At 70.3% G+C, this 57,671-nt stretch carries 47 protein-coding genes and 1 pseudogene (1 of these 48 running past the window's edge); 27 read left to right on the top strand and 21 right to left on the bottom strand.

Annotated elements, in window-relative coordinates; all coding sequences use genetic code 11:
- Positions 1-1,493, bottom strand: the 5' portion of a protein-coding gene (locus ACWDAG_RS38795; RefSeq protein ID WP_450700253.1) for a peptide MFS transporter. Its footprint begins 7 nt before the window's first position; 1,493 of the gene's 1,500 nt are visible here — the first part of the coding sequence; its start codon is at positions 1,491-1,493; its stop codon lies off the left edge, out of view.
- Between the two features lie 301 nt (positions 1,494-1,794).
- Here ACWDAG_RS38795 and ACWDAG_RS38790 point away from each other — a divergent pair, with 301 nt between their 5' ends.
- Both ACWDAG_RS38790 and ACWDAG_RS38785 read left to right on the top strand, forming a co-directional pair.
- Positions 1,795-2,472: a response regulator transcription factor gene (locus ACWDAG_RS38790; protein ID WP_030941720.1), complete on the top strand. Its 678-nt coding sequence runs from the start codon at positions 1,795-1,797 to the stop codon at positions 2,470-2,472.
- 187 nt (positions 2,473-2,659) lie between these two features.
- Positions 2,660-3,934 (top strand): ATP-binding protein, encoded by a 1,275-nt coding sequence (locus ACWDAG_RS38785; RefSeq protein ID WP_450700252.1) that lies wholly within the window; start codon positions 2,660-2,662, stop codon positions 3,932-3,934.
- Positions 3,935-4,052: 118 nt separating this feature from the next.
- On the opposite strand, the gene ACWDAG_RS38780 is transcribed toward ACWDAG_RS38785, so the two are convergent.
- On the bottom strand, positions 4,053-4,568 hold the full coding sequence (locus ACWDAG_RS38780; protein WP_450700251.1) for a GtrA family protein: 516 nt from the start codon (positions 4,566-4,568) through the stop codon (positions 4,053-4,055).
- Positions 4,569-4,764: 196 nt separating this feature from the next.
- On the opposite strand from ACWDAG_RS38780, the gene ACWDAG_RS38775 reads away from it, so the two are divergent.
- The 4 genes from ACWDAG_RS38775 (at position 4,765) to ACWDAG_RS38760 (ending at position 8,894) form a co-directional block, all read left to right on the top strand.
- Positions 4,765-5,904 carry a 5-(carboxyamino)imidazole ribonucleotide synthase gene (locus tag ACWDAG_RS38775; RefSeq protein WP_450700250.1) on the top strand — a complete coding sequence of 380 codons (1,140 nt, stop codon included), beginning with the start codon at positions 4,765-4,767 and terminating at the stop codon, positions 5,902-5,904.
- Positions 5,905-5,936: 32 nt separating this feature from the next.
- The gene (gene purE / locus ACWDAG_RS38770; RefSeq protein ID WP_450700290.1) at positions 5,937-6,434 is read left to right on the top strand and encodes a 5-(carboxyamino)imidazole ribonucleotide mutase; all 498 of its coding nucleotides are present in this window, start codon (positions 5,937-5,939) and stop codon (positions 6,432-6,434) included.
- The gene (locus tag ACWDAG_RS38765) at positions 6,431-7,618 is read left to right on the top strand and encodes a dipeptidase (protein ID WP_450700249.1); all 1,188 of its coding nucleotides are present in this window, start codon (positions 6,431-6,433) and stop codon (positions 7,616-7,618) included. The genes purE and ACWDAG_RS38765 overlap by 4 nt, the downstream gene beginning before the upstream one ends.
- A gap of 145 nt (positions 7,619-7,763) precedes the next feature.
- Entirely contained in the window at positions 7,764-8,894 is a 1,131-nt protein-coding gene (locus tag ACWDAG_RS38760; RefSeq protein ID WP_450700248.1) for a dipeptidase, read from the top strand.
- Here the strand turns inward: ACWDAG_RS38760 and ACWDAG_RS38755 are convergent.
- A complete protein-coding gene (locus ACWDAG_RS38755; RefSeq protein ID WP_365837069.1) occupies positions 8,881-9,270 on the bottom strand; it encodes a VOC family protein in 390 nt (129 codons plus the stop codon). The genes ACWDAG_RS38760 and ACWDAG_RS38755 overlap by 14 nt on opposite strands.
- A gap of 14 nt (positions 9,271-9,284) precedes the next feature.
- The gene (locus ACWDAG_RS38750; RefSeq protein WP_099929308.1) at positions 9,285-9,644 is read right to left on the bottom strand and encodes a VOC family protein; all 360 of its coding nucleotides are present in this window, start codon (positions 9,642-9,644) and stop codon (positions 9,285-9,287) included.
- Between the two features lie 82 nt (positions 9,645-9,726).
- On the opposite strand from ACWDAG_RS38750, the gene ACWDAG_RS38745 reads away from it, so the two are divergent.
- On the top strand, positions 9,727-10,227 hold the full coding sequence (locus tag ACWDAG_RS38745; protein WP_450700247.1) for a CGNR zinc finger domain-containing protein: 501 nt from the start codon (positions 9,727-9,729) through the stop codon (positions 10,225-10,227).
- A gap of 112 nt (positions 10,228-10,339) precedes the next feature.
- Here the strand turns inward: ACWDAG_RS38745 and ACWDAG_RS38740 are convergent, their stop codons facing one another.
- The gene (locus tag ACWDAG_RS38740; protein ID WP_450700246.1) at positions 10,340-11,683 is read right to left on the bottom strand and encodes a UDP-glucose dehydrogenase family protein; all 1,344 of its coding nucleotides are present in this window, start codon (positions 11,681-11,683) and stop codon (positions 10,340-10,342) included.
- A gap of 189 nt (positions 11,684-11,872) precedes the next feature.
- Between ACWDAG_RS38740 and ACWDAG_RS38735 the strand changes: the two genes are divergently transcribed.
- Positions 11,873-13,030, top strand: coding sequence for an acyl-CoA dehydrogenase (locus ACWDAG_RS38735; RefSeq protein ID WP_099929305.1), 1,158 nt, complete (start codon positions 11,873-11,875; stop codon positions 13,028-13,030).
- Between the two features lie 45 nt (positions 13,031-13,075).
- Here the strand turns inward: ACWDAG_RS38735 and ACWDAG_RS38730 are convergent, their stop codons facing one another.
- Positions 13,076-13,669 carry an acyl-CoA thioesterase gene (locus ACWDAG_RS38730; RefSeq protein ID WP_450700245.1) on the bottom strand — a complete coding sequence of 198 codons (594 nt, stop codon included), beginning with the start codon at positions 13,667-13,669 and terminating at the stop codon, positions 13,076-13,078.
- A gap of 92 nt (positions 13,670-13,761) precedes the next feature.
- Here ACWDAG_RS38730 and ACWDAG_RS38725 point away from each other — a divergent pair, with 92 nt between their 5' ends.
- Both ACWDAG_RS38725 and ACWDAG_RS38720 read left to right on the top strand, forming a co-directional pair.
- Positions 13,762-15,060: an LCP family protein gene (locus ACWDAG_RS38725; protein WP_450700244.1), complete on the top strand. Its 1,299-nt coding sequence runs from the start codon at positions 13,762-13,764 to the stop codon at positions 15,058-15,060.
- Entirely contained in the window at positions 15,053-15,679 is a 627-nt protein-coding gene (locus ACWDAG_RS38720; protein ID WP_450700243.1) for an HAD family hydrolase, read from the top strand. The genes ACWDAG_RS38725 and ACWDAG_RS38720 overlap by 8 nt, the downstream gene beginning before the upstream one ends.
- Before the next feature lie 219 nt (positions 15,680-15,898).
- On the opposite strand, the gene ACWDAG_RS38715 is transcribed toward ACWDAG_RS38720, so the two are convergent.
- Entirely contained in the window at positions 15,899-16,261 is a 363-nt protein-coding gene (locus ACWDAG_RS38715) for a four-helix bundle copper-binding protein (RefSeq protein ID WP_450700242.1), read from the bottom strand.
- Between the two features lie 181 nt (positions 16,262-16,442).
- Positions 16,443-17,924, bottom strand: coding sequence for an LCP family protein (locus tag ACWDAG_RS38710; protein WP_450700241.1), 1,482 nt, complete (start codon positions 17,922-17,924; stop codon positions 16,443-16,445).
- A gap of 127 nt (positions 17,925-18,051) precedes the next feature.
- Here ACWDAG_RS38710 and ACWDAG_RS38705 point away from each other — a divergent pair, with 127 nt between their 5' ends.
- Positions 18,052-19,095 carry a glycosyltransferase family 2 protein gene (locus tag ACWDAG_RS38705; RefSeq protein ID WP_450700240.1) on the top strand — a complete coding sequence of 348 codons (1,044 nt, stop codon included), beginning with the start codon at positions 18,052-18,054 and terminating at the stop codon, positions 19,093-19,095.
- Positions 19,096-19,145: 50 nt separating this feature from the next.
- On the opposite strand, the gene ACWDAG_RS38700 is transcribed toward ACWDAG_RS38705, so the two are convergent.
- From ACWDAG_RS38700 to ACWDAG_RS38680, 5 genes are all read right to left on the bottom strand, one after another.
- On the bottom strand, positions 19,146-20,729 hold the full coding sequence (locus ACWDAG_RS38700) for an LCP family protein (RefSeq protein ID WP_450700239.1): 1,584 nt from the start codon (positions 20,727-20,729) through the stop codon (positions 19,146-19,148).
- A gap of 210 nt (positions 20,730-20,939) precedes the next feature.
- On the bottom strand, positions 20,940-22,580 hold the full coding sequence (locus ACWDAG_RS38695) for an LCP family protein (protein WP_450700238.1): 1,641 nt from the start codon (positions 22,578-22,580) through the stop codon (positions 20,940-20,942).
- Positions 22,581-22,660: 80 nt separating this feature from the next.
- Entirely contained in the window at positions 22,661-24,385 is a 1,725-nt protein-coding gene (locus ACWDAG_RS38690) for an LCP family glycopolymer transferase (RefSeq protein WP_450700237.1), read from the bottom strand.
- 241 nt (positions 24,386-24,626) lie between these two features.
- Entirely contained in the window at positions 24,627-25,865 is a 1,239-nt protein-coding gene (locus ACWDAG_RS38685; RefSeq protein ID WP_450700236.1) for an LCP family protein, read from the bottom strand.
- Positions 25,866-26,079: 214 nt separating this feature from the next.
- Positions 26,080-26,835 (bottom strand): TIGR03089 family protein, encoded by a 756-nt coding sequence (locus ACWDAG_RS38680; RefSeq protein WP_450700235.1) that lies wholly within the window; start codon positions 26,833-26,835, stop codon positions 26,080-26,082.
- Between the two features lie 129 nt (positions 26,836-26,964).
- On the opposite strand from ACWDAG_RS38680, the gene ACWDAG_RS38675 reads away from it, so the two are divergent.
- Positions 26,965-28,437 (top strand): N-acetylmuramoyl-L-alanine amidase, encoded by a 1,473-nt coding sequence (locus ACWDAG_RS38675; protein ID WP_450700234.1) that lies wholly within the window; start codon positions 26,965-26,967, stop codon positions 28,435-28,437.
- Between the two features lie 174 nt (positions 28,438-28,611).
- Positions 28,612-29,694 (top strand): sugar phosphate nucleotidyltransferase, encoded by a 1,083-nt coding sequence (locus ACWDAG_RS38670; RefSeq protein ID WP_450700233.1) that lies wholly within the window; start codon positions 28,612-28,614, stop codon positions 29,692-29,694.
- 29 nt (positions 29,695-29,723) lie between these two features.
- Here ACWDAG_RS38670 and ACWDAG_RS38665 read toward each other — a convergent pair whose 3' ends face one another.
- Positions 29,724-30,641, bottom strand: a complete 918-nt coding sequence (locus tag ACWDAG_RS38665; RefSeq protein ID WP_450700232.1) for an SMP-30/gluconolactonase/LRE family protein — start codon at positions 30,639-30,641, stop codon at positions 29,724-29,726.
- A gap of 85 nt (positions 30,642-30,726) precedes the next feature.
- Here ACWDAG_RS38665 and ACWDAG_RS38660 point away from each other — a divergent pair, with 85 nt between their 5' ends.
- Positions 30,727-31,164 carry an Lrp/AsnC family transcriptional regulator gene (locus ACWDAG_RS38660; RefSeq protein WP_450700289.1) on the top strand — a complete coding sequence of 146 codons (438 nt, stop codon included), beginning with the start codon at positions 30,727-30,729 and terminating at the stop codon, positions 31,162-31,164.
- Between the two features lie 13 nt (positions 31,165-31,177).
- Here ACWDAG_RS38660 and ACWDAG_RS38655 read toward each other — a convergent pair whose 3' ends face one another.
- From ACWDAG_RS38655 to ACWDAG_RS38640, 4 genes are all read right to left on the bottom strand, one after another.
- Positions 31,178-32,188 carry a DNA-3-methyladenine glycosylase family protein gene (locus ACWDAG_RS38655; protein ID WP_450700231.1) on the bottom strand — a complete coding sequence of 337 codons (1,011 nt, stop codon included), beginning with the start codon at positions 32,186-32,188 and terminating at the stop codon, positions 31,178-31,180.
- Positions 32,189-32,368: 180 nt separating this feature from the next.
- A complete protein-coding gene (locus tag ACWDAG_RS38650; protein WP_450700230.1) occupies positions 32,369-33,667 on the bottom strand; it encodes a coenzyme F420-0:L-glutamate ligase in 1,299 nt (432 codons plus the stop codon).
- On the bottom strand, positions 33,664-34,623 hold the full coding sequence (gene cofD / locus ACWDAG_RS38645) for a 2-phospho-L-lactate transferase (RefSeq protein WP_450700229.1): 960 nt from the start codon (positions 34,621-34,623) through the stop codon (positions 33,664-33,666). The genes ACWDAG_RS38650 and cofD overlap by 4 nt, the downstream gene beginning before the upstream one ends.
- A gap of 33 nt (positions 34,624-34,656) precedes the next feature.
- Positions 34,657-35,169 (bottom strand): cysteine dioxygenase, encoded by a 513-nt coding sequence (locus ACWDAG_RS38640; protein ID WP_450700228.1) that lies wholly within the window; start codon positions 35,167-35,169, stop codon positions 34,657-34,659.
- A gap of 640 nt (positions 35,170-35,809) precedes the next feature.
- On the opposite strand from ACWDAG_RS38640, the gene ACWDAG_RS38635 reads away from it, so the two are divergent.
- The 3 genes from ACWDAG_RS38635 to ACWDAG_RS38625 all read left to right on the top strand — a co-directional run bounded on the left by ACWDAG_RS38635 (position 35,810) and on the right by ACWDAG_RS38625 (position 41,456).
- Positions 35,810-36,073, top strand: a complete 264-nt coding sequence (locus tag ACWDAG_RS38635; protein WP_010986447.1) for a WhiB family transcriptional regulator — start codon at positions 35,810-35,812, stop codon at positions 36,071-36,073.
- A 185-nt stretch (positions 36,074-36,258) separates the two neighbouring features.
- Positions 36,259-39,915: a glycosyltransferase gene (locus ACWDAG_RS38630; protein WP_450700227.1), complete on the top strand. Its 3,657-nt coding sequence runs from the start codon at positions 36,259-36,261 to the stop codon at positions 39,913-39,915.
- Positions 39,912-41,456: a DUF5719 family protein gene (locus ACWDAG_RS38625; RefSeq protein ID WP_450700226.1), complete on the top strand. Its 1,545-nt coding sequence runs from the start codon at positions 39,912-39,914 to the stop codon at positions 41,454-41,456. The genes ACWDAG_RS38630 and ACWDAG_RS38625 overlap by 4 nt, the downstream gene beginning before the upstream one ends.
- A gap of 142 nt (positions 41,457-41,598) precedes the next feature.
- Here the strand turns inward: ACWDAG_RS38625 and ACWDAG_RS38620 are convergent, their stop codons facing one another.
- Positions 41,599-42,048, bottom strand: coding sequence for a metallopeptidase family protein (locus ACWDAG_RS38620; protein WP_450700225.1), 450 nt, complete (start codon positions 42,046-42,048; stop codon positions 41,599-41,601).
- A gap of 343 nt (positions 42,049-42,391) precedes the next feature.
- On the opposite strand from ACWDAG_RS38620, the gene ACWDAG_RS38615 reads away from it, so the two are divergent.
- The 7 genes and pseudogenes from ACWDAG_RS38615 to ACWDAG_RS38585 all read left to right on the top strand — a co-directional run bounded on the left by ACWDAG_RS38615 (position 42,392) and on the right by ACWDAG_RS38585 (position 49,984).
- Positions 42,392-42,769, top strand: coding sequence for a DUF3499 domain-containing protein (locus tag ACWDAG_RS38615; protein WP_030941657.1), 378 nt, complete (start codon positions 42,392-42,394; stop codon positions 42,767-42,769).
- A 148-nt stretch (positions 42,770-42,917) separates the two neighbouring features.
- Positions 42,918-44,221: pseudogene (locus tag ACWDAG_RS38610) on the top strand (L-lactate permease); the annotation flags it as partial.
- A gap of 145 nt (positions 44,222-44,366) precedes the next feature.
- Positions 44,367-45,731, top strand: coding sequence for a phosphomannomutase/phosphoglucomutase (locus ACWDAG_RS38605; protein WP_450700224.1), 1,365 nt, complete (start codon positions 44,367-44,369; stop codon positions 45,729-45,731).
- A gap of 387 nt (positions 45,732-46,118) precedes the next feature.
- Positions 46,119-46,319, top strand: a complete 201-nt coding sequence (locus ACWDAG_RS38600; RefSeq protein ID WP_450700223.1) for a Trm112 family protein — start codon at positions 46,119-46,121, stop codon at positions 46,317-46,319.
- A 166-nt stretch (positions 46,320-46,485) separates the two neighbouring features.
- Positions 46,486-47,616 carry an SIS domain-containing protein gene (locus ACWDAG_RS38595; protein WP_450700222.1) on the top strand — a complete coding sequence of 377 codons (1,131 nt, stop codon included), beginning with the start codon at positions 46,486-46,488 and terminating at the stop codon, positions 47,614-47,616.
- A 75-nt stretch (positions 47,617-47,691) separates the two neighbouring features.
- On the top strand, positions 47,692-48,843 hold the full coding sequence (manA, locus tag ACWDAG_RS38590) for a mannose-6-phosphate isomerase, class I (RefSeq protein ID WP_450700221.1): 1,152 nt from the start codon (positions 47,692-47,694) through the stop codon (positions 48,841-48,843).
- 160 nt (positions 48,844-49,003) lie between these two features.
- Entirely contained in the window at positions 49,004-49,984 is a 981-nt protein-coding gene (locus ACWDAG_RS38585; RefSeq protein WP_450700220.1) for a cation diffusion facilitator family transporter, read from the top strand.
- A 273-nt stretch (positions 49,985-50,257) separates the two neighbouring features.
- Here ACWDAG_RS38585 and ACWDAG_RS38580 read toward each other — a convergent pair whose 3' ends face one another.
- Positions 50,258-52,375, bottom strand: a complete 2,118-nt coding sequence (locus ACWDAG_RS38580) for a fructose-specific PTS transporter subunit EIIC (protein WP_450700219.1) — start codon at positions 52,373-52,375, stop codon at positions 50,258-50,260.
- Positions 52,376-52,844: 469 nt separating this feature from the next.
- Here ACWDAG_RS38580 and ahcY point away from each other — a divergent pair, with 469 nt between their 5' ends.
- Together ahcY and ACWDAG_RS38570 are read left to right on the top strand one after the other, a co-directional pair.
- Positions 52,845-54,302: an adenosylhomocysteinase gene (gene ahcY, locus ACWDAG_RS38575; RefSeq protein WP_450700218.1), complete on the top strand. Its 1,458-nt coding sequence runs from the start codon at positions 52,845-52,847 to the stop codon at positions 54,300-54,302.
- Between the two features lie 156 nt (positions 54,303-54,458).
- A complete protein-coding gene (locus tag ACWDAG_RS38570; RefSeq protein ID WP_450700217.1) occupies positions 54,459-55,073 on the top strand; it encodes a hypothetical protein in 615 nt (204 codons plus the stop codon).
- 86 nt (positions 55,074-55,159) lie between these two features.
- On the opposite strand, the gene ACWDAG_RS38565 is transcribed toward ACWDAG_RS38570, so the two are convergent.
- Positions 55,160-56,215 (bottom strand): RDD family protein, encoded by a 1,056-nt coding sequence (locus ACWDAG_RS38565; protein ID WP_450700216.1) that lies wholly within the window; start codon positions 56,213-56,215, stop codon positions 55,160-55,162.
- 129 nt (positions 56,216-56,344) lie between these two features.
- On the opposite strand from ACWDAG_RS38565, the gene ACWDAG_RS38560 reads away from it, so the two are divergent.
- Positions 56,345-57,352, top strand: coding sequence for a stage II sporulation protein M (locus tag ACWDAG_RS38560; RefSeq protein ID WP_450700215.1), 1,008 nt, complete (start codon positions 56,345-56,347; stop codon positions 57,350-57,352).
- Positions 57,353-57,671 lie beyond the last annotated feature (319 nt).

Genomic DNA, 57,671 nt, shown 5'->3' with positions numbered 1-57,671 from the left:
ACGTCGCCCATGAGCTTGATGACCTTCTTGCGGTAGGCGACGAAGCCCAGGCCGCCGAGGACGGCGATCACGCCCTGGACCTCGAAGGACGTCGTCGACAAGAACGCGTCCCCGACGACGAGCTGGGTCAGCGCGGCCAGGCAGTCGCCGGCGGTGACCGCGAGGAAGAACAGACCCATCATCTGGCTCGCGTACTTCTGAGGCGCCAGCTTGGTGGTGACCGACAGGCCGACCGGGGACAGGCACAGCTCGGCCACCGTCTGGATCAGGTACACGGAGCACAGCCACAGCGGGGTGACCTTGGCGTCGCCGGCAGCCCCCATGGCCAGCATCATCACGCCGAAGGAGACACCGATGCCAATGAGACCGAGGGCGAACTTCACCGTGGTGCTCGGGTTGCGCCGGCCCAGCTTGATCCACAGGGCCGCGATCACCGGCGCGAGCGCCATGACGAAGAGCGGGTTCAGTGCCTGGAACCAGCTGCCCGGGAAGTGGAAGCCCCACATCTTGTTCGAGGTGTGGTCGGTGGCGAACAGGTTCAGGGTCGAGCCCGACTGGTCGTAGATCATCCAGAAGACCGCGGCGACGACGAAGAACCACACGAAACCAGAGATCTTGGACTTCTCGTCCGCCGTCAGTTCCTTGTCCCGGCGCATGCGGGTGAAGAAGAAAGCGGGCAGCGCCAGACCCAGAAGGGACAGCGGCCACAGGACCCAGTCGATCGTGAACGAGCCGGTGGCGGCCACGATGCCGTAGAAGACCGCGGCGGCCGCGGCCCACAAGCCCGCCTTCTTCAGCAGGGCGGCCTTCTCGGCGGCGTCCACCGGCCGCGGCACCTGATTGCTGATCGGGCTCAGGTGGCGCGTGCCGAGCAGGTACTGGGTCAGGCCCAGCGCCATGCCCACACCCGCGAGCGCGAAGCCGAAGTGCCAGTTGGTGACGTCGGCGACCCAGCCGATGAGCAGCGGGGCGACGAAGGCGCCCAGGTTGATGCCCATGTAGAAGACGGTGAAGGCGCCGTCGCGGCGGGCGTCGTTGCGGTTCGGGTAGAGGTGGCCGACCATCGTGGAGATGTTGGCCTTCAACAGACCCGAGCCGACGGCGATGAAGACGAGGCCGACGAAGAAGGACGCCTTGACCGGCACTGCGAGCAGGAAGTGGCCGATCATGATGATCGTGCCTGCGATCGCCACGGTCTTGCGTGGACCCCACAGGCGGTCACCGATCCAGCCGCCGGGCATGGCCAGCAGATAGACGGTGGCGTTGTACACCGAGTAGATCGCCGCGCCGGTGGCGGCTGCGAATGCGAGCCCGCCCTTGGACGCCGGAGCGACCAGGTACAGGACGAGCAGAGCCCTCATGCCGTAGAAGCTGAACCGCTCCCACATCTCGGTCATGAAGAGAGTGGCCAGTCCGCGGGGGTGGCCGAAGAAGGTCTTCTCGGAGCCGGGGGTGTCCGGGCGGACCGAGTCCTTCGTCAGGCTGGACGCCATGGTCGTTCCTTGCTGTGCTGGTGGGGGTTTACCGCACACAAAAGAGACCTTCGGCGTCAAATAGTTGCCAAAGGTCCCCGCAGTGCTACAGGCGTTGTTTCACCATACGGCAGGACACTGCCGGATATGGAAGGACTTGAGACAGGGATCACAGGTGGAGGTGGAACCATACACACCTTTTCCAAGGTCTCTTCGGTGATCACACCGCACAGACACAGGTTCGCTCCGCGGCGCCCAAAGGTAAGAATCACGCGTGCCGATCACACCACAGCACCTGTCAAGAGCGGACTACCATCACCTCATGACCCGTGTACTGCTCGCCGAGGACGACGCGTCCATCTCGGAGCCGCTGGCCCGTGCCCTGCGCCGGGAAGGTTACGAGGTCGAGGTGCGCGAGGACGGACCCACCGCGCTCGACGCCGGAAACGCCGGCGGCATCGACCTGGTCGTGCTGGACCTCGGTCTGCCCGGCATGGACGGCCTCGAGGTCGCCCGCCGGCTGCGCGCCGAAGGCCACACCGTGCCGATCCTCATCCTGACCGCGCGTGCCGACGAGGTGGACACCGTCGTCGGTCTCGACGCCGGTGCCGACGACTACGTCACCAAGCCCTTCCGGCTCGCCGAACTGCTCGCCCGTGTCCGGGCCCTGCTGCGGCGCGGTGCGGCCGAGCCGGCGCAACCGCCCGCCACGCACGGCGTGCGGATCGACGTCGAATCGCACCGGGCGTGGATGGGGGACGAGGAACTCCAGCTCACCGCCAAGGAGTTCGACCTGCTGCGGGTGCTGGTGCGGGACGCGGGGCGGGTTGTCACCCGGGACCAGTTGATGCGCGAGGTATGGGACACCACCTGGTGGTCCTCGACCAAGACCCTCGACATGCACATCTCGTGGCTGCGTAAGAAGTTGGGCGACGATGCGGCAAACCCGCGGTACATCGCCACCGTGCGGGGTGTGGGTTTCCGGTTCGAGAAGAGTTAGTCGGCTACGCGCGTTGCGCCGTGGGGTTGAGGGTTCGCGGCTGCCGACCGTATGTGGCTGGTCGCGCCCACGCGGCGGAGCCGCAAGTCGACACAGCCCCGCGCCCCTTCAGGGCGCTGTCCGTACCCGGCGTTCCGAGGCGCCCTTGGCACACTGGTCGTCGTAGAACCGCTGCCCGGAGGGCCCCGTGCGTCGTCGTCTTATTCAGTCCACTCTTGCCGTCGTGCTCGTGGTCATCGCCGTCTTCGGTGTGTCTCTTGTCATCGTCGAGACGCGGACCATCAGCAACAGCGCCCAGGAACGGGTGAGCTCCGAGGCGCAGCGGCTGGCCAGCATTGTGGACAGCCGACTCATCGGGGCGGGAACCGTCAGCGCGGAGGTGCTGAAGGGGCAGGTCACGGGGGAGCGGTACGCCGTGATCCAGATCCCTGGGCAGTCCGCCATCGAGGTCGGGAGCAAGCCCGAGGGTGAGGTCATCCGCGGGCGGGCCACGGGCGAGGAGGGCGAGCGGGTCGTCGTCGAGGAGCCGCGTTCGACCGTGAGCCGGGAGGTCGGCCGCACGCTGCTGATCATCGGGCTGGTCGCGCTGCTCGCCGTGGTGGCCGCCGTACTGTTGGCGATCCGGCAAGCCAACCGGCTCGCATCCCCGCTCACCGACCTCGCGGAGACCGCCGAGCGGCTGGGTTCCGGCGACCCGCGGCCCCGCCACAAGCGCTACGGCGTTCCCGAGCTGGACCGGGTGGCGGACGTCCTCGACTCCTCCGCCGAGCGCATCGGCCGCATGCTCACCGCCGAGCGGCGCCTGGCGGCCGACGCCTCCCATCAGCTGCGTACGCCGCTGACCGCGCTGTCGATGCGGCTCGAGGAGATCACTCTCACCGACGACCCGGACACGGTGAAGGAGGAGGCCAACGTCGCCCTCACCCAGGTCGAGCGGCTCACGGACGTCGTGGAGCGGCTGCTGACCAACGCCCGTGACCCCCGCACCGGCAGTGCCGTCCCCTTCGACCTCGACGAGGTCATCCAGCAGCAGCTCGCCGAGTGGCGGCCCGCCTACCGCCAGGCCGGGCGGGCGATCGTGAGCTCCGGCAAGCGGCATCTGCAGGCGGTCGGCACACCGGGCGCGGTCGCGCAGGTGCTGGCGGCGCTGATCGAGAACTCGCTGATGCACGGCGGGGGCACGGTGGCGCTGCGGACCCGGGTGACCGGCAACCAGGCGGTCGTGGAGGTCACCGACGAGGGTCCGGGCGTACCCGCGGACCTCGGTGCGCGGATCTTCGAACGCACGATCAGCGGACGGAACTCCACGGGCATCGGGCTGGCGGTGGCGCGGGACCTGGCGGAGGCGGACGGCGGGCGTCTGGAGATGCTGCAGACCCAGCCGCCGGTGTTCGGCCTGTTCCTGTCGCGTACGCCGCTGAAGCGGCCGCCGGCGGAGGACGAGGAGCCGATGGTCCGCTAGGCGCTCCGCCAGGGAGTGCCGCGATGGGGCGTCGGTTGTCTGCGGCTCCACCGTGGCTGGTCGCGCCCGCGCGGCGGAGCCGCAGATCCGATACAGCCCAGCGCCCCTCTGGGGTGCTTCAGCTCACGTGGGCCTTGCGCTTCGGGCGTTCCGCCTCGGCCGCCTCGGCCTCTTCCAGGATCGATTCTGCGCTTGCCACGGCCTCGTGGGCGGGCAGGGCCTTGAACACCCAGGTGCGGTACGACCAGAACCGGAACAGTGTGCCGATGCCGATGCCGACGACCTTGAAGATGTTGCGCTCCAGCGAGCTCTCCCAGCCGAAGCCGTAGATGGCCGCGTACAGGATGCCGTTCTCGATCACCAGGCCGACCGCGCTGAAGGCCAGGAAGAGCGAGAGCTCCTTGGTCCGGGCGCTCTTGTCGCGGTCACGGTAGGTGAAGTAGCGGAACCCCAGGTAGTTGACGCCGATCGCGACGACGGTCGCGATCACGTTGGCGCGTACGGCCTGCAGGCTCGTGAGGTGCCAGAGCAGATTGGAGACTCCGAAGTTCACGACGGTGCCCAGGGCACCCACCGCACCGAACTTGGCAACCTCGTGTGCGAGCCTTCGCAGCCCGGCGGAACCATGTCCCATGGCCGTGCAGGCCCCCATTCGGTCGGTTTCGTCAACTCAGCCATGCTAACCACCCCCCTTCTCAAACGCCTGTGGTTGTGTTCACAGGTGGGACAGAGGTCGGGAAGAGGACCGGAAAAGTCCGGAAAGGCAGAGGTAAGAGGCCCCGGAAACGGCCGGAAACCGGTGGGCGTGGCGCGGCCGATACCCTAGGGGCGTGACGTTCCCGGTAGTCGGCATGGTCGGCGGGGGCCAGCTCGCTCGTATGACACACGAGGCAGGCATCCCGCTGGGCATCAGGTTCAAGCTCCTCAGTGACACCCCTCAGGATTCCGCGGCGCAGGTCGTCAGCGATGTCGTCATCGGCGACTATCGCGACCTCGACACGCTGCGTGAGTTCGCGAGGGGCTGCGATGTGATCACTTTCGATCACGAACACGTACCCACCGAGCACCTCAGGGCGCTGGAGGCGGACGGCATCCCCGTGCGCCCGGGCCCCGACGCGCTCGTGCACGCCCAGGACAAGGGCGTGATGCGCGCGCGGCTTGATGCGATCGGTGTGCCGTGCCCGCGGCACCGGATCGTGACCGATCCGGCGGACGTGGCCGCCTTCGCGGCGGAAGGGGACGGCTTCCCGGTCGTCCTCAAGACGGTCCGCGGCGGTTACGACGGCAAGGGTGTGTGGGTCGTCGACGACGTGACGGAGGCGGAGGACCCGTTCCGCGCGGGCGTCCCGGTCCTCGCCGAGGAGAAGGTCGACTACGTACGGGAGCTGGCGGCGAACGTCGTGCGCTCCCCGCACGGCCAGGCGGTCGCGTACCCGGTCGTCGAGTCCCAGCAGGTGAACGGCGTCTGCGACACCGTGATCGCGCCCGCCCCCGACCTGGACGAGAGCCTCGCCCTGCAGGCGGAGGAGATGGCGCTGCGCATCGCCAAGGAACTGGACGTCGTCGGCCACCTCGCCGTCGAGCTGTTCCAGACCCGCGACGGCCGCATCCTCGTCAACGAGCTCGCGATGCGCCCGCACAACTCCGGCCACTGGACCCAGGACGGCGCGATCACCTCGCAATTCGCCAACCACGTCCGCGCGGTCCTGGACCTCCCGCTCGGCGACCCGCGCCCGCGCGCCAAGTGGACCGTCATGGTCAACGTGCTCGGCGGCGACTACCCGGACATGTACTCCGCGTATCTGCACTGCATGGCCCGCGACCCCAAGCTGAAGATCCACATGTACGGCAAGGACGTGAAGCCCGGCCGAAAGGTGGGCCACGTCAACACCTACGGCGACGACCTGGACGACGTCATCGAGCGCGCACGTCACGCAGCCGGTTACCTGAGAGGCACGATCACGGAATGAGTACTGCTGCCGGCCCGGTCGTGGGCATCGTCATGGGCTCCGACTCCGACTGGCCCGTCATGGAGGCCGCCGCCCAGGCTCTCGACGAGTTCGAGATCGACTACGAGGTCGACGTCGTCTCCGCGCACCGCATGCCGCGCGAGATGATCGCGTACGGCGAGCAGGTCGCCGAGCGGGGACTCAAGGTGATCATCGCGGGCGCCGGGGGCGCCGCCCACCTCCCCGGGATGCTCGCCTCCGTCACCCCGCTGCCGGTCATCGGCGTCCCGGTGCCGCTGAAGTACCTCGACGGCATGGACTCCCTGCTGTCGATCGTGCAGATGCCGGCCGGCGTGCCCGTCGCGACCGTGTCCGTGGCCGGTGCCCGCAACGCGGGTCTGCTCGCGGCCCGCATCCTGGCCACGCAGGACGACGAACTCCTCGGCCGCATGCGGGAGTTCCAGCAGGAGCTGAACGACCAGGCCACCGAGAAGGGCAAGCGCCTCAGGTCCAAGGTCGAGGGCTCCAACGGCTTCGGCTTCGGCAAGTGACGGCCGTGGGACCGCTGGAGGCGGCCCGCGAACTCCTGCGCGAGTTCCCGGTCGTCGACGGCCACAACGACCTGCCCTGGGCGCTGCGCAAGCAGGTCCGCTACGACCTCGACGCCCGCGACATCGCCGTACACCAGAACGCCCTTCTGCACACCGACCTCCCGCGCCTGCGCGAGGGCGGCGTCGGTGCGCAGTACTGGTCGGTGTACGTCCCCTCCGATCTGCCGGACGCGGTGCCCGCGACGCTCGAACAGATCGACTGCGTACGGCAGTTGCTGGCGCGCTACCCGGCGGATCTGGCGCCCGCGCTGACGGCCGCGGACATGGAGTCGGCGCGCGGTGAGGGCCGTATCGCCTCCCTCATGGGTGCGGAGGGCGGGCACTCCATCGCCTGTTCGCTCGGCACGCTGCGCGGTCTGTACGGGCTGGGCGTCCGCTACATGACGCTCACCCACAACGACAACATTCCGTGGGCGGACTCGGCGACCGACGAGCCGAACGTCGGCGGCCTGTCGGCCTTCGGCCGCGAGGTGGTGCGGGAGATGAACCGCCTCGGCATGCTGGTCGACCTCTCGCACGTGGCGGCGACGACCATGCGCGACGCGCTGGACGCCACCTCCGCGCCGGTGATCTTCTCCCACTCCTCCTCCCGGGCCGTCTGCGACCACCCCCGCAACATCCCGGACGACGTGCTGGAGCGCCTGCCCGGGAACGGCGGTGTGGCGATGGTGACGTTCGTGCCCAAGTTCGTGCTCCAGGCGGCCGTGGACTGGACGGCCGCGGCGGACGAGAACCTGCGTTCGCACGGCTTCCATCATCTCGACACGACCCCCGAGGCGATGAAGCTCCACCGCGCCTTCGAGGAGCGCAACCCGCGCCCGGTCGCCACGGTCTCGACGGTCGCCGACCACCTGGACCACATGCGTGAGGTCGCCGGCATCGACCACCTCGGCATCGGCGGCGACTACGACGGCACCGCCTTCACCCCGGACGGCCTCGGCGACGTCTCGGGCTACCCGAACCTGATCGCCGAACTCCTGGACCGAGGCTGGTCGAAGCCCGACCTGGCCAAGCTGACCTGGCAGAACTCGGTACGGGTACTGGGCGCGGCGGAGGACGTGGCCCGCGAGCTACAGGCGACCCGCCCGGCGTCCAACGCGACGATCGAGTCCCTGGACGGCTGACCGCCCACGGCGGGGCGTTTCGGGATCCGGCACCGCTGCTCGGCTCCGGTACCCCCGAACGCCCCGTTCACCAGGAAGCGCCCCGCGCCCCCGTGCGACGGTGACCGTACCCCTTGGGGACGATTCACGACGTACGGAGCCCGCCATGGCAGACCTCCAGGACGACGACCTGCACACCATCGGGGAGCTTGACGGCATCGGCCTGCCCGACCCCTTGCCGGCCGGGCCGTACCAGCCCGTCTCCGATCCGGGCGCCGCCCCCGTGGAGCGCGCCCACGCCATCCTGGCCGTCCATCCCGTCGCCGACGGCTACAACGGGCTCCCCTGGGCCCTCAGACATCTGTCCTGGTACGACCTGGAGCTCGGCGAGAGCGACGTCGACACCGACGTGCCGCGGCTGCAGGAGGGGCACGTCGGCATGCTGTTCGGGTCGCTGCACCTCCCCGAGGGCGTCGACGAGGACCGGATCGTCGCGGAGACCCTGGAGCAGCTGGACCTCGTGAACACCGTGGCGCGGGCCCATCCCGGGGGGCTGCGCCTCGTCTGCACCGCCGGGCAGGCCACCGACGCCCATCACTGCGGCCGTATCGCCGTGCTGCTCGGCCCCGCCGAGGCCGCCGCGCTCGGCGACTCCCTCGGCATCCTGCGCGCCCTGTACACCCTCGGCCTGCGCGTCCTCACCCTGTCCGGGGTGTCCTGGGCGAGCGAGGCCGGGCTCACCCGGTTCGGTGAGGAGGTCCTGCGGGAGATGAACCGGCTCGGTGTGCTCGCCGACCTCTCCGGTGCCTCCGACGACACCGTCCGCCGCACCCTGGCGATCTCCAGGGCGCCGGTCCTGTTCACCCGCTCCGCCGCCGCCACCCTGCGCCCCCACCCGGCCAACCTCTCCGACGACCTGCTCACCCGGCTCGGTGCCGCCAAGGGGCTGTGCATGGTGCCGCTGACGCCGGAACAGACGGGCTCGTCCGTCCAGGACGTCGCCGACCACCTCGACCATGTGCGTGAGGTGGCGGGCCCGGACTGCGTCGGCCTGTCCGGGACCTACGACGCCGGCACCGCCCACCCCCAGGACCTGGACGACGCCTCCTGCTACCCGCACCTCATCGCCGAACTCCTGAACCGCGGCTGGCCCGAGCCCGATATCGCGCTGCTGACCTGGGGAAACGTCCAGCGCGTCCTGCGTACCGCCGACTTCACGGCCCGCGCGCTCCAGGAGCGCCGGGAGCCCTCGACGGCGACCATCGCGGAACTCGACGGGCGGTCTACGGCTCGCTGATCCGGCACAGGCAGAACGGGTGCCCGGCGGGGTCGGCGTACACCTGGAAGTCCTTCTTCTCGCGGTCCTCCAGGTCCAGCGGCCGCGCCCCGAGCGCCAGCACCTTCTCGTGCGCCGCGTCGATCTCCTCCCAGGTCGACCCCGCGTCGAAGTCGAGGTGGAACTGCTGGGAGTTGCGGTCCGCGCGCGGCCACTCGGGCGGGGTGAGGCCCTGAGCCCGCTGGAAGGCGAGCCGGGGCCCGCCCGGGATGTGCAGGACGACCCAGTCGGGGTCCTCCTCCTCGGGGGTACCGCCCGCGACGCCCGCGTAGAAGCGGGCGAGGGCGCGCGGGTCGGGGCAGTCGAGGACGACGGAGCGGAAGCGGGCCACTGGCATGGTGTCCTCCCGGTTCAGCAGGCGCAGAGACAGAACGGGTGCCCGGCCGGGTCGGCGTAAACCCGCCAGGTGCGCGAGCGGTCGTCGGCGTCCAGCGGCTTGGCACCGAGCGCCAGCACACCCGCCTCGGCCGCGTCCAGGTCGTCGACGGTCAGGTCCAGGTGGAACTGCTGGGAGTGGTCGGGCGCCGGCCACTCGGGGGCGACGAAGCCGGGGGAGGCCTGGAAGGCCAGCGCCCGGCCGTCGGGGGTGGTGAGGTCCGCCCAGCCGTCCTGCGCCTCGACGGTGCCGCCCAGCACCTCGGCGTAGAACCCGGCCAGCGCGCTCGGGTCGGGACAGTCCAGGACGACGGCGCCCAGTTCGGCGAGAGCCATGACTTCCTCCTGCGTTACCTGTAGATGCGGTCATGCAGTAACGGTTACTGCATGCTGCCTCATTGGAGGTAACGTCGCAAGCATGAGTGAGAGATCGGCCGCGCCGGGCAGCCTGGTTCTCGTCGAGTCCCTGGTGAACACGCTGGACATCGAGTCCGGCGCCGACGCGCTGGACACGGCGGACGGCCGGGCGCGGTTCGGGCTCTCGGAGGGCGAGGTGGCGGACGCGCGTGAGCTGCGCGAGTCACTGCGCGCGGTGCTGCTCGCCCACGCCGGACATCCGCCGCACCGCACGGTGACACCCCTGAGCGAGCTGCTGGCCTCCGCGCCCCTGCGCCTGACCGTCGATGCCGCGGACGGCTCGGCGGCCCTCGCGTCCGCCGACGCGGAGTCCCTGCTCTCCCGTGTCGCCGTCGCCGTCGCCGAATCGCTCGTGGCCGGCACCTGGCTGCGTCTGAAGGCCTGCGAGTCGGTCACCTGCCACTGGGCGTACTACGACCGCAGTCCGGCCGGCCGCGGCCGCTGGTGTTCCATGCAGGTGTGCGGGGCGCGCGCGAAAATGCGCCGGTACCGGGCGAAGTAGTTCCCCGGCAGCGCCGTGGGCCGGTGGTGCAGAATGCAACAAGACGCCGGTTCGGCCGACTGAGCCTCGGCCGAACCGGCGTCGTTCACGTCTGTGAGCCGGAGTCCGGTGGCTACGCGGTGGGGCGTCCCATGGCCCGGTACGTCCAGCCCGCCTTGCGCCACAGCTCCGGGTCGAGGGCGTTGCGCCCGTCCAGGATCACCCGGTCCGCCGCGACCTCGCCCAACGCCGCCGGGTCCAGCTCGCGGAACTCCCGCCACTCGGTCAGGTGCAGGACGACGTGGGCGCCCCGTACGGCCTCGATCGCCGTGTCGGCGTAGCCGAGCGTCGGGAAGACCTTGCGGGCGTTGTCCATGCCCTTCGGGTCGTACACGGTGACCTGGCCGCCCTGGAGGTGGATCTGGCCCGCGACATTCAGGGCGGGGGAGTCGCGTACGTCGTCCGAGTCCGGCTTGAACGTGGCGCCGAGCACCGCGACCCGCTTGCCCAGGAAGGGCCCGCCCCCGAGCACCTGCCGCGCCAGCTCCACCATCTGCCCGCGCTGCCGCATGTTGATCGAGTCGATCTCGCGCAGGAAGGTCAGCGCCTGGTCGGCGCCGAGCTCACCGGCGCGCGCCATGAACGCCCGGATGTCCTTGGGCAGACAGCCGCCGCCGAACCCGATCCCCGCCCGCAGGAACTTCTTGCCGATCCGGTCGTCGTACCCGATGGCCTCGGCCAGCTTCGTGACATCGCCGCCGGAGGCCTCGCACATCTCGGCCATCGCGTTGATGAAGGAGATCTTGGTCGCGAGGAAGGAGTTGGCGGACGTCTTCACCAGCTCGGCGGTCGGGAAGTCGGTGACGACGAACGGCGTCCCCTCGGACAGCGGCGTCGCGTACACCTCCCGCAGCAGCTTCTCCGCCCGCTCGCTGCGCACGCCGACCACGATCCGGTCGGGGTGCAGGGTGTCGTCGACGGCGAACCCCTCGCGCAGGAACTCGGGGTTCCAGGCCAGCTCGGCGTCCTCGCCGGCCGGGGAGTTCTCGACGAGGAAGCGGGCCAGCCGGTCGGCGGACCCGACCGGCACCGTCGACTTGCCGACGACCAGTGCGGGCCCGGTCAGATGCGGGGCGAGCGAGGCGAAGGCGGAGTCGACGTACGACATGTCGCAGGCGTACTCGCCGTGCTTCTGCGGGGTGTTGATGCACAGGAAGTGGACGTCGCCGAAGGCCCCCACCTCGGCCCAGTCCATCGTGACGCGGAGCCGCCCGGTGGATCCCTCGATCCCGGCGACGTGCTTGCGGAGCAGCTCGTCGAGGCCGGGCTCGAACATCGGGGCCTCGCCCCGCGCCAGCTTCTCGATCTTCTCCGGTACGACGTCCAGGGCGAGCACCTCGAAGCCCAGCTCGGCCATCGCGGCGGCGTGTGTCGCGCCGAGATAGCCGGTGCCGATCACGGTGATCCTGAGGGCCATGGGTGCTCCAGAAGAGGGACGTGGTTGGTGCCGAGCCGAGCATAGTCGGGCTGTTCCCCGGGCACTTTTCCCGCTGTCGCCAAGCTCACGTATCACTCCCGTGGGCCGCCCCCTAAAATTTGAGTTACTTAACGGTAATTAGCGCCATCGCCACAGTGCGTCAGAAGCGTCCTTGGAGCGTGAGAAACCTTGGCCGGATCGGCTGACTTCGACCTGTACCGCCCGTCCGAGGAGCACGACATGCTCCGTGACGCGATCCGTTCACTGGCCGAGGCGAAGATCGCGCCGTACGCCGCCGTCGTGGACGAGGAGGCCCGCTTCCCGCAGGAGGCCCTGGAGGCCCTGGTCGCGAACGACCTGCACGCGGTGCACGTCCCCGAGGAGTACGGCGGCGCGGGCGCCGACGCGCTGGCGACGGTCATCGTGATCGAGGAGGTGGCGCGCGTCTGCGTCTCCTCCTCCCTGATCCCCGCCGTGAACAAACTGGGCTCCCTGCCGGTGATCCTCTCCGGCTCCGAGGAGCTGAAGAAGAAGTACATGGGCCCGCTCGCCAAGGGCGACGCGATGTTCTCGTACTGCCTCTCCGAGCCGGACGCGGGCTCCGACGCGGCCGGCATGAAGACCAAGGCGGTCCGCGACGGCGACCACTACGTGCTCAACGGCGTGAAGCGCTGGATCACCAACGCCGGCGTCTCCGAGTACTACACGGTGATGGCGGTGACGGACCCCTCGAAGCGCTCGAAGGGCATATCGGCCTTCGTCGTCGAGAAGTCGGACGAGGGCGTCTCCTTCGGCGCCCCGGAGAAGAAGCTCGGCATCAAGGGCTCCCCGACCCGCGAGGTCTACCTCGACAACGTCCGCATCCCCGCCGACCGCATGATCGGCGAGGAGGGCACCGGCTTCGCCACGGCGATGAAGACGCTCGACCACACCCGCATCACGATCGCCGCGCAGGCGCTGGGTGTCGCCCAGGGCGCCCTCGACTACGCCAAGGGCTACGTCCAGGAGCGCAAGCAGTTCGGCAAGCCGATCGCCGACTTCCAGGGCATCCAGTTCATGCTGGCCGACATGGCCATGAAGGTCTCCGCCGCCCGCGCCCTCACGTACCAGGCCGCGGCGGCCTCGGAGCGCGGCGACAAGGACCTGACCTTCCAGGGTGCCGCCGCCAAGTGCTTCGCGTCGGACGTCGCCATGGAGGTCACCACGGACGCGGTGCAGCTGCTCGGTGGTTACGGCTACACCCGTGACTACCCGGTGGAGCGCATGATGCGCGACGCGAAGATCACCCAGATCTACGAGGGCACCAACCAGGTCCAGCGCATCGTGATGGCGCGGAACCTGCCGTAACGGCCGGTCTGCTGTGCGGTGAAGGGCGTCCCCGGTGGGCGCCCTTCAGTCGTCCAGCCCCTCCGCCGCCCGCTTCTCCCGCAGCTCCACGATCGCCCGCCGCCGCGCCAGCCGATGGGTGCGGCGGATCTGGGCCTCCTGGTAGCGGCGCCGGTCCTTCTCCGTCTCCGGCAGCACCGGCGGCACCCGGCGGGGTTTGCCGTCGGCGTCCACCGCGGCGAAGACCAGATAGGCGGAGCCGACCTGGGTGGGCGGGGTCGACTCGTTCCAGCGCTCGGCCAGGACGCGGACCCCGACCTCCATCGACGTCCGGCCGGTCCAGTTGACCTGTGCCTTGACATGGACGAGGTCACCCACGCGGACCGGCTCCAGGAACGCCATCTCGTCCATCGACGCCGTGACCGCGGGGCCGCCGCTGTGCCGGCCGGCCACCGCGCCCGCCGCGTCGTCCACCAGCTTCATGATCACGCCGCCGTGCACCGTGCCCAGAAGATTCGTGTCGTTGTGGGTCATGATGTGGCTGAGCGTCGTCCGGGACGCCGAGGTGGGCTTGCCAGGGACCTCCGGTATATCCGGAGTGTCTGATTCCGCGGCGGGGGCCTGATCTGTCATGGCGTCCACCTTATGCCGAGGCGACATCTGCGGACTTTGTGTTGGCTTCGCAACAGCAGTGCCCTGATTTTCCTACGACCCTTGTGAAGGGCATGGCTGCTCCCTGCACACTGGGCCCCATGAACGATTGGCCCGAGGCATGGTCCGACGACAACCGCAACCGGTACGGACGCGGCAGCGCGAGCGCACACCCTGAGGGTGCCCGCGCGATGCGGCAGGTCCGCCGGCCTGCCTCGGGCGCGTACGGGGGCTCCGGCCCGTCCGCCCCGCCGTACGGCGGCGGGGTGCCCCAGCAGCCCTCGTACGTCAACGGCCAGGGGTACGGCGGCGCCGACGCCGGCGACGGCTACGACAGCGGCTACAACACCGGCCAGGTCTACGGCTCGCCCGGCGGCGGAGGGCCGGGCGGTCCCGGTGACGCGGGTGAGTACCGGCCGCGGCCGAACTGGCGGCGCCGTATCAAGTGGACCGCGATCACCCTGGTCACGGCGCTGGCCGTGACGTCGGTCGCCACGTACTTCTGGGCCGACGGCAAGCTGCACCGGGACGTCGACCTGTCCACGGTCATCGACCGGCCGGCCTCGGGCGACGGCACCAACTACCTGATCGTCGGCTCCGACAGCCGGGCCGGGCTCTCCTCCGACCAGAAGAAGAAGCTGCACACCGGTTCCGCGGAGGGCAAGCGGACCGACTCGATGATGATCCTGCACGTCGGCGACAGCGGCGACACGCTCATATCGCTGCCCCGCGACTCGAACGTCACGATCCCCTCCTACAAGGGGTCGACCTCCGGCAAGACCTACCCGGCCACGGGCCGGCAGACCAAGCTGAACGCCGCCTACGCGGAGGACGGGCCGACGCTGCTCGTCCGCACGGTCGAGGCCAACATGGGCCTGCACATCGACCACTACGTGGAGATCGGCTTCGCCGGCTTCGCGAACATCGTGGACGCGGTCGGCGGTGTCACGATCAACATCGACAAGGGCTTCAAGGACAAGTACTCGGGCGCCGACTTCAAGTCGGGCGAGCAGACGCTGAACGGCGAGCAGGCCCTGGCCTTCGTCCGTACCCGGCACGCGTTCGCCACCTCCGACCTGCAGCGCACCAAGAACCAGCAGAAGTTCCTCTCCGCGCTGGCGCACCAGGTGGCGACTCCGTCCACCGTCCTCAACCCCTTCAAGCTGTACCCGACGATGGGCGCGGGCCTGGACTCGCTCACCGTCGACAAGGACATGAGCCTGTGGGACCTGGCGTCCATGTTCTGGGCGATGAAGGGCGTCAGCGGCGGTGACGGCACCTCGATGAACATGCCGATCTCCGGCTCCGTCGGCGGCAACCTCGTCTGGGACAAGGCGAAGGTCAAGACGCTGGTGGACGAGCTGAACAACGACCAGAAGGTCACGGTCTCGGGTGACTGAGCGGGCCGGCAGAGCACCGTTCGACGCGGTGCTCTGCGATGTGGACAACGTGATCCGGTTCTACGACCCCTCCGGGCTGCACGCCCTGGAGCGGGCTGCCGGTCTCGCCGAGGGCACCACCGCGAAGGTCGCCTTCGCGCCCGGGGTGGATCTGCCGGTGCTGCTGGGCCGGGTCGACCTGCAGGAGTGGGTGCAGGCGATCGCCGAGAGCCTGTCCGGGCTGGTCCCGGAAGCCACGGCCTGGGACCTGGGCACGGCCCTGCTGGAGTCCCCCTTCTCGGCCGACGAGACGGTGGTCGCGCTGCTGCGCCGCGCCCGCACCCGGGTGCCGCTCGTCCTGGTCAGCAATGCCACCGTCCGCCTGGAGGACGACCTCACCGCGCTCGGCCTCGCCGACCTCGCGGACGAGGTCGTCAACAGCGCCCGCGTCGGCCTCACCAAGCCGGACCCCCGCATCTACCGCCTGGCGGCCGACCTGGCCGGCACCCGCCCCGGACGCTGCCTCTTCATCGACGACACCGAGGAGAACGCCGAGGCGGCGGCCGCCCTGGGCATGCAGCCGGTGCACTTCCGCACAGCAGCAGACCTGGAACGGGCGTTGCAGCCGCTGTTCACGTAACGCGGCCCCTGCAGCCTGCGGCCGCCCCCCTCCCGCGCAGCCTGCGGGCATGCGTGCCGCCTGGGGCGGCACGGGTGGGCGCAGGCGGCACCCCGTCAGCGCCGGGCTGCGTACCCACCCCCTGGCCCGCACCAACGCCGGGCACCGCGCAACATCCGGCTCGCACATGATCAAGGGCACCCACGCCGCGGGTGCCCTTGATACTCGCTCAGACGCTCGTCACATCGCGACGCCCGACATCGCACGACACATCTCGGCACACCGCCGACACGCCTCCGCGCACCGCATCATCTGCTTGTCGTCCGGCATGGACATACACGCCTCGGCGCACATGTCGCACGCCTTGGCACACAGCGCGCTCATCTCGGCCGCCATGGGCGAGCGCCGCATCATCATGTCCGCGCACATGCGGGTCATCTCGGAGCAGTCCATGAGCGCACGCATGATCTGCATCTGGGCCTGGCCGCCCATCTGCATGCAGGAGCTCATGGTCTCCTCGCAGACGGTGTGGCAGGACATGCACGCCTGGACGCAGTCCTGCATCTCCTTGCTCATGGCGGTCATGGTTCCGGGCTGGGTCATGGCTCCTCCTGAGAGGCAGAGGGGCCCGGGGGTGGGCCCCGTGCCCTTCTGTTCCTACGCCTGCCGGGAGCCGCGCGCCATCGGGCGGACTGCAACAATCCGCCCCTTGTGCCGCACAGTGCACGAACCCCGACATTCCGTCACGGGTCGTGGCGCAGGGCCGTTCGGGTTACGAGTCGGGTCACGAGCACATCTCCTGGCCCCCCGTCATCACCCCGGGCTCCCCCTGGTCCGCGGCCTCCGCCCGCACCCTCCGCACCTGCTTGAAGTCCGCCCCCGCGATCACCTTCAACGTCGGCCCGAGCCCCTGCACCTCCCGTAGTTCGCTGCCGGGCAGCGCGGTGGCCAGCGCCTTCGCGGAGCGGTCCCACCCCGGGTCGTAGACGATGACCGTCCGCTTCTGGGTGTGGTCCGCCGCGTCCGCCGGCATCCGGGTCGTGTGGAAGCCCGTGGCCGCCAGGGCGGCGTCCACGCGCTTGCCGAGTCCCTCCGTGGCCGTGCCGTTCTCGACCTGGACGTGGATCTGCTGCGGGTCCACCTCGACCGGCACCGGCTGGGCGCGGGAGGGGCGCGCGGCCAGCGGCTTGTCGTCGCGCAGCGACTGGAAGAGGCGGTCGGCCTTGGCCGTGTCCCATTTCAGGGTCTCGCCGATGCCCGGCACGACGTACCCCATCTGCCCGATGGGCACGGTCGTGAACTCGGAGGACGTGGGGGAGAAGTTGCGCATCGCCCGCCCGAGGTCGAGCAGCTCGTCGGTGCCGAACCCCTTGTCCGCCCGCACCGACCCCAGCACGGCCCGCGTCACGTCCCGGAACTTCATCGGGTTCAGCAGGATCCCGGAGGACGTGGCCTGCTCGATGAGTGCTGCCAGGAACCGCTGCTGGCGCTTCATCCGGCCGAGGTCGGAGTCCGCGTCGAGATGCCTGGCGCGCACGAACTGCAGGGCCTGTCCGCCGTTGAGGACGTGCGTTCCGGCGGGGAGGTCGAGTCCGGTGTAGGTGTCCTTCAGAGGGAAGGCGGTGCAGACGGAGACTCCGCCGAGCACGTCCACCGTCTTCATGAAGCTGGTGAAGTCGACCTCCAGATAGTGGTCGATCTTCACATGGGTCATGTCCTCGACGGTCCGGACGGTGAGGTTCGGGCCGCCCTCCGCGTACGCCGCGTTGATCTTGATGGGGTGGCCGGGGGTCCGTTTCCCGGTCTTGTCGTCGGTGCGCGCGGGCGTCATGGCGTACGAGTCGCGCGGCAGGCTCACCACGGTCGCCCGCTCCCGGTCCGCCGAGATGTGCACGATCATCATCGTGTCGGTGCAGTGGCAGGGCTCGCCGCCCAGGTGGTAGCGGTGCCGCTCCGCCTCGCTGATCCGGTCGCGGCCGTCGGTGCCGACCAGCAGGACGTTCATGCCGTGACCGGCCTTGGGGCGGTTCTTCATGTCCTTGAACGGGTCGACGCGGGCGATGCCCGCATCCAGGCTGGTGACCACGGCATGCCCGATCCCGGCGGAGGCGAGGACGACCACGGACAGGGTCGTCGCCGCCCGCATCACCCAACGCGGCTTCCTCCGTGGCACGGGCGGCCGCGGCCCGCGCGGCGGTGGGGTGCGCGCGGGCTGGGGGCGGCGCTGTGGAGGGGCGGGCGCGGCGGACCGAGGCTGCGTGGGCAAGGCGGACACCTCCGGGCGACGGCCGTACGTGGGACCGTGAGCACCGTAGGCCGATACGATCTGTGGCCCGGTTCACCGCCCCGGCGGGGCGCAAAGGTGTCCCCCGTTCGCGGTAACGTTGCGGGCGATGAACGCCAACCCCGACGCGCCGCTCCCCGCCGTTTCCGTGATCATGCCCGTCCTCGACGAGGAGCGGCATCTGCGCGGAGCAGTCCAAGCGATCCTCGCGCAGGAGTACGCCGGCGAGATGGAGGTCGTCCTCGCCCTCGGTCCGTCCAAGGACCGTACGGACGAGATCGCCGCCGAGCTCGTGGCCGCAACTGCGTCCAATGAAAACAAGCGCGTGTACACCGTCCCCAACCCGGCGGGGCGTACGCCCGCCGCCCTCAACGCCGCGATCAAGGCCTCCCGGCACCCGATCGTCGTCCGCGTCGACGGGCACGGCATGCTCTCGCCGAACTACATCGCCACGGCCGTACGGCTCCTGGAGGAGACCGGCGCGCAGAACGTCGGCGGCATCATGCACGCCGAGGGCGAGAACGACTGGGAGCACGCGGTCGCCGCCGCCATGACCTCGAAGATCGGCGTCGGCAACGCCGCCTTCCACACCGGTGGCGAGGCCCAGGCGGCCGAGACCGTCTACCTCGGGGTGTTCCGGCGCGAGGCGCTGGAGCAGCAGGGCGGGTACAACGAGGAGTTCATCCGCGCCCAGGACTGGGAGCTGAACTTCCGGATCCGCGAGGCCGGCGGGCTGATCTGGTTCTCGCCGGAGTTGAAGGTGTCGTACCGGCCGCGGCCGTCGGTCAAGGCGCTGGCCAAGCAGTACAAGGACTACGGCCGCTGGCGGCACGTCGTCGCCCGCTACCACGAGGGCTCCATCAACCTGCGCTATCTCGCGCCGCCGACGGCGGTCGTGGCGATCGCGGCGGGCCTCGTGGTCGGCGCGGTGCTGACGCCCTGGGGCTTCGTGATCCCCGGCGGCTACCTCGCGGCGATAACCCTGGGATCCGTCCCGGCGGGCAAGGGGCTGCCGCTGAAGGCGCGGCTGCAGATCCCGGTGGCTCTCGCCACCATGCACATGTCGTGGGGCTGGGGCTTCCTGACCAGCCCCAAGGCGCTGGCGAAGAAGGTCATCGCCTCCCGGCGCCCCGCGGTGCTCGCCTCCAACTGAGAGCCTGTGTCACAGGCTCTGAGCACCGGGGGCCGCCTGTCGATCCCGGACTACCAGGTGTAGTCCGGGTTCACGTGCATGCACTGCTTCTTGTCCGAGCCGTTGATGACCTGCGCGGACGACGGCGTGCTGTCGTCGTCCTGCGGGGCCGTGTACGTCGTGCCGGAGCGCCAGTCGGCCCCGACGACCAGCGTCACCCCGGAGACGTCGGTCGACTTCTTCACCGAACTCAGCGGAACTCCAAGCGACTTGGCGACCCGCTGGGCGTCGCCCTCCAGGTCCGCGCTCGGGTAGCGGATCACCGTCTTCTCCTCGCTGAGGGCCGTCGTGGCGTCCGCCACCGCCTCGGTGAACCCCTTGCCGACGAGCAGCTGGGCGATCGTACGGGCCCGTCCGCCGACCGCGGGCTGCGTCCCGGTCCTGGTGCCGTTCTGCACCCGTACGGCGATCCGGTCGTCCGCCGCGGCCGGGTCCGAGGACGTGGCCGGCTTGCCGGCCTTCTTCTTGTCCTTGCCGTCCAGCGCGATGTCCTCACGGACGAGCCGGAACAGCTTCTCGGCGTCACCCGGCTTCGGCACGACCCGGCCCTTGTTCGTCGTCGAGTACTGCCAGGGCATCGTCGTCATGGTGATGCGCTTGGTGGGGACCTTCCTGAGCTCCTTGCTCAGGTCGTACAGCTTCGCCACGGTGCCGAGGCCGTCGTCGACGGTCAGCGCCTTGGTGGCCGTCTCGGCGAGCTTGCGGAGCTCGTTCGGGTTGCCGAGCGTGGCGTTCTCGCGCAGCTGGCGGACCATGGCGTTCATGTACTGGTGCTGGGCCTTGGCCCGCGCGATGTCCGTGTTGTCCTCGAAGCCGTACCGCGTGCGCAGCCACTGCAGGGCCTGGATGCCCTTGACGTACGTGGTGCCCTCCGTCAGCTTCAGGCCCGAGCCGTGGCCGTCGGAGGACTTGGAGTAGACGTTGGCGTCCACACAGACCGGTACGCCGCCGATGGCGTCCGCCATGGACACCACACCCGCGAAGTCGATCATCATGAAGTGGTCGATGTGGATGTCGGTCAGCTTCTCCCAGGTCGCCACCGTGCAGCCGGGGCCGCCGCGGCCCAAGGAGTCGTTGGTGATCGTAGAGGTGAGCGCCCCGTAGACCTTGCCGTTGTCGGGGTCCGTGCACTTGGGGATGTCGACAAGAGTGTCGCGCGGCATGCTGACGACCGACATGTTGGTGCGGTCCGCCGAGACGTGCAGCAGCATCTGGACGTCGGCGCGCGGCGCGGTGTTGTACGTCTCCTTGGCACCGCCGAGCTTCTGGTTCTCCTTGGAGTTCCGGGCGTCGGAGCCGATCAGCAGGATGTTCAGCGGCGTCTGCCCGGCCGCGTTGGCCTTGGACCTGGCTGCGCGGTCCTTCGCGTCGCCGATGTTGAGGTCGTCCTTCTTGATGTTGGCGTTGAGGTGCTGGTAGTAGAGATAGCCGGCTCCCGCCGTGCCGAGTATCACCACCGTCAGGACCATCGCCGCCCAGCGCAGCACGCGCCGTCTGCGGCGCTTCCCCTCGCCGCCCGGGCCCTTCCTGCGTCTGCCTCCGCCGTGCCGGCCGTGCTCGGTCGTCGCGTCCCGGTCCCGCGGTGTCAGGGACATCGTGTCCTCGACCGCGGGAACCTCTCCGCGCACACTGCTCCGCGCCAACTCCCTGCCCTCCCACCCCTGGACATGCCGAACCTCTCCGCTGCCCGGTCCCCCCGGATCAGGCGAATGAGAGGGCGCGCCGCCCCTCTGAAGCCCCTCGGACGTGAGCGCGCCTCATCATTGTGCAGTCAGTAGGGAGTTCGCTGTGGGAATCGGTGAAGATCAGGTCCAGCGATACGGTCCGTACACGTCCATGCACTGGCTCTTGTCCGAGCCGTTGATGGCGTCGGAGTTGCCGGGCAGGTCGCCGGCCTTGGGCTTCGACTGCTTCGGATACGCCGTGCCGGTGCGCCAGTCGGCGCCGACGACGACGGTGACCCCGGAGACGTCCGTCGACCTCTGCACCGAACTCAGCGGAATCCCCAGCGACTTGGCGATGCGCTGGGCATCGCCCTCCAGTTCCGCGCTCGGGTAGCGCACGACGGTCCGGTCCGCGGAGAGCCCCGCCGTGGCGTCCTTGGACGCCTTGGTGAACCCCTGCTGCACGAGTGCCTGAGCGACCGAGCCCGCGCGTCCGACGACCGGGCCGAGGGTGGAGGTCCCGGTGGCGTTCTGCACCACGACACCGATCTCGCCGTCCGGCGCCGAAGGGGCCTTCGTGGCCTGTTCCTTGGCGGCCGTCTGCTTGGCGTCCGAGGCCTTGCCCTTGTTGTCGAGGGGGATGTCGTCGCGGAGCATCTCCCAGAGCTTCGCGGCGCCTGCGCTGTCCGGTACGACGTGCTCGTCGTTCTGCGGGTCCGGCACGTTCGGCATCGTCACCGAGGTGATGCGGTCCGTCGGCACCGACTTGAGCTGCATGCCCAGGTCGTACAGCTTCTTGACCGTGCCGATCTCCTCGGAGACCTTCAGGGACTTCGTCGCCGCCTCGGCCAGGTCGGTCAGCCGCCCGGTGTCGGTGAAGACGTTCTGGCTCTTCAGCGTGCGGATCATCGAGTTCAGGTACATGTGCTGAGCCCGGGCCCGCATCAGGTCACTGCCCCAGGCGTGCCGGGTGCGCAGCCACTGCAGGGCCTGCTTGCCCTCGACCTTGTGGGTGCCGGCCGTCATCTTCAGGCCGGAGCCGCCGTGTACGGCGGCCGTCGAGCGGTCCCACACGTTCTGCTTCACACAGACGTCGACGCCGCCGATGGCGTCGGCCATCCGCACGACACCCGAGAAGTCGATCGTCATCCAGTGGTCGATGTAGACCCCGGTGAGCTTCTCCCAGGTGGCCAGCGTGCAGCCGGCACCGCCCCGCGCCAGTGACTCGTTGATGATCTTGTTCGTCTCGGGGTATGTCTTGCCGGTCTTCGGGTCCCTGCACTGGGGGATCTCGACCCGGGTGTCACGCGGAATGCTCACCATGGCGGCGCTCTTGCGGTCCGCGGAGAGGTGGATCAGCATCTGCACATCGCCCAGCGGCGGGCTGCCGCGGTCGTACTTGGCGCCGCCGAGCCTCACGTTCTCGTCGGAGTTACGGCTGTCCGAGCCGATCAGCAGGATGTTCAGCGGCGTCTGCCCCGCCGCGTTCGGGGCGGTCTTCTGCGCCTTGGCGTCGCCGCTGCTGCGCTCGCCCTTCTGGATGTTGCCGTTGAGGTGCTGGTAGTACAGGTATCCGGCGCCGGCCGTCCCGAGTATCAGCACCGAGAGCGTCGTCGCGGACCATCTGAGCACCCGGCGCCCCCGCCGCGGCCCGCGACTGCCCGTCCTGCCGCGCCGCCTGCCACCCGGCCCGCCACCGTCGCGCGGGCCGCCCCGCTCGGGTTCACGAGTGTGCGGAACGCCCCGGAACGTCCCTTCCCCCTGCACGCTGCTCTGCGCCATTTCCCCGTCCTCCCCACCCTGCGCCCATGCATCAGGCCTGTCGTACGTCCTGTTAGACGTACGACAGGCCTGTCAGGTCACTACTTGGCGCACTCAACCTTGTCGGCCGTGGTCTTGTCCACGTCAGGCGCCTTGCTCGCCGCGGTGAACGAGTCCCCCGCGCCCGGGAAGTCCTTGCCGAGGGTCAGCGTGATGGCGGGCAGGCCCTGGGAGTTGGTCACGCTCTTGCCGGGCTTCATCGCCGAGCCGGACAGGCCCAGGATGGCGGCCAGCCGGCGCGCCTGGTCGGCCTGGTCCGGGGCGTACTCCAGCGTCGTCCTGCTGAGCTGTGCGTCCGCGTTGCCGGCGTTCTCGGACTTCAGCACGCCCGCCTCGTTCTGCAGGTACTCGAGCTCCGCCTGCGCACTGCCCGGTTCGGCGCCACCGTTCAGGACCCGCACCCGCACCGCGGACGCGGCCGACTTGGTGCCCTTGAGACGGGCGGCCACCGCGGCCGCCTCCTTCTTCTTCTGCTCCTTCACCGCGGTGAAGGAGACGTCGTTCTTGATCGCGTCGAAGACGGGCTGGGTCGCGCCCGGCTTGAGGACGACGGTCGCGTGCACCTTCTCGGCCGGGTTGTCGATCACCGGCACCGTGGTGAACGTCAGGTTCTTCGGGTTGAGCTTGCCCAGCTCCAGACCCAGGTCCTTCAGCTTGCCGATGCTGTCGAGGTTGGAGTCGACGGTCAGCGCCTTGGTGCCCGCCTCGGCGACCTTGATCATCTTCGTCGGGTCGGTGAGCGTGTCGTTCGACTTCAGCTTCCGCATCAGCGCGCTGAGGAACTGCTGCTGCAGCGTGATCCGGCTCAGGTCACCGCCGAAGCCCACCGCGTGCCGGGTGCGCACGAAGGCGAGCGCGGTCTCGCCCGCGATGTGCCGCATGCCCTTCTTCAGGTTCAGATGCGAGTCCGGGTCGTTGATGTCCTTGCCGAGGCAGACGTCGACGCCGCCCACCGCGCTGGTCAGCGTCTTGACCGCGTTGAAGTCGGCCACCATGAAGTTGTCCGGCTTGATGCCGGTCAGCTCCGTGACGGTGCGCGCGACACAGCTGGGCGTACGGTCGTACTGGCCGAGGCTGGTGTTGAAGCGGACGTGGCTGGTGCCCGCGATGACCTTCTGGGAGCCGTCCGGCTGCGTGGTCGGGCAGTCCGGGATGTCGGTGATCAGGTCGCGCGGGATGCTCAGCGCCGTCGCGTTCGAGCGGTCCTTGGAGAGGTGCAGCAGGATCGTGGTGTCCGCGTGACCGACGCTGTTCTTGTCGCCGTACTTGTCGTTGCCCTTGCCGGTGCGCTTGTCGGTGCCGATCAGCAGGATGTTGATCGCCTTGCCCTTGCTGAACCCGCCGGTGCTCGCGCCGTCGTCGGAGACGGACGTGATGTTGTCGTTGAGGTGCTTGATGTAGAGGTACCCGGCGCCGGCCGCGGCGACCAGCACGAACGCCATGGTGCCGCCGGTCCACAGCAGGACCTTCTTCGCCTTCGACTTCTTCTGCACCGGACGACGCCCGCGCCGGCCCGGCAGCGGCTCCTCGGGCGCACCGCGGCGCCGCCTCTGCGGTGGCACCCCGCGGCCCGGGGCCTTCGGGGTCGCCGTACGGCCGCCCGCCGCGCCGTTCGCGCCACGGGGGGCGGATCTGCGCGGCCGGGGCACCGCCGATTGCGGTGTGGAAGGAGTCAGTCGCAGTTCGTATTCGCCGGTGTTCGGATTGAGCACCCACTGGTCTGCGGGGTCGATGTTCTCCGCCCGCCCACGGCTTTGCGCGTCCACGGTTTCCGAATCCTCCGTTTGGGCCACGCGGCGCCTTCCCCCTCAAAGACGCTCGGGTCTCGGTCACACAGTGCGCGACCCCAGGAAGGACCTGGCGGACCGGTGCACCGGATCGCTCACACTATCCGCCCAGTTCAGTGCGGAGCGACGTCGGTGACAAATTCCACGTCCCTACAACTGGGCAATCCGCCCATTTCCTTGGGTTTTCTTGCGACGGTTGTTCGTCGCGTTGATGCTCGCCCTACCCGCAGCCGTCCTCGTCGGCGGTGTTCCCGCGGAACGTCGGTGCGGGCGAACTGGACGCCGAGGCCCCGCCGTACCGCTTTCCGCCCGACTTCCCGTCGCCGTGTCCGTACGCGCCGTAGTCGTGCGACTGCTCATACGAATCCCCGCCCGAATATCCGTACGAGTTCCTCTCGCCACCCGTGGCCGAATTGCCGCTCTTTGGGCCGGAATCCCGTGGAACTTCCGCCGCGACCGCCAACGGCGCATCCCTGCGCAGCCGTTCGAACAACTTCTCCGCGTCCGGCTCCACGAGCTGGTCGCGATTGGCGTCGTAGACGTACGACTCCCGCGGAACCGTGAGGAATTGCACCGCTTTCGTGGGGATGTCGCGCAGCCCGCGTACGAGTTGATACAGCCCGCGCAGGCTCGCCAGTCCGGGATCGGTGGTGAGGGACGAGGTGGCGGCGTCCAGCACGGGATAGAGCTTCACCGGATTCAGCAGTACGTCGTTGCTCTGCACCTTGTTGACGAGCGCTCCGAGGAACTGCTGCTGACGGTCCATCCGGTCGGTGTCGCTGCCGTCGCCGAGCGTCTTGCGGGCGCGTACGTAGCCGAGAGCCTGCTCGCCGTCGAGCGTGACCCGTCCGGCGGGCAGCTTCAGCTTGGCGGCCTTGTCGTCGATCGGCTCCTTCAGGCACACCTGGACACCGTCGACCGCGTCGACCATCTCCTTGAAGCCGTGGAAGTCGACGACGATGTGATGGTCGACACGGATGTTCGTCAGCTTCTCCACGGTCCGGATGGTGCAGGCCGAACCACCCGTCTCGAAGGCGGAGTTGAACATCGCGAACATCGGCTCGGAGCGGTTCCCGTCGGGCTGCAGACAGGCGGGGACGTCCACCATCAGGTCACGGGGGAGCGAGATCGCGGTGGCGGTGTGCCGTCCCGAGGAGAGATGCAGCAGGATCGTCGTGTCGGACCGCTCGGTCCCCGTGTCCCGCCCGTACCGGGCGTTCCCGTTCCCGGACCGGGTGTCCGACCCGATCAGCAGGATGTTCTGCGCGCCCTTGACGAGCGAGGTGGGCCGCTCCTTCTCGTACCGGGCGAGCTCCCGGGCGGCCGCATCGTCGGCCCTGATGTTCCCGTCGAGCTTCGCGTACACCACCAGCCCGCCCGCGACGGCCCCCACCACCACGGCGGCAACCGCAAGCCCCCCGAACCGCACCCACCGCCGCCGACGACCTCCCAGGGCCATGCTCCACCCCCTCACGGCGCACGAACGTGCAGTGCCGACCTGCAGTTCTTACGACCATGGCCCGACGGGGGCGGCGGGGTCGTGCGGTGCTGACCCGATTGGGTGACAGCAGCGGCTTCCAAGGGGCGCGGGGCTGTGTCGATTTGCGGCTCCGCCGCGTGGGCGCGATCAACCCCCACTGACCCGCACACGCCAAACAACCGCCACCACCCCCTCAGCGGCGCACAACACTCACCCGCTCGCTCGCGATCCGCGAGGCGAGCGCCTCGTCCCCCAACTGCTCCAGATGCCGGCACAACACCACAGACCCCCCGCCGGCAAGCGGCCCGTACAACCCGGCATTCAGCCCCTCCCAGGTGTCGTACGGCAGCCCGGACAGAATCCGCGACCCCGGCCCGGTGAGACCCAGCCCCGCCGCCTCCGCCCGAGCCCGCTCGACAACCTCCGCCCCACTGAACTCCCGCCCGGCCACGATCAACCCGGCCTCCTCGGGATCCACCGCCGCGAACGGCACGAACCGATCCCCCTGGCCGGGCACCTCCACGGCGTAATCGACGAAGCCGTCCGGCGGCTGCGGGAAGCGGCCGCCCAGCGGCCGCAGGGCGAGGGCGACCCGCTCCCCCCGGCAGGCCCTCGCGGCGGACAGCGTGTCCGGCCCGCTCACCACCACATCGGCCGCCGCCGGATTCCCGCCGACATCGGCGACCGCCCCCACCGACGCACACGCCAGCAGCCACACCGCGGTCTGCCAGTGCGCGGGCAGCAGCAGCGCGACCCGGTCGCCCGGTGCCGCGGACAGGTCGCCCTGGAGGAGATTCGCGGTCTTGGCCACCCAATTGGCGAAGGTGGCCACAGACAGTTCGACACGCTCGCCCGTGGCGTCGTCGTAGAAGGTCACCAGGGGGCGTCCGGGGTCCGCGGCGAGCGCGGAACGCAGCAGGTCGGCAGGGGTGCGGTCGGTGGCGTTCACCCGCGCAAGGGTACGCGGGCGACCGCTCGCGCACCCCTTGGTGGGGCCACCGGTTCGGAGGAACGAAAACCGACGGTCCGTCAATTCCGGGATGGACATATATGTATGACTATGTCCAATATCAGGAGCATGCGTGGATTCCTTGCCTCCTCGATCGCCTCCTCGATCGGCGTCGCCTGCGCGGCCGCCCTCGCCCTTCCGCTGACCCTGCCCGTCCCCGTGGCGACGGCGAGGGCCGCGCTCGGCGGCGCACGATCCGCGCCGGGGCCCGCCCGGCCCGACGCCCGAGGCAGCACCCAGTCGCTGCCCCTCGCCCCGCTGACCCCCCTCACCCGCGCCTTCGGCTCCACGGCCTCCGCGGCCCTCATGGAGCAGGGCCTGCCCCGCCGTGACGTACGGCCCTTCTCGATGGTCGGCGTCATCTGGGACAACCCGAACACCGAACTGCACGGCCATGTCCAGGTCCGCACCCGCGCGACCGGCAACGGCGTCTGGTCCGGCTGGCGCAGCCTGGAGACGCACAACGACGACGCGCCGGACCCCGGCACCGCCGAGCGCACCTCGGGCCACGTCCGCGGCTCCACCGCACCGCTGTGGGTGGGCGACTCGGACGCGGTGGAGGTCCGGGTCCGGGCCGAGGGCACAGGCCGTACCGAGGACCACTCCCCGAGCACCCGCGCCGTCCCGGCCGCAGCCGCCCTCCCCTCGGGCCTGCGTCTGGAACTCGTGGACCCCGGCGACCCGGACGACGGGGGCGACGAGGTCCCGATGCGTGGTACGGCGCCGCTCGTGCCGCACGGCAGCCAGGCCGGGCCTCCCGGTGCCGGGACCGGCAACTCGGAGTCGGCCGAGGCCCTGGCCTCGTCCACCGCCAACGCCGATCTCGTCCCGCTCGGCGCCACCGTGATCCCTGCACTGAGCAAGTCCGCGACCGAGCGGGAGATGCGGACACTGCGCGGAGACGAGTTGACGGCGAGTCAGCGCAAGAAGCCGCACATCGGCCCCCGCCCCCGCATCGTCACCCGCAGGGGCTGGGGTGCGGACGAGGATCTGCGCGAGAGGGGGTTCGCCTACACGAAGAAGGTCAAGGCGGCGTTCGTGCACCACACGTCGTCCGGCAACACCTACCGCTGTTCGCAGGCCGCCTCCGTCATCCGTGCCATCTACCGCTACCACGTTGTGAGCATGGGCTGGCGCGACATCGGCTACAACTTCCTCGTCGACAAGTGCGGAACCATCTACGAGGGCCGCGCCGGGGGAGTGGCGAAGGCGGTCAGGGGCGCTCACACTCTCGGTTTCAACAACAACAGCATGGGCATCGCCGTCATCGGCAACCTCAGCAAGAGCAAGCCGCCCGCGGCCGTCCTGAAGGCCATCGCCCGGCTCACGGCCTGGAAGCTGGGCCTCTTCGGTGCCAATCCGCGCGGAAAGACATATCTGAAGTCGAGCGGTGGCAATCTCTACCGAAAGGGTAAGAACGTCCGAATGAATGTGATCTCCGGCCACCGTGACGGCTACCCCACGGCCTGCCCGGGCTGGCAGCTCTACCGAAAGCTCGGCACGATCCGCTCCGCCGCGGCGCACTACCAGGGTCGCCGTTGAGCGACCGCCGGACTCCGCAAGGGAGTTGGGCACGGAGGAACACTTCATGCCACGGGGGCACCGGATGGAACCGCGGAACGCCGCACGGCCGTCGAAATCGCCACACGACGGTCTGCATAAACTGGCCGGCCGAAAGACAGTTCGGCCGGTCCCGGCAGGAAGCAGAGACGACAGGTGACAGAAGCGATCCTCCTGGTCGGCGGCAAGGGCACGCGGTTGCGCCCGCTCACGGTCCACACCCCGAAGCCCATGGTCCGCGCGGCCGGCGTCCCGTTCCTCACCCACCAGCTGGCGAGAGCGAGAGCCGCGGGGGTGGACCACATCGTCCTGGCCACCTCCTATCTGGCCGAGGTCTTCGAGCCGTACTTCGGCGACGGCTCGTCCCTGGGCCTGCGCATCGAGTACGTGACGGAGGAGGAGCCCCTCGGCACGGGCGGCGCCATCCGCAACGTCGCGTCGCGTCTGCACTCGGGCCCCGACGACCCGGTCCTCGTCTTCAACGGCGACATCCTCACCGGCCTGAACATCCGCGCCCTGGTCGACACTCACGAGAAGACGGGCGCCGACGTCTCCCTCCACCTGACCAAGGTCACGGACCCCCGCGCCTACGGCCTGGTTCCCACGGACGAGACCGGCCGTGTCCTCGCCTTCCTGGAGAAGCCGCAGACCCCCGAGGAGATCGTCACCGACCAGATCAACGCGGGGGCGTACGTCTTCCGCCGCTCGGTCATCGACACGATCCCCGCGGGCCGCCCGGTCTCGGTCGAACGCGAGACCTTCCCCGACCTCCTCGCGGCCGGGGCCCATCTGCAGGGCATGGTCGACTCGACGTACTGGCTGGACCTGGGCACCCCGGCGGCCTTCGTCCGCGGCTCCGCCGACCTCGTCCTGGGCCGCGCCCCGTCCCCCGCGGTCCCCGGCCGATGCGGCGACCGCCTGATCCTGCCGACGGCCAGGGTCGCCCCCGACGCCAAGCTGACGGGCGGCACGGTGGTGGGCGAGGGCGCGTTCGTGGCGGAGGGCGCGCGGGTCTTCGGCTCGACCATCCTGCCGGGCGCCGTCATCGAACCCGGCGCCGTCATCACCGACTCCCTCATCGGCACCCGAGCCCGCGTGGGCGAACGCTCGGTCCTGACCGGCACGGTCATCGGCGACGGCGCCGTCATCGGCGCCGACAACGAACTGCGGGACGGCGTACGGGTGTGGTGCGACGCACAGATCCCCGCGGGATCGGTGCGGTTCTCCTCGGACCAGTAGTGCCGCCCCGGGAGCGCCCCGCCCGGCTCTCACACGCGCGGCGCCCCCGTCACCGACATCACCAGTGAGTACAGCGAGGTGGTGGCCGTGATGAACAGCCGGTTGTTCTTCGGGCCGCCGAAGGCGATGTTGGAGACCGGCTCGGGCACGCGGAGCCGGCCGACGAGGGTGCCGTCGGGGTCGTAGCAGTGCACCCCGTCGGAGAGCGCGGCGGCCCACAGCCGGCCCTCGTCGTCGAAGCGGATGTTGTCGAAGTGGACGCCGTCGGCCGCCGTGGCGAAGACCTTTCCGCCGGACAGCGTGCCGTCCTCGCCGACGTCGAAGACGCGGATACGGGCGGCCCGGGTGTCGGAAACGTACAGCCGCCGCTCGTCCGGGGAGAGGATGACGCCGTTGGGTCCCTCGAACCCGTCGGCGGCGAGCTGTACCCGCCCGCTCACCGGGTCGATCCGGTACACGTTGCACGCGCCGATCTCCGACTCGGCGCGATGGCCCTCGTAGTCGCTGGTGATGCCGAAGTCCGGGTCGGAGAACCAGATCGTGCCGTCGGAGCGGACGACGGAGTCGTTCGGGCTGTTGAGGCGCTTGCCGTCGTAGCGGTCGGCGAGGACGGTGACCGAACCGTCGGGCTCGGTGCGGGTGACGCGGCGGTTGCCCTGCTCGCAGCTCACCAGCCGGCCCTGCCGGTCGAGCGTGTTGCCGTTGACGTGACCGGCCGGGGCGCGGAAGACGGTGACGGCGCCGGTGGCCTCGTCCCAGCGCAGCATGCGGTCGTTCGGGATGTCGCTCCAGATCAGCTGGCGCCAGGCGGGCAGATACAGCGGGCCCTCGGCCCAGCGGCAGCCGTCGTACAGCACCTCCAGCCGGCTGTCGCCGTTCGTACACCGTCCGGTCCGGAAGCGGTCGTCCAGGATCTCGTACAGGTCCTTGACGATGATGCCTGACATGGTTCCCCCAGAGGGATATCGATCAGAATGAAATTCAACGTAACATGCACTCTGCTGAATCAGATATGGTTTCCATATGAAGCGAGTGGATGACATCGACCGACGGCTGATCGCGCTGCTCCAGCGGGACGCCGCGCAGTCCTACGCTGCGCTGGGCAAGGAGGTCGGCCTGTCGGCGGGCGCCGCCCACGAGCGGGTGCGCAAGCTGCGTGAGCAGGGGGTCATCCGGACCACGACGGTCGACGTCGACCCCGGTGCGCTCGACCGCGGAGTGCTCGCCTTCGTCCATGTCGACGCCGGCGCGTGGATGGGGGAGCGGGGCGATGCCTTCGCCGCCGTACCGGAGATCCAGGAGGCACACGTCATCGCGGGCAGCGCGGCCGTACTGGTGAAGGTGCGGACCGCCACCACCGAACAGCTCCAGGACGTGCTGCGACGCCTGTACGCGATCGAGGGGGTCAGCGGGACGCACGCGACGGTGGTCCTGGAGACGTTCTTCGAGCGGCCGGTGAACGCGGGCTGATCCGTTCGCGGCGTCAGAGCCGACCGATGTCGGTCTTCGGCATCTTCGGCATCCGCCGCGCCGGCGTACGCCCACTCAGCAGAATGAGCCGCGCGGCCCGATGCCGCTGCCCCGCATACGGCTCCAACAACTCCAGCATCGCCGCATCATCCGCATCCCGATCTCCCGCCAGCGCCCACCCCACGATGCCCGGCAGATGCAGGTCCCCGACGGTCACGGCGTCCGGCGCCCCATGACTGCGCTGCACGGTCTCCGCCGACGTCCACGGGCCGATCCCCGACACGAGCTCCAACCGCGCCTGCGCGGCCGCCGGTTCCATCCCGACCGCCTCCTCCAGACGTGCGGCGACCCGCACGGCACGCAGGATGGTCGAGGCCCGCTTGTTGTCGACCCCGGCCCGGTGCCACTCCCACGACGGGATCAGGGCCCACGTCCGCGGGGCCGGCATCACCCACAGCCGCCCGCCGGCCGCGGGCCCCGGCGCCGGCTCCCCGTACTTGCGCACCAGCAGCCGCCACGCCCGGTACGCCTCCCCGGTCGTGACCTTCTGCTCCAGAATCGACGGGATCAGCGACTCCATCACCAGCCCGGTCCGCGTCAGCCGCAGCCCCGGCCGCCGATGCGCCGTGTGCGCCACCAGCCGGTGCCGCGGCACGAACGCATCCGGCTCGTCCGCGCCCCCCAGCAGCTCCGGCAACTGCTCCAGCAGCCACTCGGCCCCGGGCCCCCAGGCCTCCCCACGGACCTCACCTCCACAGACGGAGACCCGCAGAGTCCCGGGCCCGCCGGGAGTCAGACTGGCCCGCCAGACGGACCCGTCGGGCATGGCACCGAACGTCGGATCCCCGCCACCACGCCGAAGCGGCCCCAGCACGAGCCCGAGATCCAACGGCCCGTCCGGTACGACGGTCCGCACCCGTCCGGGCGCCACGGCCTGCCGAGGCACCCCACCCCGCGCGGGCACGGCAACATGCCCACCGCGCACGGTCGTACGGGTGGGCCGGGGAGAGAACCGTCCTGCCACAGCTGAGTTCCTGGAGTATCGGGGGGATGCCCTACGAGACTAGGCGGTACATGCGACCACGAGTGTCAATAACGCTCCCAAGGGGCGCGGGGAACTGCGCGACCAGCCCCCACTCACCCGTAGCCGCGCACGAACCCAGAATCCCCCAAGCCGTAGGCACCCGGCGCACCCGGCGGAGCGTCACCGCACCTCGACAAAAGCGTCAGCGTCCCGCTCCGGCCGAGGCCGAGGCTCCTCCGCCGGATGCCCGACCGCCACGGCCCCCATCGGATCCCAGTTCTCGGGCAACCCGAGAACCCCCCGCACGACATCCCGGCAGAACATCGTCGAAGAAACCCATGCGGACCCCAACCGCTCCCCGGCCAGCGCAACCAGGAAGTTCTGCACCCCCGCTCCCGCGGCGACCACGAACATCTCCCGCTCCGCCCCGTCCCGCCGCGCGTCCCCGTACGCGTGCGACCCGTCCATCACCAGACACGGCACCACCAGATACGGCGCTTTCCGCAGCACATCCCCGCGCCGCACCCGCTTGGCGATGGACTCCTCGCTCTTGCCGTCCCGCCGCAGATCGGCGATCCAGGCCTCGCGCATGGCGTCCAGCAGCCCGGTCCGCGCGTCCTGCGACTCCAGCAGCACGAAACGCCAAGGCGTCGTGTGATGCGGCGCCGGCGCGGTCACGGCCGCGGCGACCGCCCGCCGTACGGCACCGGGGTCGACAGGCTCGTCGGTGAAGGCCCGCACGGTACGCCGCTGGGTCACCGCCGTCCGTATCGCCTCGGACGTCCCCAGCCGGAACATGTCGTCGCGCCCGCCGCGCACCATGGCCCGCGCCCCCTCTCCGTCGTCCGGGGCCACCACGTGCGGCAGTCCGCGCACGACGGCGACGGGCAGCCCGGCGGCCTTGCCCTTGACCAGATCACCGGCGGCGGCCAGCTCGTCGGCCGTCGCCACCACCGTCGCGCTGAGCGGATTGCCGTACGCGTCCGTGCCCCCGCGCAGATCGTCGAGCACGTGCACCCCGGCGGCGCCGATGGCGACATCCGTGAGCCCCGAGCGCCAGGGCCGCCCGAAGGTGTCGGTGACGACGACCCCGACGTTGACGCCGAGGGCGTCCCGCAGCCCCTCCCGGATCGCCCGGGCGGACGCGTCAGGATCCTCGGGCAGCAGCAGCACCGTGCCGGAAGGGGTGTTGGAGGCATCAACACCTGCCGCGGCCATCACCAGCCCCTGCCGGTTCTCGACGATCCGCAGGGCCCCGCGCCGCGCAACCACTCGCACGGTCTCGGCATCGATCGCGGCCTCCCGGTCGGTCGCCTCGACGACCCGCCCCTCCGCCTTGGACACGATCTTCGAGGTGACGAGCAGCACGTCCCCGTCGACCAGCCCGGGCTCGGCGGCAGCGATCAACTTGGCGACGTCGTCCCCCGGCACGACCTCAGGAAGCCCGCCCACGGCCCAGACCCGATACCCGGCGCTCACGGCACCCGCACCTCCTCCGCCAGTGCCAGTGCCTCGCGTGCCATCCGGGCGGTCGCCTCGATGTCGGTCATCATCAGCGGTACGGCCCGGCACCGGATCCCGGCGGCCTCGACCCGGTCCACGACGCCCGCGTCCACGGTGTCGACGAGCCAGCCGTCGAGCAGACCCGAGCCGTAGTGCTCGGCCACCGCCGCGGCCGTCGACTCCACGCCGACCGCCGCGAGCACCTTGTCGGCCATGCCCCGCACGGGTGCGTCCCCGACGATGGGGGAGAGGCCGACGACGGGCACCCCGGCCTCGGCGATCGCCTCACGGATGCCGGGCACGGCGAGGATAGTGCCGACGGAGACCACCGGGTTCGAGGGCGGGAACAGCACCACGTCCGCCTCCGCGATCGCCTCCAGCACACCCGGCGCCGGCTTCGCCTGTTCCGCCCCGACGGGCACGACCGCCTCGGCCGGCACCGAGGCCCGCAGCCGCACCCAGTACTCCTGGAAGTGCACCGCCCTGCGCTCACCGTCGACCTCGACGGCCACATGCGTCTCGACCCGGTCGTCCGTCATGGGAATCAGCCGCACGCCCGGCTTCCACCGGTCGCACAACGCCTCCGTCACCGCGCTCAGCGGATACCCGGCGCCGATCATCTGCGTCCGCACGATGTGCGTGGCGAAGTCCCGGTCGCCGAGCCCGAACCACTCCGGCCCCACGCCGTACGCCGCGAGCTCCTCCTTGAGGTGGAAGGTCTCGTCGGCCCGCCCCCAGCCCTGCTCCTCGTTGATACCGCCGCCGAGCGTGTACATCACCGTGTCGAGGTCCGGGCAGACCTTCAGTCCGAAGAGGTGGATGTCGTCCCCGGTGTTGCCGATGACGGTGATGTCCGCGTCCGGCACGGCCTTCTTCAGACCACGCAGGAACCGGGCACCGCCGATGCCGCCTGCCAGAACCACAATGCGCATGGGCCAAGTCTTACAGGCGGGTACGACAACGCGTCAGGCGGTTACGGCGTCCACCCCGTCGTACGCCACGGGCGCCGCCGTGCAGGCCGTGTGCATCGGCATCTCCGTCAGGCCCGGGTAGTAGACGTGCAGGCTGACCGCCGGCTCCAGCGCGTCGTTGACCACCTCGTGCACATAGCCCGGAGCGAACACCCGCTGTGCGCCCGCGCCCAACGCGCGCGTGCCCCGCTCGGTGCGCTCGGTCAGCGTGCCCTCCAGGACGGTCAGCACACCGGAGGAGCGGCCGTGGTCGTGCAGCCCGCTGCCCTGGCCGGGCACCCAGGACAGCAGCCACACCTCGTAGCCCGGCCCGGTGCGCAGCCGGTGGTACCAGCGTGTCGTCGCGTCGTACTCGACGAGGTGCTCCCACTGGGAGCGGTCGGCGGCGATGGACCTGGCCAGGCCCACGAACTCGGCAACGGTGGCCGGGTGCTCGCGAGGCGGCTGCAGCAGGTGCTGGACTTCGAGGATGTCGCCGGCGATCTGGAGGTCGTTGTCGCTGTTCATAAGGGGTGTGCGGTTCCTCAGTGAAAGAAGGTCAGAGGGAACGGGAGCCCCGTCACGGACGACAGGGCCACAGCCGGAGCAGGTATGGCTCAACAGCTGGAACAGCAACAACAGCTACAGCGAGCGCGGGCAGCACCGTGGGACCCGGCGGTGCGGGTCGAGGTGAGCGCCAAGTTCGCGAGCATGCCCACAAGGACAGCGGTTCACTCCTTCACTGTCAACTCGACGCCCGGTATGTGGGACATGGTTCACCTCATCCGGTTCATGTCGGAGGTGAAAGGTTTGTGCATGCGCCGCCCGGGACACATGGCGCTCAAACCCTCGTTGCGGTCCTGTGATCCGACTGTGATCCGGTTTGCTTCGAGGTGCGCGTGGAACGAGATCGGATCTGCGGGCGTCCTTCCCCGTACAGGCTCTGCGCGGGGGCGAAGGCCCTTCCGGGCCTCGTCTGCATGTCAAGGTTTATGCCGATTTGAACACTTTCCGCATGGCCTTGGTTCCGCAGAGTGAATAAGGGGCTCAATAGCAGATCTCGGCTTGACTCGCCCGGAGCAGCACACTTGTAATTTCACTCGTGTCGTTCAGCCGGAATCGGTAACGGCTACATCACGGGGACGCGAAAGACAGACGAGGGGCGCACATGACCGAGCTGGTGCAGCAACTGCTGGTCGACGACGCGGACGAGGAACTCGGCTGGCAGGAGCGCGCGCTGTGCGCCCAGACCGACCCCGAGTCCTTCTTCCCCGAGAAGGGCGGCTCCACCCGTGAGGCCAAGAAGGTCTGCCTGGCCTGTGAAGTCCGCTCCGAGTGCCTCGAATACGCCCTTGCCAACGACGAGCGCTTCGGGATCTGGGGCGGACTGTCCGAGCGTGAACGGCGCCGCCTGAAGAAGGCCGCAATCTGACTGGGCGGCCGACACCCTCACACAACCGAAACACAATCGAACGGCCCGTCGCAGGTGGGGTTATCCACAGGCGGCGGGCCGCCGTGATGTCCAGCCGATAGTGTGGTCGCTCGTCCGAGACGCCTCGCTGCCCCCACGGGGCACAGACGTCCACCGCAGTCCATCGAACCGGGGCCCGTACCTCGATGTCCGTGCACAGCCACACGGCAGCCCACCAAGACCTCGCTGCCACACCAGAGTTTCCGCGTCACGTGGTGACGGCGGTCGTCGTCTCCCACGACGGCGCCCGCTGGCTGCCCGACGCGCTCGCCGGGCTGCTCGGCCAGGAGCGCCCCGTTCAGTACGCCGTGGCCGCCGACACCGGCAGTGCGGACGACTCCGCCCAGCTGGTCACCGAGGCACTCGGCGCCGACCGCGTCCTGCACCTCGCCCGGCGCACCGGCTTCGGCCAGGCCGTCGAGGAGGCGGAACGCAGCGCGCCCGTCCTGACCCCGGACGAGCTGCCCTATCTGAAGCGGCCCAGCGGCTGGGACCCGGTCACCCGCTCCTGGCGCGACGACGCGTACGACATGCCGGAACTCCCGCACGGCGAGCCGGTCCAGTGGCTGTGGCTGCTGCACGACGACTGCGCCCCCGAACCAGATGCCCTGGCCCAGCTGCTGCGCGTCGTGGAGAACGAACTCGAGCTCGGCCGAGACGACGTGGCCGTCGTGGGCCCCAAGCTCCGCGGCTGGTACGACCGCCGCCAGCTCCTGGAGGTCGGCGTCACCATCGCCAACTCCGGCCGCCGCTGGACCGGCCTGGACCGCCGCGAGCAGGACCAGGGACAGCACGACCACGTCCGGACGGTGCTGTCCGTCTCCTCCGCCGGCATGCTGATCCGACGCGACGTCTTCGAACAGCTCGGCGGCTTCGACAACCGACTGCCGCTGATGCGTGACGACGTCGACCTGTGCTGGCGGGCCACCGCCGCCGGCCACCGTGTCCTCGTCGCCCCCGAGGCGGTCGTACGACACGCCGAGGCCGCCTCCCGCGAGCGCCGCACCGTCGACTGCTCGGGCCGCACCGTCGCCTCCCCGCACAAGGTCGACAAGGCCGGCGCCGTCTACACCCTCCTGGTGAACACGCGTACGGCCGCGCTGCCCTGGGTGCTGGTGCGCCTCGTGCTCGGCACGCTGCTGCGGACCGTCGCCTACCTCGTCGGCAAGGTCCCGGGGCAGGCGGTCGACGAGATCCGCGGTCTGCTGGGCACGCTGCTGCGCCCCGAGCGGATCATCGCCGGACGACGCAGGCGCGGCGCGCCGCAGATCGACAAGGGCGAGCTGCGCGCCCTGTTCCCGCCGCCCGGCGCGACCATACGGGCCACCGTCGAGCAGGCCGCGGGCGACCTCGTCGGCCGCTCCGACCCCGAGGTGACCTCCGGCGCCGGACGGCACGGCGGCGCGGTCGAGTCCGGGCCCGGCGGCGACGATGCCGACTTCCTGGAGATCGAGCAGTTCGCCCGCCTCAAGCGCATCGGCCGCAAGCCCGGCCCGATGCTCTTCCTGGTGCTGCTGTTCGTCTCCCTGGTCGCCTGCCGCGCACTGCTCGGCGGCGGCGCGCTCGCGGGCGGCGCCCTGCTGCCCGCCCCTGCCCACTCCAGCGAGCTCTGGTCGCGCTACCTCGACTCCTGGCACGCGGTGGGCGCCGGCGGCACCCCGTCCGCGCCGCCGTACCTCGCGATCATCGCGCTGCTCGCCTCCGTGCTGTTCGGCTCGACCGGGCTCGCGGTCACGGTCCTGCTCGTGTGCTCGGTGCCGCTGGCCGGCGTCACCGCGTACTTCGCCTCCCGCCCGCTCGTCGAGTCCCGTCTGCTGCGCGCGTGGGCCGCCGTCGTCTACGCCTTCCTGCCGGCCGCCACGGGCGCGCTCGCGGGCGGCCGCGTCGGCACCGCCGTACTGGCCGTGCTGCTGCCGCTCATCGCGCGCGCGGGCATCGCCGCCAGCGGCCTCGCGAACAACTCGGGCACGCCCGGCAGTTGGCGCGCCACCTGGGCGTACACACTGCTGCTGACGATCACCACGGCGTTCACGCCGATCGTGTGGCCCGTCGCGCTGGTCCTCGGCCTCGCGCCGGTGGCCGTGCGGCGCACCGACATCACCGCCCACGGCCTGCGCTTCCTGGCCCAGCTCGGCACGCCCCTGTTGGTCCTCGCACCCTGGTCGCTGTCGCTGCTCCCGTTCGGCTTCTTCAAGGAGGCCGGCCTCGACTACGGCCCCTCGGCCGCCTCCGCCCTCGACCTGCTCGGCATGAGCCCCGGCGGCCCGGGCACGGTCAGCGGGCTGATGCTCATCGGCATCGTCCTGGCCGCGCTGGCCGCCCTGCTGCGCTCGGAGCGCCAGTTCGGAATCTGGACGGCCTGGGCGGTCGCCCTGGTGGGCCTCGTCTTCGCGGTCCTGTCCAACGGCTCGACCTGGGCCGGCCCGGCAACCCTCGTCTACGGCCTCGCCCTCCTGACCGCCGCCGTCCTCGGCGCCGACGGTGCACGCGCACGCGTGGCCGAGCAGAGTTTCGGCTGGCGCCAGCCCGTGGCCGCACTCATAGCCTTCGCCGCGCTCGCGGGCCCGCTGGTCATCGCCTTCGGCTGGATGATCCGCGGCGCCGACGGACCGGTCGAGCGGCAGGACCCCGTGCAGGTCCCCGCGTTCGTCGCCGAGGAGAGCGGCACCCGCGACCAGGCACGCACGCTCGTGCTCGACAGCGACTCCACGGCCCGCGTCGGCTACACGCTGGTGCGCGGCTCCGGCGCCCGTCTCGGTGACGCCGAGATCGCCGCGGCCGACGGCGAGAACGCCAGGCTGGACAAGGTCGTCGCCAACCTCGTCGCCGGCTCCGGCGCCGACCAGGCCGACCAGCTCGGCAAGTTCGCCGTCCGCTATGTCCTCGTCCGCAAGGGCGGCGCGCCCCGCGAGGTCACCCGCGTCCTGGACGCCACGCCCGGCCTCTCCCGCCTGAGCCAGCAGGGCGGCAGCGCCCTGTGGCGGGTCGACCAGGAGGTCGCGCGGGCCGCCATCGTCCCCGCCTCCGGCTCCGGCACGGCGCAGCCCGTCGCCGCCGGACCCGTCGAGATCCACACGACGGTCCCGTCCGGCTCCGGCAGCCGCGTACTGCGCCTCGCCGACACCGCCGCCGAGGGCTGGACGGCCACCCTGGACGGCAGGCCGCTCACCCGCACCACGGTCGACGGCTGGGCCCAGGGCTTCCAACTCCCCGCCTCCGGCGGCAAGTTGGACGTCACCTACGAGGACCCGATCACCCACACCGCCTGGCTCTGGGCGCAGGGCTTCCTGGCCGTCGTCCTCGTCGTCCTGGCCCTGCCCGGCCGGCGCCGCGACGTCGACGACGACCTCCCCGAGGAGCCGGCCGTACCCGCCGAGGCCGTCGCCGGCGAGGGCCGCCGCGCCCGCCGCCTGCGCGCCCAGGCGGAGGCCGAGACCGAAGAAGCGGCCCAGAGCGAGGAGTTCCCGTCTCCTCCTCCGGAGGAGACACCGGTGGCGGTCCCGCACCAGCAGTCCTACGGCGAGTGGGATGCCGCGGGCTACCAGGGCACCGACTACGGCACCTACGGCAACGAGCAGTACCAGGGCACCCAGCAGTACCCGGCGGGCACCTACGACCAGACGTACCAGGCGGACCCGTACCAGGGCGGCCAGTACGACCCGTACGCGTACGGCGGCCAGAACCAGGGCTCGTACGACCAGACCGCGTACGACCCGTCGTACCAGCAGGGCTACGACCCGACGTACGACCCGTCGCAGCCGCACCCGCACGCCCCTGAGCGCCCCGACGGGAGTCAGCAGTGAACCGCACCACCCTCTCCCTGATCGCCGGCACGGCCGCGCTCGCCGCCGTCACGGGCTTCGCCTCGCTCACCGCGCCGGGCGCCTCCCCCGCGGACACCGCCAAGGCGGCCGCCGAACTCCCCGTGGAACGCACCACGTTGCTGTGCCCGCAGCCCAGCACCTCGGACCTCGCCGACACGTCGTACACGTCCTTCACGCCCGTCACGAAGGGCACGGGAAGCGACGGCACGGCCCAACTCCAGTCCGCCACCGAGCAGTCGGCCGACGGAACGGGCGGCAGCGGCAAGACGGACGGCAAGACGGACGGAAAGAAGAGCGGCAAGAAGAAGGCCGGCAAGCCGAAGACCGACAAGCCGGTCCTCACGCCCAAGGAGCCCGGCAAGCCCGTCACGGGCGACACCGCGGGTTCCGACACACCCGCGCTCGTCGGCACCGCCGAGGGCAGGTTCGCGCCCGGCTGGGCGGTGCAGGAGACCACCGAGGTCGCCGCGGGCACCGGACGCGGCCTCCAGGGCGTCAACTGCACCGCGCCGGACACCGAGTTCTGGTTCCCGGGCGCCAGCACGGACGCCGCCCGCACCGACTACGTCCACCTCACCAACCCGGACGACTCCGCCGCCGTCGTCGACATCGAGCTCTACGGCAAGGACGGCGCCCTCAAGTCGACCGTGGGGGAGGGCATCACGGTCGCACCGCACTCCAGCGACCCGGTCCTGCTGTCCACGCTCACCGACGAGAAGCAGACCGACCTCACCGTGCACGTGAACGTCCGCAGCGGACGCGTGGGTGCCGCCGTGCAAGCCCTCGACGACAAGGTCGGCGGCGACTGGCTGGCCGCGTCCACGGACCCGGCGGGCAGCCTCGTCGTGCCCGGCATCCCCAAGGACGCCACGTCCGTGCGCCTGATCGCCTTCACGCCCGGCGACGCGGACGCCGACCTGAAGCTGCGGCTCGCCTCCCCGTCCGGACAGATCACGCCCGCCGGGAACGAGACACTGCACGTGAAGGCGGGGATGACCACCGGGGTCGACCTCGGCCCCGTCACGCGCGGCGAGGCGGGCTCCCTGGTCCTCACGCCCACCGACAAGTCCGTGCCGGTGGTCGCCGCGCTGCGCGTCGTACGGGGCAAGGGCGGCAAGCAGGAGACGGCGTTCATCCCGGCCACCAGCCCGGTGGGCACGCGCGCGACGTCCGCCGACAACAGCGGAAAGGGCACCACGCTGTCCCTGGCCGCCCCCACCCGCACCGCCCAGGTGAAGGTCACCGCGTCCGCCGGCAGCGAAGGCGGCACCGCTGTCTCGAAGACGTACACGATCAAGGCCGGCACCACCCAGGACATCGACGCCCCGGTCCCGAGCGGCCTCCAGGGCACCTACGCCCTGACGGTGGAGCCCCTGTCGGGCGGCCCGGTGTACGCGGCGCGGACGCTGTCTGCGACGGAGGAGGGAGTCCCGGGCTTCACGGTCCAGACACTGCCGGACGACCGAGGGACGGTGGCGGTACCGGAGGCGGACCAGGACTTGTCGGTACTGCAGAAGTAGCTGTTGCTGGTGAGCGCCGGCCGCGGTTTGATCCTTTCAGCCCGTCCGGCGTTTGAGGACGAGGCCGTTCAGGCCGAAAGGGGGGCTGGGGGCGCCAGCCCCCAGCACGGCCACACCACCGCCGGGTGTACAAAACCGCCGCTCAGTCCTCCCCGTACCGCGGATCCACCGTCTCCGGAGTGAGCCCCAGCAGCTCGGCCACCTGCTCGACAACCACCTCGTGCACCAGAGCCGCCCGCTCGTCCCGCCCCTTCGTGCGGATCTCCACCGGCCGCCGATAGACGACCACCCGTGCAGGCCGCCCCTCCCGGGCGGGAATCGTGCCCCCCAGCGGCACCGCCTCGTCGCTCCAGGCCTCGGCCGGGCCGTCCAGACGCGGCACCTCGAGGACGAGGAAATCGATCTCGGCGAGCTGCGGCCACCGCCGTTCCAGCCGCTCCACGGAGTCCTGCACCAGATCCGCGAACGCCTCGGCACGGCTCGCGGCGAGCGGCACCTGGGGCGGCGCGATCGGGCCGCGCATGCCCCGGCCGTGGCGATCACGACGGCGGGGCCCGGGGCGGGCGGCACGGGGCGGTACGGGCTTGTCCATCACTGGTGAAGCGTAGTCCCCGCCGAGACCGCACACCGTGCCCCACTCGGCCGCCCGGAGTACCTCGGACCCCGCTGGACGGCATGTCGCAGGATGACCATTCCAGCCAAGGTTGGGCTCGTTTCCGTATCTCTACGAGACCGACGATCTTGGGGCAATTGACGGTGTTTGTACGGTGTGTTGATCGGGCGAAGAGGAGCGGAACGCCGTGTGAATGCGCGTACGCGCAGGTCAGCCGGGTGTTCCAAAGGAGGTGTGTGGGGTGTTTCACAGTACGACACGGTGGAGTGACCTGGGGGAGAGTCGTCGCGGCCCGCTCAAGAGTGCGGTACCGTCCAACGTCGTGAGCCCTGTACGTCGCTGTTCGCGCACCGCTTGCGGCCGTCCCGCCGTCGCGACGCTGACGTACGTCTACGCCGACTCGACCGCGGTCCTCGGCCCGCTCGCCACCTACGCCGAACCCCACTGCTACGACCTGTGCGCCGAGCACTCCGAGCGCCTCACCGCCCCGCGCGGCTGGGAGGTCGTCCGGCTGCTCGACGGCTCCGCTCCGGCCCGCCCCAGTGGCGACGACCTGGAAGCGCTTGCCAACGCGGTGCGCGAGGCGGCCCGCCCCCAGGAGCGGGCGGCAGGCGCCGGTGGTGGCGGGGCGCGCACGGCGGACCCGATGGAGGTCGCGCGGCGCGGACATCTGCGGGTACTGCGGTCTCCGGACAACTGAGCACTGCTTCCCGTCCCCCGTTCAGCCCAGTGGTGCACACTCGTTGACGTGGCCTTGGCGTGGACACGACCATCCCGTGACCCGACCGGCGGGAAATCGCTTTCTGCATGCCGGAATCCGGGGAGGCGCTGGTGTACGTCCAGCCGGGGAAGCGCACCTGGCGGGCCTGACAGGGCTTCTCGCGGCCGTTCTGGTCGCCTGGCTCGCCTACCGCATGCCGCTCGACCAGAGGCTCTCCAGCGCCGCCCAGGGAGCCGTCTTCGACCTCTTCCCCATCCTGTGGATCGTGGTCAACGCCCTGTGGGTGTACCGGATGACCGTCCGCACCCGGCACTTCGACGTCCTGCGCCGCTCCTTCGGGCGGCTGTCGGACGACCCGCGCGTCCAGGCGCTCTGTCGCGTTCTGCTTCGGCGCGCTCCTGGAGGCCCTCGCCGGATTCGGTGCGCCGGTCGCGATCTGCTCAGTGATGCTCGTCGCCCTCGGCTTCGATCCCGTTCGCGCCGCGGTCGTCGCGCTCGTCGCCAACACGGCGCCCGTCGCCTTCGGGGCGATGGGCACACCGGTCGTGACGCTCGCGCAGGTGACGGGGCTGCCGCTGGACTCCGTGGCCTCCGTGGTGGGGCGTCAAACGCCGCTGCCGGCCCTGGTGGTGCCGCTCGTCCTGGTCCGGCTGGTGGACGACCGCGCGGCCTGCGCGCGGCCGGGGTGCCCGCCCTGGTGTGCGGAGTCGCCTTCGCTGTCGCCCAGTTCGCCGCCTCCAACTACGTCTCCGCACAACTCGCCGACATCGGCGCCTCCTTGGCGGGCGCGGGCGCCCTGGTCGCCGTACCGCACGCGCGCGTGCCCGCCATGGCGTCGGTACGCGCGCGTGCGTGCTGACCGGCGCGCGCAGCGAGGAACTGGACGAGGAGGACCCGCGGCGCGAGGTCCTGCGCGCGTACGCCCCGTAGGCACTGATCGTCGCGATCTTCTCGGTCGCGCAGATCCCGGCGGTCAAGAACGGGCCGGCCCGGGGGACCCGGACGTACGACCGGCCGTTCCTCGATGTCGCCGGGCCGGACGGGAAGCCGGTCGGCGGCAATGTCTTCACCTGGCCGATCGTGTCGACGGGCGGCACGCTCGTGCTGCTCGCCGGCATCCGCACGGTGGTCGTACTCGGCGTGCACGCATGCGTGGCGGTCAAGGAATGGCTCGCGACCGTGCACGAGCTGAGGTTCGCGATCCTGACCGTGACGTCCGTGCTGGCACTCGCGTACGTCATGAACCTCTCCGGGCAGGCCGGCACGATCGGCCACTTCGTGGCGGCGGCGGGAGCCGGACTGGCCTTCCTGTCACCCGTCCTGGGCTGGTTCGGGGTGGCGGTCTCCGGCTCGGACACCTCGGCCGACGCACTCTTCGGAGCCCTGCAGGTGACCGCGGCCCGCGAGGGGGATCTGCTGCGCAAGGTGCTGCCCTGACCCGTCCCGGCTCTTCCCGGTTTCTCACCCGGCTCTGACCTGAGGGTTACGGCTGGGAGTCCACTCGGAGTCCGCACGGCGCACGGCCAACCGGTACGGGTAGTTTGAGGCGACCGATAGGACTTCAGGAGGGTTGGCCGTGGCTGCTGATCTGTCGCAGATCGTGAAGGCGTACGACGTACGCGGGGTCGTCCCGGACCAGTGGGACGAGCCGCTGGCCGAGCTCTTCGGGGCCGCCTTCGTCCAGGTGACCGGGGCGGACGCGATCGTGATCGGCCACGACATGCGGCCGTCGTCGCCGGGCCTGTCGCGTGCGTTCGCGCGCGGGGCGGCCGCACAGGGCGTCGACGTGACCGAGATCGGTCTGTGCTCGACCGACCAGCTGTACTACGCCTCGGGCGCCCTGAACCTGCCGGGCGCGATGTTCACGGCCTCGCACAACCCGGCGCAGTACAACGGCATCAAGCTGTGCCGGGCGGGCGCGGCGCCGGTGGGCCAGGACACGGGCCTGTCCCGGATCCGCGAACTGGCCGAGCAGTGGAGCGAGTCGGGTGCCCCCGAGCCGGTCGCCGAGCCGGGAACCATCACCTCGCGCGACACGTTGTCGGACTACGCGGCCCATCTCCGCTCCCTCGTCGACCTGACCAACATCCGCCCCCTGAAGGTCGTCGTCGACGCGGGCAACGGCATGGGCGGCCACACCGTCCCCACGGTCTTCGAGGGCCTGCCCCTGACCCTCGTACCCATGTACTTCGAACTCGACGGCACGTTCCCGAACCACGAGGCGAACCCGCTGGACCCGGCGAACCTCGTCGACCTGCAGCAGCGTGTGCGCGAGGAGTCCGCCGACCTGGGCATCGCCTTCGACGGCGACGCGGACCGCTGCTTCGTCGTCGACGAGCACGGCGACCCGGTCTCGCCGTCCGCCATCACGGCCCTGGTGGCCGCGCGCGAGCTGGCAAGGAACGGCGGCAAGGGCGTGATCATCCACAACCTGATCACGTCCTGGTCGGTCCCCGAGGTGGTTCGCGAACACGGCGGCACGCCGGCCCGCACCCGAGTCGGCCACTCCTTCATCAAGGCCGAAATGGCGAAGTCGGGCGCGATCTTCGGCGGCGAGCACTCGGCCCACTACTACTTCAAGGACTTCTGGAACGCCGACACGGGCATGCTGGCCGCCCTCCACGTCCTCGCGGCCCTCGGCGGCCAGGAGGCCCCGCTCTCCACCCTGACCGCCGAGTACGACCGCTACGTGGGCTCCGGCGAGATCAACTCCACGGTCGCCGACCAGGCCGACCGCCTGGCGGCCATCAAGGCGGCGTACGGCGCCCGCGAGGACATCGCCCTCGACGAACTCGACGGCCTGACGGTCACCTCCACCGACTGGTGGTTCAACGTCCGCCCCTCCAACACGGAACCCCTGCTCCGCCTGAACGCGGAGGCCAGGGACGAGGCCACGATGACAAAGATCCGGGACGAGGCCCTGGCCATCATCCGAGCCTGACGCATTCCAGACCGCCGGGCGGCGCTGGTCTCCCAGCCCGTACGGCGTTCACGTTTCGGCCGGGCAGGCGCTTTCAGCCGTACGGCGTTCAAGTTTTGGCCGGGCAGGCGCTTTCAGCCCGTCCGGCGTTTGAGGACGAGGCCGTTCAGGCCGATCGGGGTCCAGGGGGCGGAGCCCCCTGGCGGGGCCGCAGGGGCAGCGCCCCTGGGACGGGACGGGTAGGGGCGGCGGGGGCGACAGCATCCCTCAGCGGCCCAGCAGCAGGGGCTCCCACAGCCCCCCGACCCGACCCCGTTCCAACCCCGGCACCCCGCCCCCCACGGCGGTACGCTGACCAGGCACATCCGCACACGCACACACGCGCACCTCCCCCGAAGGGACACACCCATGCCGCTCGAAGCCGGCCTCCTGGAGATCCTCGCCTGCCCGGCCTGCCACGCCCCGCTCAAGGAGCAGGAAACCAAGGGGCAGGAAACCGGCGACCAGGAAACCGAGCTGATCTGCACGGGCAAGGACTGCGGCCTGGCCTACCCCATCCGCGACGGCATCCCCGTCCTGCTCGTCGACGAGGCCCGCCGCCCCGCGTAAGGCCGAGCCCCGCCACCCGCGCGAGAGGGCACTCGCACAAGCCACCCGCGCGAGAAGGCACTCGCACAAGCCACAAACGCAAAAGGGCACCCGCGCAACAAGCCCCCGCCGCGCGTACGACCCCGGCGCGCACACAAAGACCCCCGGCGCTCGGAGGCTGCCGCCCATGCTCGACGAATCGCTGCTCGACACTCCCGAGGCCCTCTCGGAGGCCGACCGCCGCGGCCTGCTCCGCGGCGCCGCCGAGGCAGGCGCCCGCGTCCGCACAGCCGCCCGGCACGCCGCAGAGGCCGGTGTGAACGACCTCAAGCCCGACGGCCGCCCCCGCGCGGTCCTCATCGCGGGCCCCGGCGCCGCAGCGATCTGCGCCGCCGACCTCCTCGGCACGCTCGCCGGCCCCGGCAGCCCCGTCATCCGGCTCGCCCCCACCGGCGTGGCCCCCGCCGCCGGCGCCCTGCGCTGGGAGCTCCCGGGCTGGGCCGGGAGCGTCGACCTGCTCCTGATCACCACCCCCGACGGCACCGAACCGGGCCTGTCCCTGCTCGCCGACGCGGCCTACCGCCGCGGCTGCACGGTCGTCGCAGTCGCCCCAGCCCGCACCCCGCTCACCGAGGCGGTGGAAGGCGCCCACGGCCTCTTCGTACCGCTGGCGACGGCCCCGTACGAGCAGGACGAACAGGAGCTCGCCGCCTCCGCCCCCGGCGTCCTGTGGGCGCTGCTCACGCCCCTCCTCGCCCTCCTCGACCGCACCGGACTGGTCACCGCCCCGCCGGAGGCCGTCGAGAAGATCGCCGACCGTCTCGACCACATCGCCGAACGCTGCGGTCCCGCCATCGCGACCTACAGCAACCCCGCCAAGACGCTCGCCGCCGAACTCGCCGACGCGCTGCCCGTCGTATGGACCGAGGGGGTCTCGGCGGGCCCCGCGGGACGGCGTTTCGCGGCCGCCCTCGCCGAACTCTCCGGCCGTCCTGCGCTCGTCGCCGAACTCCCGGAGGCACTCGCCGCGCACAGCGCTCTGCTGGCCGGTCCGCTCGCCGCCAGCGCCGACCCGGACGACTTCTTCCGCGACCGCGTAGAGGAAGCACCTGCCCTGCACGCGCGCGTGGTGCTGCTCCGCGACCGCCCGATCGAAGGCCTCACCGCCGCCCCCGCCGCTCGTGACCTGGCCCTCAGTCACGACACGCCGATCAGCGAACTGGAGCCGGAGCCCGGCGACGAACTGGAGACCCTCGCCGAGCTGATCGCCATCACGGATTTCGCCGCCGTTTACCTGGCGCTCGCTTCCGGGGCCTGACGTTGACCCGCGCAACCCGCGCCTACTGACCAGCGCCCGCCGAGCGCGGCGTACGTACGGAGACGAAGACACAGCATGGACCGCCTCGACAACACCATCCGCCCCTACGCCTGGGGTTCGACCACCGCGATCCCGCACCTGCTCGGTGTCGAACCGAGCGGTGAACCGCAGGCGGAGATGTGGATGGGCGCCCACCCCGGCGCCCCCTCGCGCACCGGACGCGGCACGCTCGTCGAGGTCGTCGAGGCGGACCCGGAGAAGGAACTCGGCCCGGCCGCCGTCGCCAAGTTCGGCCCCCACCTGCCCTTCCTCCTCAAGATCCTCGCCGCCGGCGCCCCGCTCTCCCTCCAGGTGCACCCCAACCTGGCGCAGGCGAAGGAGGGTTACGAGGACGAGGAGCGCCGGAACATCCCCGTCGACGCACCGCACCGCAACTACAAGGACGCCAACCACAAGCCCGAACTGATCTGCGCGCTCACCGAGTTCGACGGCCTGTGCGGCTTCCGCGACCCGCTCCGGGCGGCCGACCTCCTCGACGGCCTCGGGGTCGACTCCCTCAAGCCGTACGTCGACCTGCTGCACGCCCACCCCGAGGACGCCGCCCTGCGCGAGGTCCTCACGGCGATCCTCACCGCCGACCCCGAGGAGATGCACCACACGGTCGCCGAGGCCGCGGCCGCCTGCACCCGCCTCGGCGGCGACTACGCGCCCTACGCGGACATCGCCCACCACTACCCGGGCGACCCGGGCGTCATCGCCGCGATGCTTCTCAACTACGTACGACTGCAGCCCGGCGAGGCCCTGTTCCTCGGCGCGGGCATCCCGCACGCGTACCTGAACGGCCTCGGCGTCGAGATCATGGCCAACTCGGACAACGTCCTGCGCTGCGGCCTGACTCCCAAGCACGTCGACGTCCCCGAACTCCTGCGCATCGTCCGCTTCGAGGCCAGTGACCCCGGCGTGCTGCGCCCCGAGGCGTCCCCGGACGGCGAGGAGGTCTACGAGACCCCCATCGACGAGTTCCGGCTGTCGCGCTACGTCCTCCCCGAGGGCGGCTCCACCCACGACCTCACCCGCGCCACCCCGCAGATCCTGCTCTGCACGGCAGGTTCCGTTCATGCGGGCGAGCACGAACTGCGCCCCGGCCAGTCGGTCTTCGTCCCGGCGGGCGAGAAGGCGGACGTGTCCGGAGCCGGTACGGTCTTCCGGGCCACGGTGGTCGTGTGATTCCAGGTCGGTGTGATCGTATGACCGGGGTTGTGGATACCTGACGCGCCGTCGTCGGGCAGGGCTGCAAGAATGGCCCACCGGCAAAGGACGGGCAAAGCCACGACGAGGCGGTGCCCCGGACGGCGTACGTACGAAGGCGAAGGGACAACGCGGACACATGAGCGCGTCAGGCGGCACCAGGGCGATCGTGGCGGCACTCGGCGCCAACCTCGCGATCGCGGTATCCAAGTTCGTGGCGTTCGCGTTCAGCGGTTCCTCGTCGATGCTCGCCGAGGGCGTCCACTCGCTCGCCGACTCGGGCAACCAGTTCCTGCTGCTGATCGGCGGCAAGAAGTCCCAGCGCGAGGCCACCCCGCAGCACCCCTTCGGCTACGGCCGCGAGCGGTACATCTACGCCTTCCTCGTCTCCATCGTCCTCTTCTCGGTCGGCGGCATGTTCGCCATCTACGAGGGCTACGAGAAGATCCGCCACCCGCACGAACTGGAACACTGGTACTGGCCGGTGGGCGTCCTCGTCTTCGCGATCATCGCCGAGGGCTTCTCCTTCAAGACGGCCATCAAGGAGTCGAACGAACTGCGCGGCACGCTGTCCTGGTCGCAGTTCATCCGCCGCGCCAAGGCACCCGAGCTGCCCGTCGTCCTCCTGGAGGACTTCGGCGCCCTGATCGGTCTGGTCCTGGCACTCGGCGGTGTCGGCCTCGCCCTCCTCACCGGCGACGGTGTCTGGGACGGCATCGGCACGGTCTGCATCGGCATCCTGCTCGTCCTGATCGCCCTCGTCCTCGCCGCCGAGACCAAGTCCCTCCTCCTCGGTGAGGCCGCCGGGGTCGAGGAGGTCAGGCAGATCGAGGCGGCCATCGTCGACGGCGACACGGTCACCGGCATCATCCACATGCGCACGCTCCACCTCGGCCCCGAGGAGCTGCTCATCGCCGCCAAGATCGCCGTCCAGCACGACGACACGGCCGCCGAGGTCGCCTCCGCGATCAACGCCGCCGAGGCCCGCATCCGCGCCGCCGTCCCCATCGCCCGCGTCATCTACCTCGAGCCGGACATCTACAGCGAGGCCGAGGCCGCCAAGGGCCCCGACCGCGAGGCCACGCCCGGAGGACCGACGCCGCACCCCGCCGGTCACTGACACCCCTTCGCCGTACGACCAAGGGGCCCGCCGAACGCCCGGTGGGCCCCGCCGTCATACCTGCACGGCCCAGGGCGGGGGCGGGGGTACGACGAGACGCTTCCGTACGACCACCGCAGCGATCCCCAGCCCGAGCCCGCTGAGCACCACCAGGCCACACCAGCGCGGCCGCCCCTAGCGCGGCCGCCCCTAGCGCGGCTGGCCCGATGTGCAGCCGCCCGCTGTGAACCGGCTGTGCGGGCCCGCGCCCGACGGACGCGGGCCCTGAGCCGCCTACCGGATCTCGCTCAGCACCCCGAGGACCGCCCGGTCGTCCTCTGCCGCCGTCAGCCGCTCCCGGAACCCGGCGTCCATCAACTTCCGCGACAGCAACGCCAGAATCCGCAGATGCTCATCGCCCGCGGCCGCCTCCGGCACGGCGATCATGAACACCAGCCGCGCCTTCGTACCGTCCATGGAGCCCCACTCGACGCCCCCGTCGGAGCGGGCGAACGCGACCACCGGCGCCGTCACCGCGTCCGTCTTGGCATGCGGGATCGCGATCTCCTCGCCGAGCCCGGTGGTGCCCTGCTCCTCACGCCGCAGGGCCGTCCGCACGAGCTCCTCCGCGTCCGCCACCGCGCCGCTGCGGGCCAGCAGGTCCGCCATCTCCCGGATGGCGGCCTCCTTCTCCTGCGCATCGAGCCTGACCTTGACGGTCCGCTCGGTGAGGTAGCCGGAGAGGACGTCGGCACCGGCACCGGCGTCGGCGGAACCGGCAGGGTCGGCCTCGGACGAGGAGCCCGCACCCTCCGAACCGGAAGCGGACGGCGCGGATCCATGCTCGGCCCGCGGCGCTACGACGCCAGGCTCGCCCGAACCCGACGACACACCGGCGCCGACCGGAACCAGCGCGGGCTCGGCATCCGCCACCTCCACACCGGCCACCAACGCACCGCTCCGCCTGCGCTCAGCGATGTCCACCAGCGTCACCGTGGTCAGCGCCGTGACGACTGTGCCGATCACCACCGCCACGAAGAACATCGGTACGCCGGTCACCGCGCCCAGCACGGCCACGATCGGGCCGCCGTGCGGAACCGCATCCTTCACTCCCGCGATCCCGGCGACCGCACCGGCCACCGCGCCGCCGAGCATGTTGGCCGGAATGACCTGCGCGGGCCGCACCGCCGCGAACGGGATCGCACCCTCGGAGATACCGAAACACCCCATGAACAGGGACGCGAGACCGGTCTCCCGCTCCTGCTCGGTGTAGAGCCGCTTCCGTATCAGCGTCGCCAGCCCCTGCCCCAACGGCATGACCGGGATCGCGGCCGCGCACATCCCCATGACCGTCTGGTTGCCGGTCGCGATGAGCCCGGCCCCGAACAGGAACGCCGTCTTGTTCACCGGCCCACCCATGTCGAACGCGATCATGAGCCCCAGAACCGCGCCGAGCAGAACCGCACTCGTGCCCGTCATTCCGCTGAGCCAGCTGGTCAGGTGCTCGAACACCCACGAGATCGGCTTCCCGATGACGTAGATGAAGAACATCCCGAGCACCGTCGTCGCCACAATCGGGATCACGATGATCGGCATGATCGGCTGCACGAACTTCGGGACCCTGACCTTCTTGATCCACAGCACCAGATACCCGGCGAGAAACCCGGTCACGATCGCCCCGATGAACCCGGCGCCCGCCTTGGAGTCGTACAACGACCCGGTGTTGGCGATCCAGCCACCGATCATGCCCGGCACGAGCGCGGGCCGATCACCGATGGCATACGCGATGTACCCGGACAGAATCGGCACCATGAGCGTGAAGCCGATGACTCCGATGTTGTTCACGTCCATCCAGAAGGAACCCTTCGGGATGACCAGACCACCGGCGGGGTCCGTGTGCCCACCGAGCGAGAGCGAGACGGCGATCAGCAACCCGCCGACCACCACGAACGGGATCATGTAACTGACGCCGTTCATCAGCGCCTTGTACGTGACGCTCCGCTCCCTGCCACGGGCGGCGGTCGAGGATGCCGCCTCGCTCCCGGCCTGGTGCACCGGCGCCGATCGGACCTGCTCGATCAGCCGCTCAGGGTGGTGAATACCCTCGGCCACCCCGACCTTGAGAACCCGCTTGCCGGCGAAACGGCTCAGATCCACATCCTTGTCCGCGGCGACGATGATGCCGTCCGCGGTTCTGACATCGTTGTCGCCGAGGACGTTTTCAGCCCCGATGGACCCCTGCGTCTCCACCTTCATGTCGATGCCGCGGCTCTCGGCAGCCTGCGCGATCTTCTCCGCGGCCATATACGTATGTGCGATGCCGGTCGGGCACGCGGTCACCGCGAGCAGCTTCAGCCGCCTCTGCTCGCCGTTGCCGCCGCCCGTGGGGGGAGGGCCGGCCGGATTGGTCACATCGATCTCCTAACGCCTTTGTTGCGCGAAGCGCCGTCCCGAACGCCCCGCAAGATCGATCAGTGGTTCCCGATCTCCTGGCATCCTGCAACATCCGCCGCCCTGCTCAAACGTGCGAAAGTCCCTGTTCGACCTGGTCTGCTGCCTCCTGTTCTCCCGTTCGTAGGTGTCCTGTTATCGCCCTTTGAGCCTCGCAGCCGGCACCTGTGGCACGTCCTGCTTGGCGTGATGTGTGCGAAGGCGGACTGGGGCCGCCGGGGCAGCCGGTGTAGCTTGGAACCGAGCCAGACGTCGCTGCTGATGGCGGTCGGGCGGTCCCAGCGCGGACCGACCGAGGGAGAGAGGGCCTCCGACGGACTGCGCTGCGCGTACGCGGGCATGCCTGTGTCCTCTTCTCGGGCACCCCTGTGTCCGCCGCCGCGCAGACCAGCCGTACCCACCTCGTCCCAACCCCGAGGAGCAGCTCGCAATGACGACTGTCGACAACCGACAGGACTTCAAGGTCGCCGACCTCTCCCTGGCCGACTTCGGCCGTAAGGAGATCACCCTCGCCGAGCACGAGATGCCCGGCCTGATGGCGATCCGCAAGGAGTACGCCGAGACCCAGCCGCTGGCCGGCGCCCGTGTCACCGGCTCCCTGCACATGACCGTGCAGACCGCCGTGCTGATCGAGACCCTGGTCGCCCTGGGCGCGCAGGTCCGCTGGGCCTCCTGCAACATCTTCTCCACCCAGGACCACGCGGCCGCCGCCATCGCCGTCGGTCCGAACGGCACGCCCGAGAACCCGCAGGGCGTCCCGGTCTTCGCCTGGAAGGGCGAGACTCTGGAGGAGTACTGGTGGTGCACGGAGCAGGCGCTGACCTGGCCGGACAGCCCCACCGGCGGCCCCAACATGATCCTCGACGACGGCGGTGACGCCACCCTCCTCGTCCACAAGGGCGTCGAGTACGAGAAGGACGGCAAGGTCCCCTCCGTCGACACCGCCGAGTCCGACGAGCACCGCGTCATCCTCGAACTCCTGCACCGCACCATCACCAACGGCTCGCAGAAGTGGACCCAGCTCGCCTCGGAGATCCGCGGCGTGACCGAGGAGACCACCACCGGCGTCCACCGCCTGTACGAGATGCAGCGCGACGGCCTCCTCCTGTTCCCGGCGATCAACGTGAACGACGCCGTCACCAAGTCGAAGTTCGACAACAAGTACGGCTGCCGCCACTCCCTGATCGACGGCATCAACCGCGCCACCGACGTTCTCATCGGCGGTAAGACCGCGGTCGTCTGCGGCTACGGCGACGTGGGCAAGGGCTGCGCGGAGTCCCTGCGCGGACAGGGCGCCCGCGTCATCGTCACCGAGATCGACCCGATCTGCGCCCTCCAGGCGGCGATGGACGGCTACCAGGTCACGACCCTCGACGAGGTCGTCGACAAGGCCGACATCTTCGTCACCACGACCGGCAACAAGGACATCATCATGGCCTCGGACATGGCCAAGATGAAGCACCAGGCGATCGTCGGCAACATCGGTCACTTCGACAACGAGATCGACATGGCCGGCCTCGCCAAGATCCCGGGCATCGTCAAGGACGAGGTCAAGCCGCAGGTCCACACATGGACCTTCCCCGACGGCAAGGTGATCATCGTCCTGTCCGAGGGCCGTCTGCTGAACCTGGGCAACGCGACCGGTCACCCGTCCTTCGTGATGTCCAACTCGTTCGCGGACCAGACGCTGGCCCAGATCGAGCTGTTCACCAAGCAGTCCGAGTACCCGATCGGCGTCTACACGCTGCCCAAGCACCTCGACGAGAAGGTCGCCCGCCTCCACCTGGACGCGCTCGGCGTGAAGCTGACCAGGCTCCGCCCCGAGCAGGCCTCGTACATCGGCGTGAAGGTCGAGGGCCCGTACAAGTCGGACCACTACCGCTACTGAGCGGTTCGGCGCCGCTGCGGTGAGCGCGTCGGTGCGCTGACACGCTCACCAGCAGCAGTTCCTCCGAGGCAGGCCCCCGCACCCCCGTGCCGGGGGCCTGCCTCTTTGGCTCTGTGGCCCGTCGCCCGGACCAGCCCGTCAAGACCCAGGACCCTCATGCCCCGCGGCCGTTATTCGCTCCACGATCCGCACGATCACACCCCTCTCGCAGACGAGCACTTCCACTGCGCCCCCGGCCCCTCCGGCTGGCGCTACGTCTCCCAACTCACCACCCCAACGGGAGATCACCGGGGCTCCGTCGACCTCGCCCTCGACGAGCTGGGCCGCCCCATCCGCCTCGAGCTGCATGCCGCGGGTTGGCAGGTCCGCGGTGCCGCCCTCGACGGCGTCACCTGGGTCCGGACGGACCCCACCGGAGCTCATGCCACCGAAGGCAACGTCCGCGCCCACGCCTTCACCGGCACATCCCCCGCGTTCCTCATCGCCACCAGCCGTCTCCTGCACCTCACCCCCTCCGCCACAGCAACCCGCGTACGCCTCCTCGCCTTCACCGACCCCGTCCTCGCCCCGCGCACCGTGGACCAGTCCTGGGCCTTGGTGAACAGAGAAACACACGCCACTGACAACGCCCCCCTGACCGTGGACGAGTACCAGGTCACTGCCCTGGACACGGGTGAGCAGCACGCCGTACACATCGCCGGCGACGTGGTGCTCGCTGCGCCCGGCATCGAGCTCGAAGACCTCGAATCGCCGCCGTCGACATTCACCTGAGCAAGACGTCCGCCGAAGCGGCGCATGGGAAACACGCGGACGCAGCTGCCTGGTCCGGAGGGCTCGTACGGCGGCGGTGAAGGGGCCTACGCCGGCGGCACGAAACCGGTGGACCCGGTGGACCCGGTGGTTCCGCTCGCGCCGCCGACTGGCCGGTCGCTCGACGGCTCATCCTGCTGTGCGGTCTGTGGGGTCTGCACCGACTCGCGTGCGGGAGCTTCCTGCGTCGGAGCCTCAGCCTGCCGTGCGACCGCAGCCGTCTGCCCCACATAGGCAGCTGGCGGAGTCATCATCGGAGGGATTCCGGCGGGCGGTGCGTAGGAGCCGGGCGCACCAGCCGGACGCACTGCACCCGCAGGCTGTCCACCCGCGGGCGGATTCCCGACCGCAGATCCACTCGCGAATGCCCGTCGTGCCTCCCGCGCCTGACGCTCCTGCATCACAGCCGCCAGATACGCCGCCGGCGGAACCCCCTGGGGCACCGGCGTACCCGTACGCGCCGAGAGGTCCGAGGCGAGCCGCTCCGCCATCGCCGAGCCGACCTGCGGATCCAGCTGCTGCATCCGCGACAGGTACTGACGGACGGCGAGCCACAGCCCGTCGGGAACCGCAGACAGATCAAGCCCCGAGAACCTCCCGGCCAGCCAGGGCGGCGGCGGAGGAAGGAAGCCCGTCCGCACCACAGGCACCCTTTCCCGAACGACGAGAGTCCCGGCGAACACATCGCCGAGCCGCCGCCCCCGAGCCGACACAAGGGATGCGATGCAGGCGACGACCCCGAACGTCATCAGGATCTCGACCACACCGATCCCACCCCGAACCAGCGCATGCCGGAACCGGATCGGCCCCCCGTCGTCCCGCACCACCCGCAGCCCGCACGCCAACTTTCCGAGCGACCGCCCATGGCTGAGCGTCTCGACCGCGATCGGCCCGCCCACCAGCACCAGAACGGAGGTCGCAATCGACACCGCGATCTGCGCCGCGTCATCCAGTGAAGCTGTGGCAGCGACCAGAGCGATGGTCAGGACGACGTAGACGACGATGGCCACGGCCAGGTCGAGCAACACTGCAAGCGCCCTGCTGGGCAGCCTCGCGGGCCGCAACTCCAGCGCTACCGCCTCGCCGGTCACAAGCTCACTCACGCCCGTAGTCCTTCCCCTGGCCTGCCCCGTGAACGGTCAGTCTGCCAAGCTGAGGGCGCATCGCGCCGCAGTACGAAAAGCTGACCCCACGACGAGCCACCGACGAACAGCCGAGGAGCAGGCAAACCGATGGACCTCGACGTCTTCGTCACTGCCCACCGAGCCGAATGGGACCGCCTCGACGCCCTTCTCAGGCGTCAACGCCGTCTCAACGGCACCGAGGCCGACGAACTCGTCGCGCTCTACCAGCGCACGGCCACCCACCTGTCACTGATCCAGTCCAGCGCCCCGGACCCCCAGCTGACTGGACGCCTCAGCCAGCTCGTCGCACGCGCGCGTAGCGCAGTCACAGGCACCCGACGCGCCTCCTGGCGGGACGTCACCCGCTTCCTGACCCAGGGATTCCCTGCCGCGGTCTACAGATCGCGCCGTTGGTGGGTCCCCACGGCGCTGCTGTCCACCGTGGTCGCCGTCCTCCTGGGCTGGTGGATAGGCACCCACCCCGAGGTGCAGGCCACGATTGCGGCCCCCAACGAGCTGCGTGAACTCACCCGCCCAGGGGGACAGTACGAGACGTACTACTCGAGCCACCCCGCGGCCTCCTTCGCAGCCCAGGTCTGGACGAACAACGCCTGGGCCGCCGCTCAGTGCCTGATCCTGGGCGTCTTCCTCGGCCTGCCCGTCCTGTGGATCCTCTTCCAGAACATGCTCAACCTCGGGGTCGGCTTCGGTCTGATGTCCTCGGCCGGCCGACTCGACACCTTCCTCGGCCTGGTCCTCCCACACGGCCTGCTCGAACTGACCGCGGTCTTCGTAGCCGCCGGAACCGGCCTCCGCCTCGGCTGGACCCTCATAGATCCGGGCCCCCGCGCCCGACGCACAGCCCTCGCCGAGGAGGGTCGTGCCGCCGTGGGCATGGCGATCGGTCTCGCGCTCGTCCTCTTCGTCTCAGGCGCCATCGAAGGCTTCGTAACCCCCTCCGGCCTGCCCACGTGGGCTCGAATAGGCATCGGGGTCGCTGTAGAGCTCGCCTTCCTCGCGTACGTCTTCGTCCTGGGCGGCCGAGCGGCCCGAGCCGGAGAAACGGGCGACGTCGAGACAGCGGAGCGCAGCGCCACGGTGCCGACGGCCGCCTGATGTGCAGGCGCGCCTCCTGACCTGTTAGTCTCTCCTTCGCCCCACAGGAGCCGTTGACACGGACCTAGAGGGGAGGTAGATTCGAACAGTTGCCTGGAACTGGATCTAGTCCGGTCGGCAGCAGTGAGCATCTGTCTGCTTCTCGGAAACATCGATTTCGAAGAAGCCACTCCCGATGAATCGGAAATGAGCGGCCGGTCAGTCCGGCTCGAAACTTCTGATAAAGTCGGAACCGCCGGAAAGGGAAACGCGAAAGCGGGAACCTGGAAAGCGCCGAGGAAATCGGATCGGGAAACGGTCTGATAGAGTCGGAAACGCA

This window comes from Streptomyces sp. NPDC001157 (genome assembly GCF_053598255.1).
This window is presented reverse-complemented; position numbering and strand designations above follow the sequence as displayed.

Bases quoted from the DNA above. Each gene is read 5' to 3' on its own strand.
- ACWDAG_RS38790 (WP_030941720.1), top strand. From the start codon at position 1,795: ATGACCCGTGTACTGCTCGCCGAGGACGACGCGTCCATCTCGGAGCCG.
- ACWDAG_RS38780 (WP_450700251.1), bottom strand. From the start codon at position 4,568: ATGGGACATGGTTCCGCCGGGCTGCGAAGGCTCGCACACGAGGTTGCC.
- purE (WP_450700290.1), top strand. From the start codon at position 5,937: ATGGGCTCCGACTCCGACTGGCCCGTCATGGAGGCCGCCGCCCAGGCT.
- ACWDAG_RS38760 (WP_450700248.1), top strand. From the start codon at position 7,764: ATGGCAGACCTCCAGGACGACGACCTGCACACCATCGGGGAGCTTGAC.
- ACWDAG_RS38755 (WP_365837069.1), bottom strand. From the start codon at position 9,270: ATGCCAGTGGCCCGCTTCCGCTCCGTCGTCCTCGACTGCCCCGACCCG.
- ACWDAG_RS38750 (WP_099929308.1), bottom strand. From the start codon at position 9,644: ATGGCTCTCGCCGAACTGGGCGCCGTCGTCCTGGACTGTCCCGACCCG.
- ACWDAG_RS38745 (WP_450700247.1), top strand. From the start codon at position 9,727: ATGAGTGAGAGATCGGCCGCGCCGGGCAGCCTGGTTCTCGTCGAGTCC.
- ACWDAG_RS38740 (WP_450700246.1), bottom strand. From the start codon at position 11,683: ATGGCCCTCAGGATCACCGTGATCGGCACCGGCTATCTCGGCGCGACA.
- ACWDAG_RS38730 (WP_450700245.1), bottom strand. From the start codon at position 13,669: ATGTCGCCTCGGCATAAGGTGGACGCCATGACAGATCAGGCCCCCGCC.
- ACWDAG_RS38725 (WP_450700244.1), top strand. From the start codon at position 13,762: ATGAACGATTGGCCCGAGGCATGGTCCGACGACAACCGCAACCGGTAC.
- ACWDAG_RS38715 (WP_450700242.1), bottom strand. From the start codon at position 16,261: ATGACCCAGCCCGGAACCATGACCGCCATGAGCAAGGAGATGCAGGAC.
- ACWDAG_RS38705 (WP_450700240.1), top strand. From the start codon at position 18,052: ATGAACGCCAACCCCGACGCGCCGCTCCCCGCCGTTTCCGTGATCATG.
- ACWDAG_RS38700 (WP_450700239.1), bottom strand. From the start codon at position 20,729: ATGTCCCTGACACCGCGGGACCGGGACGCGACGACCGAGCACGGCCGG.
- ACWDAG_RS38695 (WP_450700238.1), bottom strand. From the start codon at position 22,580: ATGGCGCAGAGCAGCGTGCAGGGGGAAGGGACGTTCCGGGGCGTTCCG.
- ACWDAG_RS38685 (WP_450700236.1), bottom strand. From the start codon at position 25,865: ATGGCCCTGGGAGGTCGTCGGCGGCGGTGGGTGCGGTTCGGGGGGCTT.
- ACWDAG_RS38675 (WP_450700234.1), top strand. From the start codon at position 26,965: ATGCGTGGATTCCTTGCCTCCTCGATCGCCTCCTCGATCGGCGTCGCC.
- ACWDAG_RS38665 (WP_450700232.1), bottom strand. From the start codon at position 30,641: ATGTCAGGCATCATCGTCAAGGACCTGTACGAGATCCTGGACGACCGC.
- cofD (WP_450700229.1), bottom strand. From the start codon at position 34,623: ATGCGCATTGTGGTTCTGGCAGGCGGCATCGGCGGTGCCCGGTTCCTG.
- ACWDAG_RS38640 (WP_450700228.1), bottom strand. From the start codon at position 35,169: ATGAACAGCGACAACGACCTCCAGATCGCCGGCGACATCCTCGAAGTC.
- ACWDAG_RS38635 (WP_010986447.1), top strand. From the start codon at position 35,810: ATGACCGAGCTGGTGCAGCAACTGCTGGTCGACGACGCGGACGAGGAA.
- ACWDAG_RS38630 (WP_450700227.1), top strand. From the start codon at position 36,259: ATGTCCGTGCACAGCCACACGGCAGCCCACCAAGACCTCGCTGCCACA.
- ACWDAG_RS38620 (WP_450700225.1), bottom strand. From the start codon at position 42,048: ATGGACAAGCCCGTACCGCCCCGTGCCGCCCGCCCCGGGCCCCGCCGT.
- ACWDAG_RS38600 (WP_450700223.1), top strand. From the start codon at position 46,119: ATGCCGCTCGAAGCCGGCCTCCTGGAGATCCTCGCCTGCCCGGCCTGC.
- ACWDAG_RS38595 (WP_450700222.1), top strand. From the start codon at position 46,486: ATGCTCGACGAATCGCTGCTCGACACTCCCGAGGCCCTCTCGGAGGCC.
- manA (WP_450700221.1), top strand. From the start codon at position 47,692: ATGGACCGCCTCGACAACACCATCCGCCCCTACGCCTGGGGTTCGACC.
- ACWDAG_RS38585 (WP_450700220.1), top strand. From the start codon at position 49,004: ATGAGCGCGTCAGGCGGCACCAGGGCGATCGTGGCGGCACTCGGCGCC.
- ahcY (WP_450700218.1), top strand. From the start codon at position 52,845: ATGACGACTGTCGACAACCGACAGGACTTCAAGGTCGCCGACCTCTCC.
- ACWDAG_RS38570 (WP_450700217.1), top strand. From the start codon at position 54,459: ATGCCCCGCGGCCGTTATTCGCTCCACGATCCGCACGATCACACCCCT.
- ACWDAG_RS38560 (WP_450700215.1), top strand. From the start codon at position 56,345: ATGGACCTCGACGTCTTCGTCACTGCCCACCGAGCCGAATGGGACCGC.